The sequence below is a fragment of the Arthrobacter sp. R3-55 genome (assembly GCF_054161505.1).
Genome location: NZ_CP096423.1, coordinates 3,607,231 through 3,664,901, shown reverse-complemented (window position 1 = coordinate 3,664,901; position 57,671 = coordinate 3,607,231). Strand labels below are relative to the sequence as shown.

At 63.1% G+C, this 57,671-nt stretch carries 49 protein-coding genes and 1 riboswitch (1 of these 50 running past the window's edge); of the genes, 34 read left to right on the top strand and 15 right to left on the bottom strand.

Translation table 11 applies throughout. The features are described from left to right. Positions 1 to 219: 219 nt before the first annotated feature. Both M1D51_RS16745 and M1D51_RS16740 read right to left on the bottom strand, forming a co-directional pair. The gene (locus tag M1D51_RS16745) at positions 220 to 1,110 is read right to left on the bottom strand and encodes a matrixin family metalloprotease (protein WP_458107295.1); all 891 of its coding nucleotides are present in this window, start codon (positions 1,108 to 1,110) and stop codon (positions 220 to 222) included. Between the two features lie 84 nt (positions 1,111 to 1,194). Further along, positions 1,195 to 2,346, bottom strand: a complete 1,152-nt coding sequence (locus M1D51_RS16740; protein ID WP_458107294.1) for a VIT1/CCC1 transporter family protein — start codon at positions 2,344 to 2,346, stop codon at positions 1,195 to 1,197. 233 nt (positions 2,347 to 2,579) lie between these two features. On the opposite strand from M1D51_RS16740, the gene M1D51_RS16735 reads away from it, so the two are divergent. After that, positions 2,580 to 2,771 carry a hypothetical protein gene (locus M1D51_RS16735; RefSeq protein WP_017197666.1) on the top strand — a complete coding sequence of 64 codons (192 nt, stop codon included), beginning with the start codon at positions 2,580 to 2,582 and terminating at the stop codon, positions 2,769 to 2,771. Here M1D51_RS16735 and M1D51_RS16730 read toward each other — a convergent pair. Further along, entirely contained in the window at positions 2,768 to 3,127 is a 360-nt protein-coding gene (locus tag M1D51_RS16730; RefSeq protein ID WP_458107293.1) for a hypothetical protein, read from the bottom strand. The two genes, M1D51_RS16735 and M1D51_RS16730, sit on opposite strands and share 4 nt — an antisense overlap. A gap of 15 nt (positions 3,128 to 3,142) precedes the next feature. Beyond that, positions 3,143 to 3,262, bottom strand: a riboswitch (SAM riboswitch). A 133-nt stretch (positions 3,263 to 3,395) separates the two neighbouring features. Next, positions 3,396 to 4,913, bottom strand: a complete 1,518-nt coding sequence (locus M1D51_RS16725) for a sodium:solute symporter (protein WP_458107292.1) — start codon at positions 4,911 to 4,913, stop codon at positions 3,396 to 3,398. Positions 4,914 to 5,179: 266 nt separating this feature from the next. Here M1D51_RS16725 and M1D51_RS16720 point away from each other — a divergent pair, with 266 nt between their 5' ends. Continuing rightward, complete coding sequence (locus M1D51_RS16720; protein ID WP_024819844.1) at positions 5,180 to 5,755, top strand: helix-turn-helix domain-containing protein; 576 nt, start codon at positions 5,180 to 5,182, stop codon at positions 5,753 to 5,755. Positions 5,756 to 5,785: 30 nt separating this feature from the next. On the opposite strand, the gene M1D51_RS16715 is transcribed toward M1D51_RS16720, so the two are convergent. Both M1D51_RS16715 and M1D51_RS16710 read right to left on the bottom strand, forming a co-directional pair. After that, positions 5,786 to 6,691, bottom strand: coding sequence for a DUF559 domain-containing protein (locus M1D51_RS16715; RefSeq protein ID WP_458107291.1), 906 nt, complete (start codon positions 6,689 to 6,691; stop codon positions 5,786 to 5,788). A 207-nt stretch (positions 6,692 to 6,898) separates the two neighbouring features. Beyond that, positions 6,899 to 8,872 carry an amino acid transporter gene (locus tag M1D51_RS16710; protein WP_458107290.1) on the bottom strand — a complete coding sequence of 658 codons (1,974 nt, stop codon included), beginning with the start codon at positions 8,870 to 8,872 and terminating at the stop codon, positions 6,899 to 6,901. Positions 8,873 to 9,093: 221 nt separating this feature from the next. Between M1D51_RS16710 and speB the strand changes: the two genes are divergently transcribed. The 14 genes from speB (at position 9,094) to M1D51_RS16640 (ending at position 29,830) form a co-directional block, all read left to right on the top strand. Further along, positions 9,094 to 10,164, top strand: coding sequence for an agmatinase (speB, locus tag M1D51_RS16705; RefSeq protein ID WP_458107289.1), 1,071 nt, complete (start codon positions 9,094 to 9,096; stop codon positions 10,162 to 10,164). Beyond that, on the top strand, positions 10,161 to 11,861 hold the full coding sequence (locus tag M1D51_RS16700) for a thiamine pyrophosphate-binding protein (RefSeq protein WP_458107288.1): 1,701 nt from the start codon (positions 10,161 to 10,163) through the stop codon (positions 11,859 to 11,861). Before speB ends, M1D51_RS16700 begins: the two co-directional genes overlap by 4 nt. Positions 11,862 to 12,071: 210 nt before the next feature. After that, on the top strand, positions 12,072 to 12,554 hold the full coding sequence (locus M1D51_RS16695; RefSeq protein WP_172322348.1) for a MarR family winged helix-turn-helix transcriptional regulator: 483 nt from the start codon (positions 12,072 to 12,074) through the stop codon (positions 12,552 to 12,554). A gap of 10 nt (positions 12,555 to 12,564) precedes the next feature. Next, positions 12,565 to 14,646, top strand: coding sequence for an MDR family MFS transporter (locus tag M1D51_RS16690; RefSeq protein WP_458107287.1), 2,082 nt, complete (start codon positions 12,565 to 12,567; stop codon positions 14,644 to 14,646). Between the two features lie 298 nt (positions 14,647 to 14,944). Next, on the top strand, positions 14,945 to 16,678 hold the full coding sequence (locus M1D51_RS16685) for an ABC transporter ATP-binding protein (protein ID WP_172322350.1): 1,734 nt from the start codon (positions 14,945 to 14,947) through the stop codon (positions 16,676 to 16,678). Next, positions 16,675 to 18,753 (top strand): ABC transporter ATP-binding protein, encoded by a 2,079-nt coding sequence (locus M1D51_RS16680; RefSeq protein ID WP_458107286.1) that lies wholly within the window; start codon positions 16,675 to 16,677, stop codon positions 18,751 to 18,753. Before M1D51_RS16685 ends, M1D51_RS16680 begins: the two co-directional genes overlap by 4 nt. A 56-nt stretch (positions 18,754 to 18,809) precedes the next feature. After that, positions 18,810 to 19,226 (top strand): acyl-CoA thioesterase, encoded by a 417-nt coding sequence (locus tag M1D51_RS16675; protein WP_458109607.1) that lies wholly within the window; start codon positions 18,810 to 18,812, stop codon positions 19,224 to 19,226. A gap of 80 nt (positions 19,227 to 19,306) precedes the next feature. After that, positions 19,307 to 20,071, top strand: coding sequence for a copper homeostasis protein CutC (locus M1D51_RS16670; protein WP_458107285.1), 765 nt, complete (start codon positions 19,307 to 19,309; stop codon positions 20,069 to 20,071). Between the two features lie 247 nt (positions 20,072 to 20,318). Then, positions 20,319 to 23,291, top strand: coding sequence for a glycoside hydrolase domain-containing protein (locus M1D51_RS16665; RefSeq protein ID WP_458107284.1), 2,973 nt, complete (start codon positions 20,319 to 20,321; stop codon positions 23,289 to 23,291). Position 23,292: 1 nt separating this feature from the next. Beyond that, positions 23,293 to 25,254 (top strand): DUF5107 domain-containing protein, encoded by a 1,962-nt coding sequence (locus tag M1D51_RS16660; protein ID WP_458107283.1) that lies wholly within the window; start codon positions 23,293 to 23,295, stop codon positions 25,252 to 25,254. A 128-nt stretch (positions 25,255 to 25,382) separates the two neighbouring features. After that, on the top strand, positions 25,383 to 25,955 hold the full coding sequence (locus tag M1D51_RS16655) for a DUF1349 domain-containing protein (protein ID WP_458107282.1): 573 nt from the start codon (positions 25,383 to 25,385) through the stop codon (positions 25,953 to 25,955). Positions 25,956 to 26,028: 73 nt separating this feature from the next. Further along, entirely contained in the window at positions 26,029 to 28,263 is a 2,235-nt protein-coding gene (locus tag M1D51_RS16650; protein ID WP_458107281.1) for an McrB family protein, read from the top strand. A 73-nt stretch (positions 28,264 to 28,336) separates the two neighbouring features. Next, positions 28,337 to 29,545, top strand: a complete 1,209-nt coding sequence (locus tag M1D51_RS16645) for a 5-methylcytosine restriction system specificity protein McrC (RefSeq protein WP_458107280.1) — start codon at positions 28,337 to 28,339, stop codon at positions 29,543 to 29,545. Between the two features lie 45 nt (positions 29,546 to 29,590). Continuing rightward, positions 29,591 to 29,830: a PLDc N-terminal domain-containing protein gene (locus M1D51_RS16640; protein WP_172324857.1), complete on the top strand. Its 240-nt coding sequence runs from the start codon at positions 29,591 to 29,593 to the stop codon at positions 29,828 to 29,830. A gap of 6 nt (positions 29,831 to 29,836) precedes the next feature. Here M1D51_RS16640 and M1D51_RS16635 read toward each other — a convergent pair whose 3' ends face one another. Continuing rightward, positions 29,837 to 31,507: a sensor histidine kinase gene (locus tag M1D51_RS16635; protein WP_458107279.1), complete on the bottom strand. Its 1,671-nt coding sequence runs from the start codon at positions 31,505 to 31,507 to the stop codon at positions 29,837 to 29,839. Positions 31,508 to 31,606: 99 nt separating this feature from the next. Here M1D51_RS16635 and M1D51_RS16630 point away from each other — a divergent pair, with 99 nt between their 5' ends. Then, complete coding sequence (locus M1D51_RS16630; RefSeq protein ID WP_172324861.1) at positions 31,607 to 32,350, top strand: response regulator transcription factor; 744 nt, start codon at positions 31,607 to 31,609, stop codon at positions 32,348 to 32,350. Between the two features lie 42 nt (positions 32,351 to 32,392). Here the strand turns inward: M1D51_RS16630 and M1D51_RS16625 are convergent, their stop codons facing one another. After that, complete coding sequence (locus M1D51_RS16625; protein WP_458107278.1) at positions 32,393 to 32,770, bottom strand: Hpt domain-containing protein; 378 nt, start codon at positions 32,768 to 32,770, stop codon at positions 32,393 to 32,395. A 205-nt stretch (positions 32,771 to 32,975) separates the two neighbouring features. Between M1D51_RS16625 and M1D51_RS16620 the strand changes: the two genes are divergently transcribed. Further along, entirely contained in the window at positions 32,976 to 33,149 is a 174-nt protein-coding gene (locus tag M1D51_RS16620; RefSeq protein WP_458107277.1) for a hypothetical protein, read from the top strand. A 17-nt stretch (positions 33,150 to 33,166) separates the two neighbouring features. On the opposite strand, the gene M1D51_RS16615 is transcribed toward M1D51_RS16620, so the two are convergent. Genes M1D51_RS16615 through bioB form a run of 3 tightly spaced genes read right to left on the bottom strand, consistent with a single transcriptional unit; the run spans position 33,167 to position 34,899 of the window. Further along, positions 33,167 to 33,628: a very short patch repair endonuclease gene (locus M1D51_RS16615; protein ID WP_458107276.1), complete on the bottom strand. Its 462-nt coding sequence runs from the start codon at positions 33,626 to 33,628 to the stop codon at positions 33,167 to 33,169. A 21-nt stretch (positions 33,629 to 33,649) separates the two neighbouring features. After that, positions 33,650 to 33,868: a biotin synthase auxiliary protein BsaP gene (bsaP, locus tag M1D51_RS16610; RefSeq protein ID WP_458107275.1), complete on the bottom strand. Its 219-nt coding sequence runs from the start codon at positions 33,866 to 33,868 to the stop codon at positions 33,650 to 33,652. Next, positions 33,865 to 34,899 (bottom strand): biotin synthase BioB, encoded by a 1,035-nt coding sequence (gene bioB / locus M1D51_RS16605; RefSeq protein ID WP_458107274.1) that lies wholly within the window; start codon positions 34,897 to 34,899, stop codon positions 33,865 to 33,867. The genes bsaP and bioB overlap by 4 nt, the downstream gene beginning before the upstream one ends. A gap of 170 nt (positions 34,900 to 35,069) precedes the next feature. On the opposite strand from bioB, the gene M1D51_RS16600 reads away from it, so the two are divergent. Continuing rightward, positions 35,070 to 36,797: a purine-cytosine permease family protein gene (locus tag M1D51_RS16600; RefSeq protein WP_458107273.1), complete on the top strand. Its 1,728-nt coding sequence runs from the start codon at positions 35,070 to 35,072 to the stop codon at positions 36,795 to 36,797. An 84-nt stretch (positions 36,798 to 36,881) separates the two neighbouring features. Here M1D51_RS16600 and M1D51_RS16595 read toward each other — a convergent pair whose 3' ends face one another. Then, the gene (locus M1D51_RS16595; protein WP_026005342.1) at positions 36,882 to 37,067 is read right to left on the bottom strand and encodes a CsbD family protein; all 186 of its coding nucleotides are present in this window, start codon (positions 37,065 to 37,067) and stop codon (positions 36,882 to 36,884) included. A gap of 109 nt (positions 37,068 to 37,176) precedes the next feature. On the opposite strand from M1D51_RS16595, the gene M1D51_RS16590 reads away from it, so the two are divergent. Beyond that, positions 37,177 to 38,163 carry an SDR family oxidoreductase gene (locus M1D51_RS16590; protein WP_458107272.1) on the top strand — a complete coding sequence of 329 codons (987 nt, stop codon included), beginning with the start codon at positions 37,177 to 37,179 and terminating at the stop codon, positions 38,161 to 38,163. Positions 38,164 to 38,185: 22 nt separating this feature from the next. Here M1D51_RS16590 and M1D51_RS16585 read toward each other — a convergent pair whose 3' ends face one another. Continuing rightward, entirely contained in the window at positions 38,186 to 39,361 is a 1,176-nt protein-coding gene (locus tag M1D51_RS16585) for a zinc-dependent alcohol dehydrogenase (protein WP_458107271.1), read from the bottom strand. 133 nt (positions 39,362 to 39,494) lie between these two features. Here M1D51_RS16585 and M1D51_RS16580 point away from each other — a divergent pair, with 133 nt between their 5' ends. The 12 genes from M1D51_RS16580 to M1D51_RS16525 all read left to right on the top strand — a co-directional run bounded on the left by M1D51_RS16580 (position 39,495) and on the right by M1D51_RS16525 (position 50,770). Then, positions 39,495 to 39,698 (top strand): hypothetical protein, encoded by a 204-nt coding sequence (locus M1D51_RS16580; RefSeq protein WP_458107270.1) that lies wholly within the window; start codon positions 39,495 to 39,497, stop codon positions 39,696 to 39,698. 170 nt (positions 39,699 to 39,868) lie between these two features. Next, a complete protein-coding gene (locus M1D51_RS16575) occupies positions 39,869 to 40,408 on the top strand; it encodes a hypothetical protein (RefSeq protein ID WP_458107269.1) in 540 nt (179 codons plus the stop codon). Positions 40,409 to 40,434: 26 nt separating this feature from the next. Further along, on the top strand, positions 40,435 to 41,052 hold the full coding sequence (locus tag M1D51_RS16570) for an SIS domain-containing protein (protein WP_458107268.1): 618 nt from the start codon (positions 40,435 to 40,437) through the stop codon (positions 41,050 to 41,052). A gap of 107 nt (positions 41,053 to 41,159) precedes the next feature. Continuing rightward, on the top strand, positions 41,160 to 42,230 hold the full coding sequence (locus M1D51_RS16565; protein WP_458107267.1) for an alkene reductase: 1,071 nt from the start codon (positions 41,160 to 41,162) through the stop codon (positions 42,228 to 42,230). Positions 42,231 to 42,401: 171 nt separating this feature from the next. Next, positions 42,402 to 43,100, top strand: a complete 699-nt coding sequence (locus M1D51_RS16560; RefSeq protein ID WP_172325144.1) for a GntR family transcriptional regulator — start codon at positions 42,402 to 42,404, stop codon at positions 43,098 to 43,100. A 310-nt stretch (positions 43,101 to 43,410) separates the two neighbouring features. After that, the gene (locus M1D51_RS16555; protein ID WP_458107266.1) at positions 43,411 to 44,412 is read left to right on the top strand and encodes a sugar phosphate isomerase/epimerase family protein; all 1,002 of its coding nucleotides are present in this window, start codon (positions 43,411 to 43,413) and stop codon (positions 44,410 to 44,412) included. Positions 44,413 to 44,416: 4 nt separating this feature from the next. After that, positions 44,417 to 46,171: a dihydroxyacetone kinase subunit DhaL gene (gene dhaL / locus M1D51_RS16550; protein ID WP_458107265.1), complete on the top strand. Its 1,755-nt coding sequence runs from the start codon at positions 44,417 to 44,419 to the stop codon at positions 46,169 to 46,171. Then, positions 46,168 to 46,650 (top strand): ribose-5-phosphate isomerase, encoded by a 483-nt coding sequence (locus M1D51_RS16545; RefSeq protein WP_172322060.1) that lies wholly within the window; start codon positions 46,168 to 46,170, stop codon positions 46,648 to 46,650. Before dhaL ends, M1D51_RS16545 begins: the two co-directional genes overlap by 4 nt. A 2-nt stretch (positions 46,651 to 46,652) precedes the next feature. Beyond that, positions 46,653 to 47,651: a 3-hydroxyacyl-CoA dehydrogenase family protein gene (locus M1D51_RS16540; protein WP_458107264.1), complete on the top strand. Its 999-nt coding sequence runs from the start codon at positions 46,653 to 46,655 to the stop codon at positions 47,649 to 47,651. A gap of 21 nt (positions 47,652 to 47,672) precedes the next feature. Further along, positions 47,673 to 48,437 (top strand): SDR family NAD(P)-dependent oxidoreductase, encoded by a 765-nt coding sequence (locus M1D51_RS16535; RefSeq protein WP_458107263.1) that lies wholly within the window; start codon positions 47,673 to 47,675, stop codon positions 48,435 to 48,437. A 170-nt stretch (positions 48,438 to 48,607) separates the two neighbouring features. Further along, positions 48,608 to 49,957, top strand: a complete 1,350-nt coding sequence (locus M1D51_RS16530) for an MFS transporter (protein WP_458107262.1) — start codon at positions 48,608 to 48,610, stop codon at positions 49,955 to 49,957. A gap of 60 nt (positions 49,958 to 50,017) precedes the next feature. Continuing rightward, entirely contained in the window at positions 50,018 to 50,770 is a 753-nt protein-coding gene (locus M1D51_RS16525; protein WP_458109606.1) for a triose-phosphate isomerase family protein, read from the top strand. On the opposite strand, the gene M1D51_RS16520 is transcribed toward M1D51_RS16525, so the two are convergent. Then, positions 50,757 to 54,332, bottom strand: coding sequence for a TM0106 family RecB-like putative nuclease (locus M1D51_RS16520; RefSeq protein WP_458109604.1), 3,576 nt, complete (start codon positions 54,330 to 54,332; stop codon positions 50,757 to 50,759). The two genes, M1D51_RS16525 and M1D51_RS16520, sit on opposite strands and share 14 nt — an antisense overlap. A gap of 111 nt (positions 54,333 to 54,443) precedes the next feature. Between M1D51_RS16520 and M1D51_RS16515 the strand changes: the two genes are divergently transcribed. Beyond that, the gene (locus tag M1D51_RS16515) at positions 54,444 to 54,893 is read left to right on the top strand and encodes a nucleoside deaminase (protein WP_458107261.1); all 450 of its coding nucleotides are present in this window, start codon (positions 54,444 to 54,446) and stop codon (positions 54,891 to 54,893) included. Positions 54,894 to 54,904: 11 nt separating this feature from the next. On the opposite strand, the gene M1D51_RS16510 is transcribed toward M1D51_RS16515, so the two are convergent. Continuing rightward, positions 54,905 to 57,091 (bottom strand): hypothetical protein, encoded by a 2,187-nt coding sequence (locus M1D51_RS16510; protein WP_458107260.1) that lies wholly within the window; start codon positions 57,089 to 57,091, stop codon positions 54,905 to 54,907. A 340-nt stretch (positions 57,092 to 57,431) separates the two neighbouring features. Here M1D51_RS16510 and M1D51_RS16505 point away from each other — a divergent pair, with 340 nt between their 5' ends. Next, a protein-coding gene (locus M1D51_RS16505) for a CBS domain-containing protein (protein WP_172322066.1) crosses the window boundary here: on the top strand, positions 57,432 to 57,671 show its 5' portion. Its footprint extends 195 nt past the window's final position; the window shows 240 of its 435 coding nt (coding positions 1–240); the start codon lies at positions 57,432 to 57,434; its stop codon lies off the right edge, out of view.

Below are 57,671 nucleotides of genomic sequence, written 5' to 3'. Positions count from 1 at the left end.
TGCGGCCTCGGGCTGGTTTGGGCTGCCCGGAGGAGCGTAAGGGCTGCCCGTAGGATTCCGGGGGCGGCGGGAAGCGGGGTCCTGCCACTGAGGCGACCCGTAAGGTTCCATGGAACCCCCTGACGTGGAGGCTGCGACGGGAGGTGGGGCGCCGCCGTCGGCCGTAGCCGCCAGCATAAGTCCAGACGGGCCGGGAGTCCATGCCCTGTGAACAGGGCGCTAAATGTCCTTGCGGCAGGGTGCTGAAGCGAGGAGATGCAGGCCGGTCAGGTCCCCGGCCGCCAGGCCGTCAGGGGCACCGATTTCCGGGTACATGAGCTGGACGGGATCATCCACATGGTCCAAACCCATGACGTGCCCCAACTCGTGCTGCATGACCGCCAGGACGTAGTCCGCGCCTTCGGGGTCGGCCAGGAGTCCGGAGACCTGCGGGGTGTCCAGCTCCAGGCTGCCCGTGATGTAGCTCTTGGGCCCGTTGTTCAGTGAGTACATGGTGCTGCCGCCGGTGCCAATAACCTTGTCCATCAGGGCCGGGGCGGCCTCGGGCGTGGTCCACGAAATCAGCAGGGGAGCCCAACGGTCACCGTACTTGGCCGGCTGATAGGGCTCCCGCCTGTCTGCCGGCAACTCGTCCGTGGTGCCATCGTTGACGAACTGGATCCCCGAAGCAGCCGAGACGTTCGCGATCGCCGTCTCCAGCAGAGCATCCGAACCCGCCGGCGCGGACGCGTTGTTCACCACGTAGTGCAGCGGCCGGCATGGCGAGTAGCCCACCGGAGAGCCGTCGTCGTTGGTGGCCAGGAACTTGTACGAATCGTTGCGGGTCTCCGGCGCCACCGGTGAGCCCAACGGGGCATCCGCTTCCTCTAATCCGGGCGGAGGGGCATCTTCCGCCCGCGCCGGTGTGGTTTGCTTCTGCCCGCCTTGCGCGGAGCCAGGGACGCTTACGCCGGGGAAGAGGGCGGTGATCCTGGGGTCTCCATGCAGGAATCCACTGACCAGGACCGCCACCACCGCGGCAATTCCGGCCATGAGTACGCCACGGAGAATGCGCCAGGCCGTTCCGGCACGGCGGTGCTTTGGCACACGCGTTTCCCGCTCTGAGTCCACGGTTCTCCATTCCTCACGCCCCTGTCACGCGGGGCAGCGCGGAGGACGAACCAACATTACGGGCTGCGGGGGGAGCCGTCCAAACTAGACAATGGTTGCTCCGAACACCAGGCCCAGCCCGTAGGTGGCGGCGGCTGCTCCCAGGCCGATTGCGAGCTGGCGCAGCCCGCGGCTCAGCGGTGATGTTCCGGACAGCAAGCCCACGACGGCGCCGGTCGCCAGGAGCGCGATGCCCACCAGAACACCGGCCACCATCAGGGCGGCGAATCCCGTCATGCCGAAGATGAAAGGCAGGATGGGAACGATGGCGCCGGAGGCGAAAAAGCAGAAACTGGACATTGCCGCGCCCCACGCCGAGCCCACAGACTCGTGCTCATCCGTGGAGGGCTTTTCCGGCTGCAAGGAGAGGCTGGGATCGCAATCGCAGCTGAACAGGCCCATGCGCTCAGCGGCACGGTGCTCGGCTGCTTCCCGTGTCATTCCGCGGGCCAAGTAGACCAGGACCAACTCGTTGTGCTCGATGTCCAACGACGGAGCAGCCGTGAGGGTGGCTTGCGTGGGCAAGGTTGCGTTGAGCAGTTCGCGCTGCGAACGGACCGAGACGTACTCGCCGGCGCCCATGGACAGGGCGCCCGCCAAAAGGCCGGCCACGCCGCTCATCAGCACCACGGGACTGGGCACACCCGTGGCGGCCATGCCCATGACCAGCGAAAGGTTGCTCACCAAACCGTCATTGGCTCCGAAGACTGCTGCACGGAAAGTACCGGAGAGCCGGTTCCGTCCACGCGTGGCCAGGCCACGGACAACTTCCTCATGGATCTGCTCGTCAGCCACCATGGCAGGGGTTGCCGCGGGTTCGGCGCCGTACGGGGAACGGCCTTCTGCGCGCTGAGCGAGGGCAAGCACAAAGACCGACCCGAAGTTGCGGGCCAGGAAGCCCAGGAACTGGCTCCGGGCCGATGCAGCCTTGGGCATTCCGGCGTGCTCGCCAAGGAGCTTGAGCCAGTGGGCTTCGTGCCGGCCCTCGGCCTCGGCCAAAGCGAGCAGGATTTGGCGCTCTTCGCCGTCGCGCCGTTGGGCAAGTTCGCGGTAAACGGCCGCCTCGGCCCGCTCATCGGCCAGATACTGCCGCCAGCGGCGGATGTCCGATGAGGAAGGCGATGCTGCACCGTCATAAGGGGTGGAAGGGTCCGGAGCGGGGCTCGACGAACCGGGGGATTCGTGGTGCTGTTGCACTTTTTCTCCTGTGCTGGGTGGGGTAGTTGCGGCCCCATTGCACGCCCCACTGTACCGCTTATCTGCAGGGATTTTTGGCTGGTATTCCTCACTGGGAATGTTCGGCGCACCGTAATTTCCGGGCCTCCTTGACCCTCGCTGGACCCGGTGCTCAGATGGAAGGACAGGGGCGGGAGGAATCCCGCGCACGTTCAACAAGGGCTTTGAGCGGCCCGCGAGACGGAGGTTGCACCATGAACACCACCGAATCACACGCCAACTACCCGGAACGGACAACCATTGAGTCCGACCCGGCTTACGACTACGCCGAGGACCAGGAAGTGGACGAGCCCTGGGTTGAGGAAGTGGACGCTCCGGAGGACGACGAACGGGTGGTCCCCATCGACGAAACCGAGGAGTTCCGGGAGGAAGACGAGGAAATCTAGGCCGAATTCTCCCTGGTTGGATTCTCCTGGGGTGGGTCTTGGTGGCTGAAGGTGAAGTGCTGCTGTATACCCGCCCGCCGGCCGACGGCGGCAACTCTGACCGTCAGGGTTCTTGACGCCTCACACCAACGCGTTGGGCGGACGGCTTGCGCCAACGCCCGGGCGATCAGCTGCGCTTGGGGATGGCTGAACTGCCTGGTGCCAGCCTCGGCAGTGATGGTCACCGTGCCCAGGAAGAGGTCGACGGCGGGAATCACCGCCACCGTGACGGCTGCCGTTGCGGGCGGGGTGCTTGCCCGTGTGGTGTTGGCTGCGGGGGTGCTGGTTGCGGGGGTGGTATCGCCTTGGTACGGCAAGGGGTTGCTCCTTGGGGAGTGCTCTTGCCCGCTCGGTTGTCTCTGGTCCGGGACGGGCCGCTTCCTCATCCGAACCACCCGTGAACATGGGGTTGGTGTGTGGCCAGTCGGAGCTTGGCACCACATCTCTTGAAGCTGGGACAACCCTACAGCATCGATGTGGCCCCCATCCGTTGCATTGCCAGGGTTAAACGCAGGCGGCGCCGCCCCGAAGAGGGGAGGCGCCGCCGTCGAACTTTGCTTGTTTCTCTGTACCTGAGTGTGCCTGCTAGGAGGCGGGCGTGGTGAGTTCTTCTTCTGCCACGCGGGTGCCGGCCACGCGGTCCGTCCATGCCTTCATGACGGCGGGATCGGTGGGCTTGCTCATCAGTGAAACCACGAGGTACACCAGGGCGGAGGCAATGAGACCGAAGTAGATGGGCTCGTTGGCGTAGATGCCGTCCAAGGGAACTTCGGCATTGATTTCCAGGATGGTCATGGTCCCGAGGGTTACCACTGAACCGGCTGCCATGGACCAAGCAGCGGCGATGCCCGTTCCGCGCTTCCACACCAGGCCGCCGATGATGGCTACCAGGAGCCCGCCCACCAGGATGTCGTAAGCGATGGTCAACGCGGCCACCACGTCCTTGGTGGAGATGGCGATGATGATTGCGACGAGCCCCAGGCCAAGGACCCACATGCGGTTGGCCTTGACGTCGTGCTCAGGGTTGTCGGAATCGGAAGTGTCTACCTTCTTGCCGAACCAGCTGGCTACGAAGGGCATGACGTCTGCGCGGGCCACTGTTGCCGCAGCGATCAGTGCGCCGGAAGCGGTGGACATCATGGCCGCGACAGCGGCAGCGAGAACCAGGCCGCCGATGCCGATGGGCAGGAGCCGGGTAGCGACCTCCGCGTAAACATCATCCTTGGCCGCGATCTCCACGCCGGAGAGGGCAACACTGGCAGCCATGCCGATCAGGGCACCGGCGAAGCCGTAGAGGATGCAGTAGATGCCTGCAGTGGCGCCACCCCAGCGGGCCACCGTGGGGGTCTTGGCGGTGAACACGCGCTGCCAGATGTCCTGGCCGATCAGGAGGCCAAGGGTGTAAACGACGAAGTAGGTGATGATCGTCTGGAGTCCGATTCCGCCGATGTCGAAGAAGCTCTCATCGACGCGGGCCCGGATGCCGTCGAGGCCGCCTGCAGCGTTCAGGGCGAAGGGGAGCATGAGGAAGAAGATGCCCACTGTCTTGATGACGAACTGGACCTGGTCGGCCAACGTGATGGACCACATGCCGCCGATGGTGGAGTAGACCAGGACGATAGCGCCGCCGATGGCGATGGCGAGCCAACGCTCCCAGCCGAAGAGGACCACGAAAATGGTGGCGTAAGCGCCGGTGGACGTGGCGCACAGCATCAGCGTGTAGGCCAGCATGACAATGCCCGAGGTCTGGGTGGCCGTGCTGCCATAGCGGAGGGTCAGCATCTGGGAGACCGTGTAGATCTTGAGCTTCTGGATGGTGCCGGCGAAGAGCAGGCTAAGCAACAACACGCCCGAGCCGATGGCCACCACCAGCCACATGCCGGAAATGCCGAACTTGTAGCCGAGGCCTACGCCGCCCACGGTGGATGCGCCACCAAGGACCACTGCGGCCATGGTGCCGGTGTAGAGGAAGGGGCCGAGGCGGCGGCCGGCCACCAGGAAGTCGCTGTTGTTCTTGGTGCGGGACTTGCCCCACCAGCCGAAGGCCAGCATGGCGAGCAGGTACACCACCACGATTGCGATATTTATAGCCGAAGATTCCATGAACGGTCCTTGGAGCTGATGCACGGAGGTTGGGGTTTTCGACGATACTCCTGCGAAGCGTCGAAGTCTCTGTGCTGACGATTGGAGATTGGGGATGTGCTGTGTGCCTCACAGGCAACACTTGTTGCCTATGAGGATATGTTGTGATGGGAGTAACAGTCAAGGGGCTTTGGTCATGCTTCCGCGTATTCTGGCGCTCTTGGCCTGTCTCCCGGCTACTATTGCTCCAATGACAGGGCCACATGACAGGCCTGAAAGGTTCGTGAATGAAGGCTCTACCCGTTGAACCGAGCAATGTTCCCGTTGCCATCGGTTCCAGAATCCGCGCAGCCCGGCAGGCGCAGCGCCTTACCATCGAGCAAGTGGCTGATGCTACCGGGCTAACCAAGGGCTTCCTCAGCCGCGTGGAGCGCGACCTGACATCGCCGTCGGTCGCTTCCTTGGTCACCCTGTGCCAGGTGTTGTCGGTCTCTGTGGGTGACTTGTTCGCCGCTCCGGAGACGCACCTGACCAAGCGCGATGACGGCCCCCGCATCTCCCTGGGTGGCCAGGGCATTGTGGAGCGGTTGCTGACGGCCCGCTCCGAGCGCCGCCTCCAGATTTTGCAGGCCACCATTGAACCGCGGGGCCGTGGGGAGAACGAGCTCTACGCAGTGGACTGCGACGTCGATGTCCTGCATGTGGTCAAGGGCAGGATCAAACTCATCCTGACCAACGAGGAATACGACCTCGAGGAAGGGGACACGCTCTCCTTCCCGGGCCGTGAACCCCACACCTGGATCAATCCCACGGACGAGACCGTCGAGGTGCTGTGGGTCCTGGTGCCGGCTGCGAGCCGGTAGGTTTTCTCCCCGCGCCGCGCTCCCTCCCGGTTACCTCCCGTTTTGGAGCCGGGGGAGTGGGCTGAACCCTGGAAACCCGGGGCTCAGTGGTGCAAGGGTGGCCACCAACTGGGCAGGAGCGTCCCGGCGCAGCGTGAGAACCGCCGGAATCTCCGCAATCACCCGCTCCGGTTCGAACCAAATCACCTCCGGCGGGTACCTGAGAACGGAATATCCGTTGATGGTGGAGGCGTTGTTCCGTGCCAAGTCGTTCCGCAATGCCCTCCTGTTGGAGTGAAACGCGAAGCCATCCACTTCAACAATGAGGAATTCTTCGAGAAGTAGGTCGACGCGCCCGATTCCAGGTATGGCTACCTGCGCCTCGAAAGCGATTCCATGTGTGCGGAGCAAGTGCTGCGCATCGACCTCAACGATTGACTCTGCACGTAGATCAAGCTCGTGCAGCGCCGTCAGTACCGGTCTGGATCTGTCCCCGCGGAGTTGCTCCTTGAGCAATGCCAGCGGCACACCGTGCAAGCGAATGGCCGAGGTGGCCATGGCTGTTGATGCCGGAGGCTCGAGGCAACACATCGCGTGCAGCACTACGTCCTCCAGGGCCGCCACTGGCAGGGTGGGATGTGGCTCGAACCGGGCCGTCCTGTGCCGGATAAACCCGCTGCCGTGCCCATGATCGCAGGCCAGATGGTGCTGGCCCGGAGTCGTTCTGAGCCAGAGCCCGAAGTGTTTAGCAGCGCTTGCGCAGGATACAAGAGCGTTGTAGCGGATGGCAGCGGCGAATTCCGGCTTGTGAGCATTGAGCATGTAAACGCCCCGCCGCGGGCGGCTGGCTCCCCGGGTTAACAAAGAAGCAACGTCTGATCGGGAGAAGCCTGCGCGGAGGAGTTGACCGGTCCGGGCTACGCCGCCCAACTCTTGAAGATACAGGTAGATGTCCATTAGCCCAGTTCACCGATGGCTGGCAGCTGCAGGAATAGTCCATCTGCCTTATGTGGGTAAGTGGCAACTGCGCTCCTCCCCGGTTGCCCACCCTTCCGTGAGTAGCCGAGGGCCGCTGACCCCGGAAATCCGGGGGCTGGCGGTGCTCGGTGGTCACAAGGTGGGTCACCAACCGGGGAGGAGCGGCGAACGGGCGGGTGTGGGCGCTCAGCCGACGTGCACCCATGGACGACGGGTGATGTCCGGCTCGGCTTCCCTCAGTACTTCACGGGTTACCGGCGCGATCTCGCCCTCACCGAAGAACAGGAACTTGCTGAGGTTGGAGATGGGGTTGCCCTCGGTCCAGCGGAAGTAGATGTGCGGCATGAAGCCGGTGACGTCCCGGATGTGGAGGAGTACTGCAGCCACGGTGTTGGGCACGTTGTTGCTGTGCACTTCCAGGATCCTGAAGCCGTGCCGCGTCTTGCCGACAACCTTCAGTTCCTGTTCGAAGTCCGAACTGTCATCCACGATCACCTCGATGAACACGGCGTCGCAATCGACGGGCAGGTGGCTTGCCTGTTGGGCGTGCTGGAGTTTCTCCCTGTAGCGGCTGGCGCTGAGGTGTTTGGGCTCATGCGCGATGATCCGGACCGGCCCCTCGGAGGCATTGGCCGTGAATTCCAAGGCTTTCTCGTCCATCTTGATGTGGGTGGCCCGTAGCTCGAAGGCGCGCCGCATGCGGGAGATGAAACTGACCACCATGATGCCCAGGATGAAGAGTGCCGCGATCTTCAGGCCGTCAGGGCGCTCGATCGAGTTGACCACGGTGGTGTAGACGAAGACGAGCGAGATGATTCCGAATCCGATGAACTGGCCGCGTTGCTTCTTGCGCCGTGCGGACAGTGTGACGGCGATGGATGCTGACGTGATCAGGACCAGCACGCCTGTGGCATAGGCGCCGCCCTGGGCGTTGACGTCAGCCTTGAAGATGATGGTGACAATGAACGCGATCACAGTGAATACCAGGACCAGCGGGCGCAGTGCCCGGGCCCAGGTCGGCGCCATGCCGTAGCGGGGCAGGTAGCGCGGAACGAGGTTCAGTAGCCCTGCCATGGCAGAAGCCCCGGCGAACCAGAGGATGGCAATGGTGCTGACGTCGTAAACGGTGCCGAAGCCGTCGCCCAGGAACTTGTGGGCCAGGTAGGCCAGGGCACGGCCTTCGGCTTTGCCGCCGTCCTGGAATTCGGCTGCCGGGATCAGCATGACCGTGGTGAAGCTGGACGTGATGAGGAACGAGCTCATGATGATGGCCGCGGTGGTCAGCAGCTTGTGCGCACCTTTGATCCGGCCGGCCGGGTTGGCTTCCGTGTCCGTGGGGTGACCCTTGATCTGGGGCATGACGGCGACGCCGGTCTCGAACCCGGAGAGTCCCAAGGCCAGGCGCGGGAAGACCAGGAGGGCCAGGGCAACCATCATGATGGGATCGCCGTGGGAGGTGGTGAGCGCACTCCACCAGTCGGAAATGACGCGGGCTTCGGTGAAGAGGTGGCCGATGGAAACAAGGATGACCACCAGGTTCAAGGCCAGGAATGCGGCCACGAGGACAACGGCTACGTTGATGGCTTCTTTGAATCCGCGAAGGAACACCACGCCGAGCCCGGCGATCAAAGCCAGGGTGATGACAACCTGCTGGCCCTCAAGGAAGTGTGGGGCGAAGGGGTTCTCGATGAGGTGTGCGGTGGCGTCGGCCGCGGAAAGGGTGATGGTGATCATGAAGTCCGTCGCCGCGAAACCCAGAAGTGCCAGGACAAAGAGCTTGCCTCCCCAGCGGGGGAGGAGCCGTTCCAGCATGGCGATGGAGCCTTCACCGCGAGGGCTTTCCCGGGCCACCCGCCGGTAAACGGGCAGGGCGCCGGCCAGGGTTGCCAGTACCAGGAGCAGGGTGGCCAGCGGGGAGAGCAGTCCGGCGGCCAGCGCTGCAATGGCGGGCTGATAGCCAAGGGTGGAGAAGTAGTCCAGTCCCGTGAGGCACATGACCTTCCACCAGGCTTGCGGCTTGTGGGAGTCCGACGGGCGGCCGTGGGGGCCCTGCCTCTTGCCTGAGGTGTCCGGCATTCCTTCCAGCAGCCAAGGCCTGAGCTTGAAGGAATTCTTTGGCAGGTCGGCCGGATCGGCCGGAGGCCTCGACAACGTGGTCACTGTGTCCTTTCGTGCAGCACTGTGCTGCTTCCGCAAGGAGCGTATGGCCGCGGTCGACGCCGGGACCCCGGTTTTTATGGAATCTTTACGCCCACTGTGACCGGCATCTCAGGACGCGCGCCTTCAAATAAGACTTGTAAACAGGTGATGCATATAGGGAAACTTTGAGTGTATGATGGGTGTCACAGTCATCCCAGCTATCCACTAAGGAGTGGCGCATTTTGGAAGAGCTCCGTATTGAGGCCAACGGCAACCTTGGCCCTATCGATTCGTCCCGCATCCCGCGCTATGCCGGTGCCGCCACCTATGCCCGACTGCCTCGCCTGGACCAAGTGTCCATGGCTGACGTGACAGTTGTCGGCGTACCCTTCGACTCCGGTGTTTCCTACCGCCCCGGTGCCCGTTTCGGCGCCAACCACGTGCGTGAGGCCAGCCGTCTGCTGCGCCCGTACAACCCGGCATGGGACGTCAGCCCGTTCGAGAACATCCAGGTTGCCGACGCCGGCGACATGGCTGTGAACCCGTTCAACATCAACGAGGCCATCGAGACCATCCAGCAGAATGCCATGGACCTCACGGCCAACGGCAGCAAGCTGGTGACCCTCGGTGGGGACCACACCATTGCGCTCCCTCTCCTGAGGGCTGCAGCGGAGCGGGCCGGCGAGCCCATCGCCATGCTCCACTTTGACGCCCACCTGGACACCTGGGACACCTACTTCGGCGCTGAATACACCCACGGCACGCCCTTCCGCCGTGCAGTGGAAGAAGGCATCCTGGACACCGAAGCCATCAGCCACGTCGGTACCCGCGGCCCGCTGTACGGCAAGAAGGACCTCGACGACGACCACCGCTTCGGCTTCGGAATCGTCACCTCCGCAGACGTCTACTACCAGGGTGTCCTGGAGACAGTAGCCAAGATCCGCGACCGCATCGGCAACCGTCCCCTGTACATCTCCGTGGACATCGACGTCCTGGACCCCGCCCACGCACCCGGCACCGGCACTCCCGAGGCCGGTGGCATCACCAGCCGCGAGCTCCTGGAAATCATCCGGGGCTTCCGCGGCATGAACCTCGTGGGCGCGGACATCGTAGAAGTTGCCCCGGCGTACGACCACGCAGAAATCACCGGTGTGGCAGGCAGCCACGTCGCCTACGAGCTGGTGACCCTCATGGCGGACAACGCCGTGGAAGGTGACCGCCAAGGTGCCCCGAACGGCTACGCGCAGCAGGCACTCGGCGCCCGCATCGCCGAGCTCGCGCAGGCAACAGGCGCAACGGGAGACCAGCGATGATCGATTTCGATCCCGGTACGGCAGCTCCCACAAAAGGGACCAATCAGCGCAACGGCGGGGACCTCGTCGTCGAGACCCTCGAAGCGCTGGGCGCGAAGACCGTTTTCGGTATCCCGGGCCAGCACGCGCTGGGTCTTTTTGACGCGATGGGCCGCGGCAACCTGCACTTCGTTTCCTCCCGCGTGGAGAACAACTCGGCGTTCGCAGCGGACGGGTACTCCCGCGCCACCGGCGAAGTGGGTGTGCTGTTCCTCTCCACCGGTCCCGGCGCGCTGACCTCCCTCGCCGGACTGCAGGAAGCTTACGCCACGGGTGTTCCCATGGTGGTGGTGGCCAGCCAGATCCCGCTCGATGGCCTGGGCGCTCGCCGCAAGGGCATGCTGCACCAGCTCGATGACCAGAAGGCTTCTGCCGCGAACGTCACCAAGAGCCAGCGGCTGATCCAGCACGCCTCCGGCATCCCGTCGGCCATCCAGGATGCCTGGACCGAAGCGATTTCCTCGCCGCAAGGCCCGGTGTGGATCGAAATCCCGCAGAACGTCCTGCTGGATCCGATCATGGTCCCGCCGGTGGAGGATGCCCTTGCCGAAGCGTTCGATAACCCGCCGCGCGTCGAGCTGATCCGCGAGGCCGTGAAGTGGCTTTCGACGGCGGAACGTCCGGCGATCATCGCCGGCGGCGGTACGCGCCGTGGCCGGGCTGAGAAGTCGCTGCTCTCGATTGCTGAGCAGCTCCGCGCACCAGTGATCTGCACTCCGGGTGGCAACGGTGCGTTTCCGTGGACCCACGAGCTGTCCTTGCAGTCGTGGATCGAGGACCGGTACATGACCGATGTCCTGGAAGACGCAGACGTGCTCATCGTGATCGGCTCATCCCTGGGTGAAGTGACCTCGAACTACTTCACGTTCGAACCCCGCGGCCGCATCATCCAGATCGACGCCGAACCCCGGGTCCTCGAATCGAACCGGCCAGGTTTGGGCATCCGCGCAGACGCCGGCCAGGCACTCGCAGCCTTGGACGAAGCCCTCGCAGCAGCCGGTGCCGCGGACGCAACAAAGCGTGACTGGCACGGCACCAGCCCGGAGGACGTGGTCAAGGAGTCCCTGGCCAAGGTCAAGGCTCGTCTTGAATCACAGGACTTGGCCAAAGAGCTGAAGTTCATGGCAGACATCCGCGAGGCCGTCCCGGCCGACATGCAAACCTTCTGGGACATGACCATCTCCGCGTACTGGGGCTGGAGTTGCTGGGACGCCCGCCAGGGCCAGTTCCACTCCGCCCAGGGTGCCGGCGGCCTCGGCTACGGCTTCCCGGCAGCAATCGGCGGAGCCGTGGGCCTGGAAACCACAGGTAAGCCCAGTCGAGTGCTGGCTGTCTCCGGCGATGGTTCCTCCATGTACTCCATCTCCGAACTCGCCACCGCCAAGCAGCACAACGTCCCGGTCACTTGGCTGATCGTGGACGACGGCGGCTATGGCATCCTCCGCGAATACATGGTGGGCGCCTTCGGCCAGGCCACGGCTACGGAGCTTGCCCGCCCGGACTTCGTCAAGCTTGCCGAGTCCTTCGGCGTCCCGGCCCGGCGGGTGGCCCCCGAGGAAGTGGGGGACGCGCTCAAGGCGTCCTTCGAAGCGGACGGACCCAACGTCGTCGTGGTTGAAACGCTTTTGAAGATGTTCGGCCCCACGCATTTGGACTAGCAGCCACAACTTAACACCACCTTGAACAGCCTCCGCACGGTCATCCGTGCGGGGGTTGTTTGCGTTGTGAGGCCTACTCTGCGCCTCATACCCGGGAAATCGAACGCAGAGCGGGCCCCGCAACGGACACTTTCCGCATCTTTAGTTTCCCAAAGCAATCAATCTGAATTATAGTTGCTTTAGGCAAACAAAAAAAGAGGGGTGTTTTCCATGTCCGTCGGTTCTGCCACAGCAACCGATCTTGTGCATCAAATCTTCGACCTCCAGCGCACGCTGCGCTGCGTGGTGACTGCCCACATGGCCCGTGTTCCCGACGTCGGAATGGCTGTGCAGGGAGTGATGCGTTTCATCGGGGAGGGGGAGACCCGCGCAACGCAACTGGCCACGAGGCTAGGTGTCAGCGCGCCGGTCCTCAGCCGGCACATCACCGAACTCGAGGAGCTTGGCTTTGTTATCAGGCGCCCCGATCCCGCAGACGGAAGGGCGCAGCTTCTGGCGCTGACGGAAAGCGGCGCGGCGAAACTGCGTGAATTCGAAGAACAACGCAGCGTGAGACTGCGCGATTACCTGGCGGATTGGAGCGAGGCTGACGCCCTCGAGGCCTCCCAGGTCATCAACAAACTCACCATGTCCCTCAAGGACTCAATCCGGGCAACGGCGGCCGGCTCCATCACAACAAACCAGACAGCTTAGGAGCCCACGCATGGCTACACCAGCAGTACAAAACTCCAAGGCGGTGGACGCCTCAGTTAACAGGGCGGCCGCGCCCATGACCCACCGGCAGATCATGGAAGCACTCACAGGCCTCCTTGCGGCGTTCTTCACGGCGATCCTCAGCAGCACCATCGTCGCCAACGCCCTGCCCACCATCATGTCTGAGCTCAAGGGCACCCAGACCGACTTCGCCTGGGTCATCACGGCTGCGCTGCTCGCCAACGCTGCCACCACCCCCATCTGGGGCAAGCTCGCGGACCTCTTCGACAAGAAGCTCCTGGTCCAGCTGAGCATCATCATCTTCGTGGCCGGCTCAGTGATGGCGGGCCTGTCCGAAACCATTCCGCTTCTGCTGACCGCCCGTGTCATCCAGGGTGTTGCCATGGGTGGACTCACCGCCCTGGCACAGGCCATCATCGGTTCCATGATTCCGCCGCGGGATCGCGGAAAATACTCCGGCTACATGGGCGCCGTCATGGCCGTAGGCACTGCCGGCGGACCGCTGCTGGGCGGCTTCATCGTTGACAGCCCGCTTGGCTGGCGCTGGACGTTCTTCGTCTGCGTGCCGCTGGCCGTCGTCGCGCTCATCCTGCTCCAGGTGACGCTGAAGATCGAGCACATCAAGCGCCCGGCCAAGATCGACTGGCTGGGTTCGATCCTGCTGACCTCCGGTGTCAGCCTGCTCCTGATCTGGGTTTCCTTCGCCGGCAACCCGGACTACTACGACTGGTTCTCCTGGCAGTCGGCCCTGATGGTGGGCGGCGGTGTTGCACTGCTGGCGCTTTTGGTGCTGGTGGAAACCAAGGTTCCCGAGCCCATCATCCCGTTGAAGATCATCTCCGAGCGCACCACGGCCTTGGCCATTGTTGCCTCGGTTGCCGTGGGCATCGCCATGTTCGGTTCCTCGACGTTCCTGGGTCAATACTTCCAGGTTGCCCGCGGCGCCACGCCTACTGAAGCGGGCCTGCTGACGCTGCCGATGATCGCCGGAAACCTGATTGGCTCGGTCGCTTCCGGTATCCTGATCAGCCGCTTCGGCAAGTGGAAGAGGTTCCTCATTGCAGGTTCCGTCTTCCTCATTGGCGGCCTCGCATTTGCCGGAACCATGGACCACACCACGGAACTGTGGATTGTGGCCATCTACACAGGCGTCTTCGGCTTGGGCTTGGGCATGCTGATGCAGAACCTGGTGCTGGCCGTGCAAAACACCGTCCAGGCCAAGGACATCGGAACAGCCAGTGCTTCAGTAGCGTTCTTCCGCTCGGTAGGCGGCGCGATCGGCGTATCCGTCCTCGGTGCCATCATGTCCAACCACGTCAAGGACCTCGCGGTTGAAGGCATGGCAGCTGCCGGCATTCCGGCTCAGGGCGGCGCGTCCGGTGCCAGCATGGATCTGGCCGATATGCCCGCACCCATCGCCGAGATCATGCGTGCTGCGTATGGCGATGCCACGGCCCAGATCTTCCTGATTTCCGCGATTATCAGCGTGGTTGCCCTCCTGGCCGTCCTGTTCATCAAGGAACGTCCTCTGCGCCGCACCGTGGATGCAGCTCCCGAGAAGGAACTCATTGCCACAGCATCGGGCGACGCCGGAATGTCCTTGGACACCGCATCCATGGACGCGATCAAGGCAAACGATTCGAAGACGGACGACGACGACGCCCGCTCCTTGGGTGCCGGCGGTACCGTTTCCGGGAGCGGACGTCAGGCTCCGAAGCAGGATTCCGGCGCCGATCTCGACCTTGAATTCGCCCGTATCCTGACGCAGGAACGCCCACATGCCATGGCTGATGGGAGAAACGTGACCGATGTAAAGGAAGTACAGGAACAACTGTCCCGTACTCAGTACGTCCTGGCCGAACAGCAACTCCAGCTCAGCCGGGCCAACGTGGAGCTGCAGGCGAGGTTGCGTGAGCAGCAGGCCATCGCCGAGCAGCAAGCCGCCATTGCCGAAGAGCTCGCAGCGATCCGCAAGGAACTGAAGCGGGAACGCAGGCAGCAGGAACGGATGGCGTTGCTGCTCCTGCAAGGCGCGGAGGCGCGTTCGGACCACGGAAAGCACGCAGGCTGATTCCTCCGATCCCCACCCTTGTTCGGCATTCCTGGCGCACTACGCGGTGAGTAACGAAGGAGAGCGGGACTGAAGGCGCCGGCTGGGCAACCAGCCGGCGCTTTTTGCTTGCCGCGACATCCCATGCTGCGCCTGCGGGATCACCGGCGACACGCCAAATACTCCGCTGGGATGATCTTTTCCGGAAGTTGTTTCGCGCGGGCAACGGATTTCGTAGAGTAGGGAGGCTAATACTGTCAGCCCTTGCTGCGACACTTCTCTTACCTCATTCGCGCACTTTTTCTAAGGACCCGTGGGCATGCTTGTCACCCTTATACGGCGCTACTCCAAGCCGTATTTGCCGCAGATTGTGGCCGTGCTGATCTTTCAGCTGGCGTCCACCATCGCCACGCTCTACCTCCCCAGCCTCAACGCCAGGATCATCGACGAGGGAGTTTCCCGCGGAGACACCGACTTCATCTGGCAGACGGGCGCGCTCATGCTTGCCGTTGCCCTTGGACAGGTTGTCAGTGCCATCGTCGCCGTGTACTTCGGCTCGCGCGTTGCCATGGCCATCGGCCGGGACCTGCGCCGCAGCGTATACCGCCAAGTCAGCAGCTTCTCCGCCCAGGACGTCAACAAGTTCGGTGCTCCCACGCTGATTACCCGTGGCACCAACGATGTCCAGCAAGTTCAAATGCTGGTCCTCATGGGCCTGAACTTCATGGTGTCCACGCCCATCATGTGCGTCGGCGGCATCATCATGGCCCTCCGTGAGGACCTCAACCTTTCCTGGCTCGTATGGGTCTCCGTGCCCGTCCTGGTGGCGGTTGTGGGCTACCTCGTGGTCCGTCTCATGCCGCTCTTCCGCTCCATGCAGACCAAGATCGACGCCATCAACGGTGTGCTCCGCGAGCAAATCATCGGCATCCGCGTGGTCCGGGCCTTTGTCCGTGAACCCCACGAGGCCAAGCGCTTCGGCAACGCCAATGACGACCTCACTGCGGTGTCCGTCAAGATCGGCAACCTGTTCGTCCTGATGTTCCCGGCGATCGGCATGATCCTGCACCTCTCAACTGCTGCAGTTCTTTGGTTCGGCGGCCAGCGCGTGGATTCCGGCGAGATGCAGGTGGGCGCACTGACAGCGTTCCTGCAGTACCTGCTGCAAATCCTGATGGCCGTCATGATGGGCACCTTTATGGCCATGATGATTCCCCGCGCCTCGGTCTGTGCAGACCGCATCGGCGAGGTCCTCGACGTCGAGCCTTCCATCCACAACCCCGGTTCTCCCGTGGTGCCGGCGGAGAAGAAGGGACGCGTCGAGTTCCGGGACGTTACTTTCAAGTACCCCGGCGCCGAGGCTCCTGTCCTGAGCAATATCTCGTTCACTGCCGAGCCTGGCAAGACCCTGGCCATCATTGGCTCCACGGGCGCCGGTAAGACCACTCTGGTTTCGCTGCTGCCGCGGCTCTACGATGTCGCTTCCGGTGATGTCTTGCTCGACGGCGTCCCTGTCACGGACATGGATGCCTCGGAGATTACCAGCCGGGTGTCGGCCGTTCCGCAGAAGCCCTACCTGTTCTCGGGCACCATCGAGCACAACCTCCGCTTTGGTAAGCCCGATGCCACCGACGAGGAACTGTGGGAGGCGTTGGAAACCGCACAGGCCAAGGGCTTCGTGGAGGAAAAATCGTCAGGCCTGAACCGGCGCATTGCCCAAGGCGGAACCAACGTCTCCGGTGGACAACGGCAGAGGCTCTCCATTGCCCGTGCCTTGGTGACCAAACCCAACGTGTACTTGTTTGACGATTCGTTCTCCGCCTTGGACGTCGCTACTGACGCCCGGCTCCGAAAAGCCCTGAAGGCCAAAACCCGGGATGCGACGGTCATCATTGTGGCCCAGCGCGTCTCCACCATCGCGGATGCGGACGAGATCCTGGTGCTGGATAACGGCCGCATTGTTGACCGCGGAACCCACGATGAACTCCTGGAGACGTCACCGACGTACCAGGAAATCGTTGAATCCCAGCTGAGCGTGGAGGAAGTGGCATGAGCGAGCAGAACCAGCAGAAAAAGCGTGGCTGGGCTGCCAAGGCCGAGGCCGCCAAGGATGCCAAGGCAACAGCCGAGGCAGAGGTGGCAACAACAGTGCTTGACGACGACGACTTCGTCGAGGAGGAGTACGTTCCCTCTGAGGCTGACGGTGGCATGTTCGGCGATGTGCCGGCTAAGAAAGCCAAGGCGTTCTGGCCCTCAGCCAAGCGCCTTATGGGCCTGCTGAAGCCTGAGAGCGTCGGCGTGTACATCGTGATCGGCCTCGTGGTGGTCTCGGTTGTCCTCAACGTCATTGCCCCCAAGGTGCTGGGCAACGCCATGGACGTTATCTTCGGTGGCGTGGTGGGCAAGCAGATCCCTGAAGGGGTCTCCCAGGAGCAGTTCGTTGAGCTGATGCGCCAGCAGGGGCAGGGCAACTTCGCGGACATGGTCTCCAAGATGGAACTGACCAACGGGATTGACTTCCCCAAGCTGACGTTCCTGATTTCGATCGTGCTGCTGATGTACTTCGTAGCCAATATCTTCCTCTGGGCCCAAGGCTGGTTGCTGAACCGGATCGTCATGCGGGTCATCAAGCAGCTCCGCAATGACGTTCAGAAGAAGCTGAACCGGCTTCCGCTGAACTACTTCGACACCCGCCAGCGCGGCGATATCCTCTCCCGCGTCACCAACGACGTCGACAACGTCCAGCAGGGCCTGCAGCAGGCCTTCGCGCAGCTGGTCAGCTCCGTGCTGACCGTCCTGGGCATCACCGTCATGATGTTCATCGTGTCCTGGGAGCTGGCATTGATCGCCCTGATCGCGTTGCCGCTGTCCGGCATTGTGGCTGGCGTGATCGGTGCCCGGAGCCAGAAGCTCTTCGCGGCACAGTGGAAGAACACCGGCGCACTCAATGGCCAGATCGAGGAATCGTTCTCCGGCCATGACCTTGTGAAGGTGTTCGGCCGCGACGCCGACATGCTGGACCGCTTTGACGAGAAGAATGAGGAACTCTACAAGGCATCCTTCGGTGCGCAGTTCGTGTCGGGCGTTATTTTCCCCGCCATGAACTTTGTGTCCTACTTGTCCTACGTAGGCATCGCCGTGGTGGGTGGCCTTCGGGTAGCTTCCGGCTCCATGAGCCTGGGCGATGCCACGGCCTTCATCCAGTACTCGCGTGAGTTCACCCAGCCGCTGGGCCAGATTGCCGGTATGGCGAACATGCTCCAGTCCGGCGTGGCATCAGCTGAACGCGTCTTCGAGTTCCTTGATGCCGAGGAAGAGGTTGAGGAGAACGGCACCCGTCACCTGCCCTCCAAGACCGATGGCCACGTTGAGTTCGAGCACGTCTCCTTCAGCTATGTGGAGGACAAGCCGCTCATCGAGGACTTGTCATTCGCGGCTGAACCCGGCCACACCGTTGCGATTGTTGGCCCCACAGGTGCCGGCAAAACCACCTTGGTGAACCTCGTGATGCGCTTCTACGAGCTCAACGCGGGCCGGATCACCCTGGACGGCGTGGACATCAAGGACCTCACCCGTTCCGAACTCCGGTCCAAGGTGGGCATGGTGTTGCAGGACGCCTGGCTCTTCGGCGGGACCATCTACGACAACATCAAGTACGGCAACCTGGACGCCACTGAGGACCAGATCATGGAGGCGGCCAAGGCCACCTACGTGGACCGGTTCGTCCGTGCGCTGCCTGACGGCTACCAGACGATCATTGATGAGGAAGGCAACAACGTCAGTGCCGGTGAGAAGCAGCTCATCACCATCGCGCGTGCCTTCGTCTCTGATCCGTCGCTGCTGATCCTGGATGAAGCCACGAGCTCCGTGGACACCCGGACGGAACTGCTGCTGCAGAAGGCCATGGCCGCCCTCCGCACGGACCGGACCAGCTTCGTGATCGCACACCGCCTCTCCACCATCCGGGATGCCGATACCATCCTGGTGATGGAGAACGGCAAGATCGTGGAGCAGGGCAACCACACCCAACTGCTCGCCCTCCAAGGCGCGTACTACCGCTTGTACATGTCCCAGTTCGCGGGTGAGGAAGAAGCCGCAGTTGACGATTCGACGGCGGTGCACAGCTGAGCGCGGAAGAACTGAGGGATCCCATGACACCCCGGCGCTTGGAGGTTCTTGTACCCATGCGCTGGGGTGACATGGATGCCTACGGCCATATCAACAACGTGCAGATCGTCCGCATGTTGGAAGAAGCCCGTATTGCGGCCTTCGGGCCACCCCGCGGAGCCGGCCTCCCCGGCGTCGAACCCCCGGCCGCCCTGTTCAACGACGTCGAAGAGGGCACCATGACCCTCGTCGTAGAACACAAGGTCCGGTACGTTCGGACACTGGACTACCGCAACATCCCTGCTGTGGTGGAGATCTGGGTTGGTGCCATCAAAGGCGCCAGCTTTGATCTCCACTACGTCATCAAGGATCCGGTTACCCGGGAAGATTGCGTCAAGGCCACCACCCACTTGGCATTCGTAGCAGAGGCTACGGGGCGGGTCCTCAGGCTCACTCCCGGGCAGAAGGAAAAGCTCGGGCGCTACCAAGCCTGACGAGTTTTTGTACAGTTGATGCCCTTAAGGAGCCTCCTTAGGGGCATTACCTGTACAAAAACTCCGCGTAGAGTTTCAGCATGAAACTTGAAATTGCCGTGGTCAGTGCTGTCGGCGCAGGTGTCGCCGCCTCCGAGGGGGCACATCGCGTTGAACTGTGCAGCAGCCTGGAACTTGGCGGCATCACGCCTAGCCAGGGGCTCATGGAGGCGAGCATGGAGCACGTCGATGGCCGCTTGGAAATCCATCCCTTGATACGTCCCAGGCCCGGTGATTTCCGATTCTCGGCATCCGACGTGGACACCATGGTGCACGAGATCCGACACCTACTGGCCCAGGGGGCGCACGGCGTGGTGGTGGGAGCGCTGACTCCAGCTGGAGATGTGGATGTTCATGCGGTCCAACGTCTGGTGGATGCCGCCAAAGCAGCCAACGCCGAAGCCCAGGTAACCTTTCATCGCGCGATCGACCAATCCAGGGATCCTTTCGCTGCGCTGGATCAATTGCTTACCCTCGGCTTTACCCGTGTCCTTACCTCCGGCCATGAGCCCACGGCAGGGGCCGGACTGCAGACCCTGACCGCCATGGTGGAAAGGGCCGGCGACGCCTTGGAGATCATGGCCGGTGGGGGACTGTCCCTGGAGGACATCCCGGCCATGCACTCTGCAGGATTGTCAGCCGTTCACTTGTCCGCCAAGAAAACAGTCTCCACCCTTGGGGACGGTGCCATTTCCCTGGGCGCACAGGATGGCGCAGACCCCACGGCGTATACGGTCACCGACCGCGAGGTGGTCCGTGCAGCCAAAGCAAAGGTGAACGCGCTCACGCTGAGCGCCTCTGAATAATCTGAGCGCCTCTGGATAACTTCTGGAGTCCAGTCCTCCAGCACAAGTTTCCCAGTAAGTACGCATCGCAATAACCCTTTACCACCTTGAGGAATGCCGGGATGATGTAAGGATTCACCAAATCGGTGAACAAGCCCCGAAGCTACCTTCAGGAGTACCAGCGATGCCGCTGCCCGCGCCGGTTCCGCCGGCTGTCACATCCCCTCCGCCAATCACCCAAAGCAGCAGGACAACAGGCCATCCGGAGGTGGAATGTGGAGTCGGCAGCTGGGACAAGCTGCTCTACGGAAACCACCGGTTTGTGGTTGAAGTGGCAGGCCCGGGGCAGCACAGTAGTGGTGGGAAGTCGGCGCACCGGATAATCCTCCCCTGGCGTCGGCAGGACCAGGACCAGGCGTCGGTGGATGTCGTGATCGTCTCGGAAAAGACCGGTACCCGCGTCCGGAATGTGATGGTGGAAGAGGCAACACGGGAGGCCGGAAGCATCGTTTTCGAGCCGGTTGATGGCCCGGGCACCTACTTCGTCTACTACTTGCCATATGCCATGGTGGGTAAACCCCACTATCCCCAGGCTCAGTACCTCCCACATCGCTCCTCAGCAGAACCCGCGTGGGTTGCCGGCGTCGAGCGTTCAGCGTGGGTGCCTGCAAAGAGCGTGCTGCCCCAGGCAACGGTGGTCCGCTATGAAGCCGCGAGCCAGCGCGACTCGTTTGCGCCGATGAACTTCACGGCCCGCACGGACGAGCTGGAGGAGCTCCACAGCAGGCACGCCGGCCAGGCTTTCCTGCTCTTTCCCGAGGACCGGCTGAACCCCGTGTCCATGCAGCGGGATCTGCCGGCACATTGGGCCATCAACGGCCCCTCGGACACGTTCGCCGTTACAGCCGAACCGGGGGAGGACTACGTGCTCCAAGTGGGCCTCTACGCGTTGGAGGATTTACACGGCGTGACCGTCGACGTGATCCCGCGGGCTGGTGGGCATTGCCTCAACACCGACGGCGAGGATCGTCACGGCAAACCATGGCGTAGGAAGCTGAATGTTCCGGCAGGAACGGTGCAGGCGTTGTACGTGATTCTGCCGGTCCCACAGGAAATTGCCGGAACCACCATCACGGCAACCATAGCTGTCACTGCCGCCGGCCGAGCGACCCAAGAGGTTGAGGTCAGGCTGGACGTGGCGGACGAAAGCGACGCGGACCCGGCCATCGCCGCCGGCGGCTTCGGCGATCCCCGTTACCTGCGCCGCTTGGCGTGGCTGGATTCGCGGGTGGCCCAGGACGCAGGGCTCGTCAGGCCCTACACACCCGTCATCTTGGACGAAACCAGCAGGACGTTGGGGATACTGGGCAGGTCCTTGTGCTTGGCGGAGTCGGGACTCCCGGCGCAGGTGAGGTCCACCTTCACCGCGGCCGTGACCGCAACGGATGGTTCCGCCGTCGAGCTTTTCAAGGCCCCGATGAGCCTGGACATCGACGGTATCCCATGGGCCTATTCGCCGCTTACTTTCACAGTGGAAGGGCCAGCCCGGGTCTCTTGGCGGTCCACTTGGACGGGCGGGAAGATCGGGAACGCAACGCTGAGGCTGGAACTGAACGGCGCCCTCGACGCCGATGGCGCGGTTACGTACTCGCTGCGCCTCAGCTCTGCGGGAACTTTGGACGTGTCCGACGTCGGGCTGCACCTTGCGTTTGACGAGGCTGCGGTCCCGCTCGCCATGGGATTGGGAGTGGCGGGTGGGAAACGTCCGGAATCCTTGGATTGGACGTGGGAGGTGGCGGGGAAGAACCAGGACGCGCTGTGGCTGGGGAGCGTCAATATCGGAATGCAGCTGGCACTGCGGGACGGCAACTACGAGCGTCCACTGAATACCAACTTCTACCGGGAAAAGCCGTTGGTGGAACCGCAATCCTGGGCGAACCGTCAGGAGGCCGGCTCCGAAGGCACAGTCCGCGGCGGGGTGACGCTCAGGAGCGGCGAGGGCACGGTGAGGGTCCATGCCGGAAGTGGCGCCCGTACCCTGAAGGAAGGTGAACCGCTGGACTTCGATTTCCGCCTGCTGCTGACACCGTTCAAGCCCATCCGCCCCGGCGATCACTTGGCCAAGCGCTACTTCCATGCTCCTGAAAATCCTGCGGACATCAAGGCGGCGGGAGCCACGGTGGTCAACGTCCACCATGCCACTGCGCCGGCGCCCTATATCAACGACCCTTTGCTGACTCAGGAGTCGCTGCGGAAGTACGTAGCCGAGTGTCATCGGCACGGCCTCATGGCCAAGGTGTACAACACGGTCAGGGAGCTCACGTTCCACAGCCCGGAGCTGTTGCCCTTGCTGCACCTGGATCATGAGATCTTCAGCGACGGCCCGGGCAAAGGCCACATGTGGCTGCAGGAGCATGCCGGGGACGGTTACGTGTCCGCCTGGTATGCGCCGAACGTGGAGGACATTGCGGTGGTGACCACGGGCGAGTCCCGGTGGGAGAACTTCTACGTCCGCAGCCTCCAGGAGTTGGCCTCCGGCGAGGACGGAGTAGACGGCATCTACCTCGATGACATCGCCTACGACCGCCATGCGATGCTTCGGGTCCGCAAGGTCCTTGAGTGGGCCTGTGAAGCCCGCGGCGTGGAAGGGCCGGAGATAGACCTGCACTCGGCCAACCAGTTCACGGCGCATGACGGCTTTGCGTCCTCAGCCAACCTGTACCTGGAGCATTTGCCTTACGTGGACAGGCTCTGGCTGGGGGAGTACTTCGACTACCGCACCACTGATCCGGACTATTGGCTGGTGGAACTGTCCGGGATACCTTTCGGGCTCATGGGCGAGATGCTGGAAGGAGGCGGCAACCCGTGGCGTGGAATGGTGTTCGGGATGACCGGCCGGGCACCCGCCGTCGACAACCGTCCCCTCTGGGATTTCTGGGCAGAAACCGGGCTGGCGGACGGGCAGATGCGCGGCTTCTGGGACCCCAAGTCGCCAGTGCGGACCAACCATCCGGACGTGCCGGCCACCACGTGGGTGACAGGGCGCGGCATGGTTGTAGCGCTGGCGTCGTGGGCCGGACACACTGAGCATGTGACGTTGATTTTCGACGACGACGCTACCGCCAAGAGCCGCATCGAGGCCCCGGCCATCGCCGGATTCCAAACCGCTGCGGACTACGCGCCCGGCGACGCCATCACTGTTGAGCCGCAGCGCGGCCTCCTCCTCACGATCGGATACTGACGTGGACATCACTGAAAGCTCCAACCTCACCGTTACCACCATCTCACTGACCATGGCGGATCCCGGCCCGCTGAACCCGTTGCCGGTGGTGGCAGCCGAGCTGGACCAGCCCTACACCGTGGGGGAGGGCGTGCCGGAAGAACTTCAGGCCTCGGCCCGTTACGGAGTGGTACCCAACATCTACCCGTATCTCATGCAGGACGGTTACACCCGGGAGGCGGCACCCAAGGAGCTGCCCGCCGTCGTGCTGGAGAACAACAAACTCAAGGTGACCGTCATCCCGTCCCTGGGCGGCCGCATCTGGGAGTTGTTCGATAAAGCCACCGGAAAGCAGCTCCTGCACACCCACGATGCCCCGCAGCTGGCCAACATTGCGCTGCGGAAGGCTTGGTTTGCCGGCGGGCTGGAATGGAACATCGGCACCCGTGGCCACTCGCCCACCAGTTGCGATCCCTTGCACACGGCGATCGTGCATACTGCGGATGGCAAGCACATCCTGCGCGTGTGGGAGTACGAACGGTTGCGGGAAGTAGTGTTCCAAGTGGACATGTGGTTGCCGGAGGACTCGGCTGTCCTGTTCGCTGCGGTCCGGCTCCGGAACCCGAATGACCACGACGTCCCCATGTACTGGTGGAGCAACGCCGCCATTCCGGAAACGGACCGCACACGGGTCATAGCTCCGGCGGACGAGGCCTTCGGCAGCGACTACGCCACCGATATCACCCGCGTCAGGCCCAACGACCACGAGGGGTATGACGGCACGTGGCTGGTCAACAGCCCGCACGCGGCCGACTTCTTCTTCGACATCGACCCTTCCGAGCGGCGCTGGGTTGTGGCAGCGGACGACGACGGCGACGGGCTGGCGATGCTCTCAACGGGCCTCCTGCGGGGAAAGAAGCTCTTCGTGTGGGGCCAGGGACAGGGCGGAAAACGGTGGCAGGAGTGGCTGAGCCCTGGAGCCGGACCGTATGCCGAGATCCAGGCCGGTTTGGCACAGACGCAGTTTGAACACCTCGTGATGCCCGCAGGTGCCCAGTGGGCCTGGGTGGAAGCGTACGGCAACGGGGGCCTTGATCCGGAGACCTCGCACGGTGCCGACTGGCATGCTGCCGTGGCACACGCCAGCGACCACTTGGAACAACTGCTGCCCCACGAGGAACTTGAGGCCATGCTTCCGGCAGCGATCAGCAATGCCGACGTTCCGCCGTCGGAAATATTGCTGCACGGAAGCGGCTGGGGCGTGGTGGAGCGCGCCAGGCGATTGAAGTCAGGCAAAGCCTGGGTAGATGAAAAGGGGACGCCGTTTGCGGACGAAAGCGTCACCGCCGAGCAGGAACCGTGGCTGCGGCTGCTGCAGGGAGAAGGGTTCGACGACGCGTCCAGCTTCGTCGCCGGGGCGGACTGGGAGGAGCTCCTGGCGGGGCAGGAGAACCCTGAATCAAGATTCCATCTGGCCACCATGAAGCATGCGAGGCAGGACCTGGAGGGGGCAAAAGCCCTTTATGGAGAGGTGCTGGCGGCCGGCGATGTGAGGCCCAGGACCAAGGCGCTCACACACCGGGGATTGGCATTGGCACTGCTCGCTGGGGGACAAGAACCGCAAGGACTCGCCGAACTTCGACAGAGCGTGGCGGCAGACTCCTCCCTCACAGCCCTGCTCACTGAGGCTGTCACCCTCAGCATCCGTCACGGCAATCCGTCCATGGCGCTGGAACTGATCGCATCGGCACCCCAAGAGGCCCCCGAAGTCACCTCCGAAGTAGCCTCCGGCGTCGGGCGGTTGGCGTTCCTCAAGGCGCTGGCGCTCGCGCGCACCGGGAACCCCGGCGAAGCGGCGGCAATCCTGCGCAAGGGCGTCGAGATTCCGGACCTGCGTGAAGGTGAAGACGCAATCGCCGAGTTGTGGGAAGAGGTTTGCCCCGACGAGCCTGTTCCCTTCAGCTACCAATTCGGAATGCACTAGGGATCTTTTCCGGCGGCACCGGGGTGGCGTCCCGCACCTTCGGGACAATGTCTGAAAGCGTGTTCTGCAACGTACAGCGTCGATGAACGGAGCCAGGATTGATTCCCGAAATACCAGGATTGCCGCCCATGGAGTGGACCTCATCCGCCGGACACGCCGGCTATGACGAAGCGGAGGGGGCGTTGACGCTCACGGCCGCTCCCGGCGTCGATTGGACCAACGATTCCCTGGGTGGCGAGCCCCGGCACGGCGCCACCGCGTTGGGCTTCAGGGCCCCGGCGGCCTTCTCCCTCTCGGCCCGGGTGCTGGTGGCCTCACCCAGGACAACGTTCGACGCCGGTGTGTTGACGTTGTGGGCGGACAGCGAGCACTGGGCCAAGCTCTGCTTCGAGTATTCCCCGCAAGGGGAGGCCATGGTGGTCAGCGTGGTGACCAATGGGTACTCCGACGATTCGAACGGCCCGGTGGTCACGGCGCCATGGATCTATTTACGGGTCAGCAGGGTTGGTCCGGCGTGGGCATTCCACTCCTCCTCCGATGGCAGGGAATGGTCCTTTGTCCGCCTGTTCCGGCTGGATTCGGAGAAACCCGTGCACGTCGGCTTCATGTCCCAAGCACCGATGGGACCAGGCTGTGAGGCCCGTTTTGACGCCATCGAATTGACGGAAGAACCTCCGGCAGACTTGCGCGACGGAAGTTAACCCCGGTCAGGCCGGTGGCACCGCTGCCTGTGGATATCCAGATGCCCGGATAAGCCAAACAAGGTAAGTTGGCATGGTGATTTCCTCCGTAAAACCTGCCACTGACCGTGCCCCCGGAGTCTCCAAAGAGATCGAGGACGCGGCCTGGTATGTGCTCGGTCCGGCGCTGCACGGGAGACCTTCGGCGCTGGACGGCCGGACCCTCACGTGGACCGCGGATGCCGCCGGTGAGCTGTTGGAACGGCTGGAGCGCGGGGTGGAGGACTCCAAGGCTCCCATGATGACCAACCTGCGGCAGAACCTGGAAGGCGCGTCCCGGGAGGCCAAACTGCTGGCCGTGGAATTGCTGTTCCTGCAGTCGCTGCCGCTGGCACACGAGGTCAAGTCCCTGAGGGTGAAGCGTGCCCGTGTTGCCGAGGCCGCCTCCTGGGTTGAACCGGCCATTGAGCTGCCCCGGGAACTCTATGAGGGCATGACGGACCATGGAGTGATCCGGGACCGCACTGCGGAATTCAACTGGACCATCTGGGACCACTTGAAGTGGCTGTGCCGCTTCGTGGCCCACGTGGACAGTCAAAGTACGGCCACCATCAATGAAGCGCTCGCGGACCCCTTGAAGTTCCATGAGCTTGCTGCAGCAACGCCGGAGGATCAGCCAGCCCTGCGTCGCAGCATCGAGTATTTGGTCTGGCCCGGGTACTTCGAGCCCGTGGTGGCGGATGTTGAGCGCCGGGAAATCCGGGATGCCTTCGCTTCGCTTGTGGGCGGTGCCAAGGGTGATACCGACGAGGACATCACTGCCGACATCCACCGCATCCGCCTGCACTTGGACGAGCAAGCCGGGCAGCGCATCGACTGGTATGCCCGTCAGCTGGTCAGCCAGTGGCGGAAGGTGGGTGACCCTGGCCGCAGGTCCTGGCTCCTGCGCACCCATCACGACAATGCGGATCTCCTGGCGGCCTGGGTCGCCGAGGAAAAAGCCACCTTGGACGTGGAGCATCTGCGTGCCCTCACCGCCGGTGTCACAGCTGGTGTGGTCCAGCACGCCGTGGACGAGGATTACAAGCATCTTGGCTACGTGGAACGAGAAGACACCAAGACGGCCGTTTTTGCTTTCCTGACCGTCATGAAGCCGGGCGACCTGACCTTGTACCAGCATGCCGGCCGGGTACGGGTCGGGGTGGTCCTTGGCGAGCCAGAACACCATGAAGACAACAGGCGCATCCGCCGCAAGGTGCGCTGGTTCGATGACAGCTACGCCATTCCCGAGCTTCCCCGTCATGCCCAGCGCCAGCTATCCACGCCCGGCATCATCGTGGATGTCACCAGGGTGATCCAGGCCCTGCAGGAGCTGCTCCCTGTCGAGGCCGAAACGGACGGCGAGGACGAAGCCCCGCCCACCGCCGTCGTCGAGGTTGTCCAGCAAGGCTTCCGGCCCCTGACCGAAGAGTTCGCAGCGTCCCTGCACATGGACCTCGCGCCGTTGGAGGAAATCGCGGAACTGCTCGAAGATAACCGGCAGTTGGTGCTGTACGGTCCGCCGGGAACCGGCAAGACGTACCTGGCCAAGCACCTCGCTGCCGAGCTCGCGGGAGACCACACCGATGAGCGGGTGAAGCTGGTCCAGTTCCATCCGTCGTACGCCTACGAGGATTTCTTCGAGGGTTACCGGCCGGACAAAACCGACGACGGCCAAGTGTCCTTCAAGCTCGTCGCCGGCCCGTTGCGGCGCCTGGCGGAGGAAGCTGCCAAGCCGGAAAACGCGCACAAGCCGTACTTCCTGATCATCGATGAAATGAACCGTGCCAACCTGGCCAAGGTCTTTGGTGAGCTGTACTTCCTGTTGGAGTACCGGGACGACCGCATCTATCTGCAGTACAGCCCCAACGAGCCCTTCAGCCTGCCGGACAACCTCTACATCATCGGCACCATGAATACGGCTGACCGCTCCATCGCCATGATGGATGCCGCCATCCGCCGTCGTTTTGCCTTTATTGAGCTGCACCCCAAGGAGGAGCCGATCCGCGGCACCCTGCGCCGGTTCCTTGAGGCCCGCGGGCTGGATACGCTCAATGCGGACCTGTTGGATGCACTGAACGACGCAATTGACGACTGGGACCGGAACCTGATGATCGGGCCGTCCTACTTCATGAAGAATGCTGCCCAAAACCCCACCGGACTGCGTCGGATCTGGAAGTACGAGCTCATGCCGCTGCTCGAAGAGCACTACCACGGGCAACTGAACCGGGCACAGCTGGAGGAGCGCTTCGGGCTGGACCAGTTGCTGGGACGTCTTGCAGCCCGCTAAGGCCATTCCGCCGCGGCCGGGCCGGGCGCCTGCCTCAGCGGCGAAGGCTCGTTCCGGACCCAGGCATATCGTCATGGATGAGCTCTCCGGCGGCGTGGTGGACAAATTGGACGCCCCCTCGGCAGCGTTCATCAATACCAGCGGCCTGGCCAAGGCCTCGCCCATGGGGATGGGCCTCTACCGGATTGAACCCGTGGGCAAAGTGGGCTCCGTCCGCACCGCCACGGTACAACTGGAAGTGCGTCCCAAGGATCGGCTGGGCCTGAGCCGGTTGCTCTTCCTGCTCAGTTATGCCGGTGAACAAGGGTTCCGTGACAACACCGTGGAGGCCGTGGAGCACCCGGACCTGTGGAGTGCCCTGGCGGAGTCGCTGGCGCAGTTGGCTGACCGGGCACTGAGCCGCGGAGTCCTGCAGGGGTACCTGACGGTGGAAGAGTCGCTCCGGACGGTCAAAGGCCGGATCCGGATCTCGGACCAAATCTCCCGGCGACCAGGAATGATGGTGCCGCTGGAGGTTTCCTACGACGAATTCACGGAGGACATCGCTGAGAACCGCATCCTCCGCGCTGCCCTGGAACGGATGGGGAAGGTCCCCGGTGTCCGGCCCGATGTCCTCAGCCGCTTGCGGCAGCTGAAGGGAAAGCTCGACGCCGTCACCCGGCTTCAGTCCGGAGCGCCCCTCCCGCCATGGCGGGCCAGCCGGATGAACCTGCGCTACCACGCCGTGCTCAGGCTCTCCGAAGTGATCCTGCGCAATGCTTCGGCTGAAGCCGGCGACGGCAAACAACACACGGCGTCGTTCGTGGTGGACATGTCCCGGGTGTTCGAAGAATTCGTTGGAACTGCCCTGCGTGCGGCCATGGCCACCCATCCGGGGGAGATGCGGCTCCAGTACGGGGCACTGCTCAACGAGGCCGTGCACGACTCCGACCGGCTAACCGTGCGCCCGGATGCCGTCCATTTCCTGGGTGGCCGCCCCGTGGTGGTCTACGACTCCAAGTACAAAGCAGCGGCCGACGCCGGGGCCTCCTTGAGTGCCGACCACTACCAGTTGCTGGCGTACTGTACGGCGCTCCGGGTTCCCACAGCGTGGTTGGTCTATGCCGGCCGCGGGGACGTGAAACTGCGCCGCATCCTCAACACGGACATCGACATCGTGGAGTACCCGCTGGACTTGTCGCTGCCGCCCTCGGAAATTCTTGCCGCCGTGGCTGACCTCGCTGAGCAGTCCTGGGGTGAAGTAGTACGCCAGGCCGTAGCGGGCCGATCGGCGTCGGACTAGCCTGAGAGGTAACCCGTACGCAAAGATCCGCGACAAGGAGGCATCATGGCCGGCAAGAAATCCTGGCGTGACATGAGCAAGGGACAGCGCATCTCGGTGATGGCCAGCGGCGCCCTGAACCTGGCTTTGCTGGTAGCCGCGCAGCGCAGCATCGCCAAGACCCCTGATGCGGGGATCAGGGGCAAGAAGGCGATCTGGCGCGCGGTTTCCTTTATCAACTTCTTCGGCCCGGTCAGCTACTTCCTGTTCGGTCGCCGTCGCGAGGCCGCGGGGCTGAAGAACTAGGCCTGCTCAGGCGGGCATCTTCACCGTGAAGGTGGTGCCGCGCCCTGGTTCGCTGGTCAGCGTGATGGTTCCACCGTGCGCTTCAACAATCGCCTTGCTGATGGGCAACCCCAGCCCGACACCCGGGATGGCGCTCTTGCGGACGCCTCCGGCTCGGAAGAACTTGGTGAAGGCCTCCGCTTGCTCTTCCTCATTCATGCCCATGCCGGTGTCAGTGACCCGGCAGAACACAAAGTCCTCGTCCTCCCAGGCGGCTACTTCCACGTCGCCGCCGTCGGGGGAGTATTTGATGGCGTTGGACACCAGGTTGTCCAGCACCTGGGCGATACGGGAGGAGTCAACCCGGGCTTCCAAAGCTTCCGGAATGTCCATGGAAAGCCGGATGCCGGCTTTGGCAGCGCGCGGTTCGGCGGAGGTGACGCTGCCGCGAACCAGCTCGGCGACGTCCACCGTGTGGGGCTGGATGACAATGTGGCCTGAGCGCACGGCCAAGAGATCCGAGACGAGGGTGAGCAGGCGTTCGGCGTTGCGCCGGACGATGTCCAACTGCTTGCGGGACCTCGGGTCAAGGGCGTCGGGATCGTCCATGATCAGTTCCACGTAGCCCAGGATGGACGTCAGCGGGGTGCGGAACTCGTGGGAAACGTTGGCAACAAAATCGTCCTTGGCGGCCAGGGCGTTCACCAGCTCGGTGACGTCACTGAAGACCACCACGGAACCGCCGAACTTTCCGTCGTCGTCCACCATGGGACGGGCGCTGGCCGTAAAGGCGCGCTGGTCCGGCCCGGAACCGAGCCATACCAACTGATCGGTGAAGCGTTCGCCCAGGACGGCCCGCCGCACGGGACGGCGGTCCGTGTCCAGCGGCGTGGTCCTGTCGATGTCGAAGATCAGCAGCTGGGACTCGTTGGGGTCCTCGTTATCCGGGGGAGTGGCCAAGGCATGGGTTTGGCGTTGGCGGCGGTTCATGAGGATGTCATGCCCGTCGCCGTCCACTGCCACTACACCCAGCGGCAGCGCCTCCATCACGGTATTGAGGAGCCGCTCCTGCTTGGTGCTGACCTCCAGCGCATCCTTGAGCGCCAGGTCCTTTTCCTCCAACGCCCGTTGCTGGCGGACCATGCTCAGGGTCAGGACGCTGACCGAGATCCCGATGCCGAGCATGAGGATGGGGAACAGCAGGGGTTTGGTGAGGTCCTGCTCGGTCAAGGTTCCACGAACGAACAGGGGAACCCACACGATGCCCAAGGGTCCGAGGAAGGACATGGAAATGGCCAGCTTGGGATATAGGCCCGAGGCGCACAGCCAAATGACGGGCAGCACCACCAGGACACTCAGGCCGGTGATGGACTCCAGGGCGCCCTCGCGTGCGAATCCGATGGAGACCATGTCAAGGATGGGGATGGTGAGGAAGCTGGCAAAGGGAAGCCGGTGCCAGGGCACCATCACGCACAAGGCAAGGAGCAACGCCTGGCTCAGCAGGAAGATCAGGAAGAGCGGATTCTCAAGAGTGGCCGGGAAAAACAGCCAGACCAGGATGGCAGAAATACAAACACACACCGACAACGGCAGTTGGCTGAGGACAACCCGCATTCGCAGGGTATGTTCGTGGAAAGAGCGCTGAAACACCAGGAGTTTCTTCTTTTCGCCAATATCCCAAGTCGAAGGGTGGGTCATGGCACATCCACCACGGATGCAGAAGAAAGTCGGTTCATGAGATCAGCCTAACCATAATGGATATACTTCTGAGGTTATCGAAGGGGCTGAGGGGCAGCGATGAGTGAAGTACGTGTGGGGCTGGTCATTGAAGATGACCAGGATATTCGCGAGTTGGTAAGGGTTGTCCTATCCCAGGCGGGGTTCGATGTGCACACTGCCTCCACCGGTTCCGCAGGCGTGACCTCGGCGCGGGAACTCAATCCTGATGTCATTACCCTGGACCTCGGACTCCCGGACATTGATGGCTTTGAGGTCGCCCGCCAGATCCGCAAGTCTTCCGATGCCTACATCATCATGCTGACCGCCCGTGCTGAGGAGCTTGATACCCTCATGGGCCTGGAGGCCGGCGGTGACGACTACCTCACCAAGCCGTTCCGGCCCCGCGAATTGCGAGCCCGTGTTGAAGCCATGATGCGAAGGCCCCGCGCGTCCTCGGACTCCAAGGCTGTGGCCGAAGAAGTGGATCCCGAGGTGAGCCACAACGGCCTGGCCGTCTCCGCCGGCTCCCGTACCGCCGTCCTGAACGGTAAGGAGCTGAAGCTCACCCGGACCGAGTTCGACCTCCTGCTTGCCCTGCTGGAAACCGGCCGGATTGTCCGCACCAAGGCGGACCTGGCGCGCCGCCTCCGCAACGAACCCTACGACGTCGGCAGTTACGTCAGCGACGCCGACGAGCGTGCCGTTGAGGTACACATGGGAAATCTGCGCAAGAAACTCGGCGACAGCATCCAGGCACCCCGCTGGCTTGAGACGGTCCGTGGCGTCGGTTACCGGCTCGCGCCGGCTTCGAACAACAACTAGGACAGCTGCACCACCCGGGACACGCGCACGGGCTTCCTGCGGTTAGCAGGGTGCTTGGAGTTCGCGGATCGTCGCTGGAACGAAGTGGTCGATTTCGCTGACCTGGGCAGCTAGCTCGTCCAAGTGATCCCCGTTGGGCAGCAGCCGGATGCTGATTTCCAACTCCCTGGCCAGACGGTTCATGCAGATGGCACCCACCATGTGGCTGGAGGTCTTCAGGCTTAGTACAGCGTCCATGGCGTCTTCGATGTCCCGGTTTTCCAAGGCATGGTGGAGCCGGTCAACCCGCCATGGCAGAAGCTCAACGTAGTTGCGGACGAAGGTGTTGATGATGGCTTGGTCCCCGCCAAGCTCGGCCTGGAGTCCGGTGAGAACGGTGCGATCCACCAGGGAGTCAGTGCACTCGTCATACTCAGACACCAGACTCCTCCCGCCTCCAAACAATAGATTCACGATTCAACAGTAGAACCCCGTGAAGCAGGGAAGCGTCATAAAACGAAAGCTTGATCCAATCTTGAGCGGACTCAGAGGGAGTCTTGATTGCCGGCCCCCAGAGTAGGACAAGCAGAGGCAAGATCACGGATCCGGGGGATTCCGGGGCTTGTATCAGGGAACGGGAAAAAGCATGAACAGCAGCGCGCGTCCATCACCAGGACTGATGGTCATCATCGTCTTTTGCATGACCGTCCTCCTTGGCATCGGCGGGACTGCTGCCTACGCACTGTGGGAGCAGGGCGCCCATCCTGCGGGCAAAGACCGGACCGTCAACTCTGCCCCGTCAGTCACCTCCGCGCCCTAGTTCACTGGCTGTTGAGTTCACTGGCCATTGAGTTCACTGGCCGTTGAGGCTGCCCCCAGGAACTGGGTGAGCCTCTCTTCGAGCGCTGACTGATCCTTCAGTTCACACTCCCACACCGTCAATACCTCCCAGCCCTCCACGGCCAGTTGCTCACGTTGCAGGGCGTCGCGTTGGCGGGTGCGGTTGCGCTTGGCCTCCCAGAACTCCGCATTTGCCGCCGGCGCGTGCTGGCCTGCCCGGCAGTCATGGAAGTGCCAGAAACAGCCGTTGACAAAGATGACTTTGCGACGCCCCGCGAACACGAGGTCGGGCCGGCCCGGCAGCTTGGCGGCACCGGCCTGCCCGTGCAGCCGGTAGCGATACCCCTTGGCATGCAGGACCCTGCGCACCAGCAACTCGGGTTTGGTATTCTTGCCGCGTATTTTGGACATGTTGCGGCTGCGTTGCTCCGGCGTCAGGAGATCCCGGCTCTGGCCCATAGGTCCAGCCTACCCAGGTGTTTATGATCCCAGCCTGCCGTGCCGGGAGCATTCAGCGGTCCAGCCCAGTGGTGTGACCTGGACCTTCATGCGACGCCGGCACTGCGGGCAAAAGCGGGGCGGCTCCATTGCCAGCCGCTGTTGGCATCCTTGGTGAGCGTCCGACGTCGGACTGTCACTTCCGGCGACGGCCTCACCGCCGCAGTGCCCGCAGTACGGCGGGGCTGGTGCCGCAGTCACAGCGACTTCTGGAATTCCTTGATGGGCATGTTCAGCTCCACCAGCAGGTTCAGGTCCGCGTTTGCCGGCCGGCCCAGTGTAGTGAGGTAGTTGCCCACGATGACTGCGTTGATGCCACCGAGCAAGCCGTCGCGGGTGCCGAGATCGCCCAAAGTCAGTTCGCGGCCGCCGGCGTACCGGAGAACAGTGCGGGGCATGGCGAGTCGGAAGGCGGCGATGGCACGGAGGGCGTCCTTGCCGTCCATGATTCCTTGGTTTTCCAAGGGGGTGCCGGGGCGCGGATTGAGGAAGTTGAGCGGGACTTCGTGGGGTTCAAGGGCAGCGAGCTGGGCTGCGAGTTCGGCCCGCTGGGCCACTGATTCGCCCATTCCGATCAAGGCCCCGCAGCACAGCTCCATGCCTGCTGCCTTGACCATGGCGCAGGTCTCCAACCGTTCCTCGTAGCTATGGGTGGTGACGACCTCGGGGAAGTAACTGCGGGCAGTTTCCAGGTTGTGGTTGTAGCGGTGGACGCCCCACTCGGCCAGCTGGTCCACTTGGCGCTGCGTCAGCATGCCCAGGGAGCACGCAATGTTGATGTCCACTTCTTCGCGGATGCGGTCGATCGCAAATTTGATCTGGTTCATGAGCTTGATGTCCGGACCCCGGACGGCTGCGACGATGCAGAACTCGGTGGCACCGGTGGCGGCGGTTTCCTTGGCGGCCTTGACCAGCTCCGGAATGTCCAGCCACACACCGCGGACGGGGGAGTCGAACAGGCCGGACTGGCTGCAGAAATGGCAATCCTCGGGGCAGCCGCCGGTTTTGATGGAGATGATGCCTTCCACTTCCACGTCCTCTCCGCAGTGCTTGAGGCGAACCTCGTGGGCAAGCTGAAGGGCTGCGGGAACGGCGTCATCGGGAAGTTCCAGGATCTCTTTCAGTTGGGCCTCGTTCAGGCCCTCCCCGCGTTCCAGGACCTGCTGCCGGGCGGTGTCCAGGATGGCGTAGGAGCTGGTGTTTTGGGCTTCATGCGTTGCTTGGCTGGTCATGTCCTTGACGGTATCGGCGCTGGTGGGAGGCGGTTTTGTGGGGTGTGGACAAACCCAAGGCGGGTGGTTTTGGGAGAAGTTACAACCGTGAAACATGGACGTGACTGAATTGACGCGCTGCGTGACTAGCGTCGTGGGCGAGGCAACCTCCCCGACGAAAGCGACCACGAATGATCGACGACAAGACCAGTACCGCCACACTGGAGCCGACGACGGCGGCCCGCACCGCCGTCGGGCCCGGCACGGCGGCTGCACCAGCGGCAGGCAACGCCGACGCCATGAGTGCTGCGAAGGAGAGCCTGGAGGATTACACGCTCCGGTTCGCTCCGCGTTCGTATCGAAAGTGGAGTGCCGGCGTGGTGGCCACCAGCGCCTTGGGCGGCATCGCGTACCTGGCCGATTTCTCCATCGGGGCGAACATCGGCATCGCCTACGGCACGGTGAACGCGATCTTCGGCATTATTGTGGCCGCGGTGATCATTTTCACCACGGGTTTCCCGCTGGCCTACTACGCCGCGCGCTACAACATCGACTTGGACCTCATCACCCGTGGCTCGGGGTTCGGCTACTACGGCTCGGTGGTTACCAACATCATCTTTGCCACATTCACCTTCATCTTCTTCGCACTCGAAGGCTCCATCATGGCCCAAGGCCTGCAGCTGGGCCTCGGTATCCCGCAATGGATCGGCTATGCGGTCTCCACCATCATCATCATTCCGTTGGTGATTTACGGGATGAAGACGCTCGCCACGTTGCAGGTATGGACTACGCCCCTATGGCTGCTGCTCATGGTGGTTCCGGTTGGCTACCTGCTCCTGTCCCACCCGGAAAGCATTGATGCCTTCTTCGCTTTCACGGGTGCTTCCGGCCAGGGTGGCCCCAACCTCGCATCAGTGATGCTGGCCGCCGGTGTCTGCCTGTCGCTGATGGCCCAGATTGCCGAGCAGATCGACTATCTTCGCTTCATGCCACCCAAGACCGCCGAAAACAAGGGTGCTTGGTGGCGTGCGGTGATCCTTGCCGGACCGGGCTGGGTCATCTTCGGCGCCATCAAGCAGATCATTGGCCTGTTCATCGCCATCTACCTGATCGCCAAGCTCGACCCCGCCGCAGCTGTCCACGCGAACGAACCCGTCCACCAGTTCCTGGGCGTCTATGAAGAAATGATGCCGGCGTGGCTGGCGATGACCCTGGCCGTGGTGCTGGTGGTCATTTCCCAGATCAAGATCAACGTCACTAACGCCTACTCCGGTTCGCTGGCCTGGACCAACTCATTCACGCGCATCACCAAGACCTACCCCGGCCGCATGGTGTTCGTGGTGGTCAACCTGGTGATCGCGCTGGTCCTGATGGAGTCGAACATGTTCGAGTTCCTCAACACCATCCTGGGTTTCTACGCCAACTGCGCCATGGCCTGGGTGGTCACGGTGGCCTCCGATATTGCCATCAACAAGTACCTCCTGAAGATCTCGCCCAAGGTTCCGGAGTTCCGCCGCGGGATGCTCTACGCCGTCAATCCGGTGGGCTTCGTGTCCATGCTGGTGTCTGCGGGCGTTTCCATCGCGGTGTTCTTCGGGGTATTCGGCTCAGCGGTGCAGCCGTTCTCGCCCATCTTCGCTGTGGGCCTGGCGCTGGTGCTGCCGCCGGTGCTCGCTCTTGCCACGAAGGGGCGCTACTACTTGCGCCGCACTGACGACGGCATTGACCTTCCCATGTTTGACGCCGACGGCAACCCCAGCGATGCCAAGCTGCTCTGCCACGTCACCGGCCTGGAGTTCGAACGGCCGGACATGCTCCGGTCAGGTCAGGACGGGCCCGATGGCGAGCCCCAGTACATCTCGTCCCTCGCGTTGTCCACGGATAAGTCGGGCGCCCTGGTGCTGCCGGCCCAAAAGTAACCCCCCACGCGAACGCCCCGGCTTCCTTTATCGGAGCCGGGGCGTTGTGCTGTGTGGTTCTTGTTTTTGTTTGTCGCCGGGGGCCTACTTGTCGAAGGCGTCCTTCGCGGTGTCCTTGACGTTCTCGCCGGCCTGCTTGGTCTTGGCGGCCGCCTGATCAGCTACACCCTCAGCCTGCAGTTTCTCGTTATTGGTGGCGTCACCCAAGGCTTCCTTCGCCTTGCCCGTAACTTCCTGTGCCTTGTTGCTGATCTTGTCTCCGAGTCCCATGGGACCTCCTTCGATGTAATCCAACGCTGACAATCGCTAGGCTAGCGAGCGATTCTGGGTACTTCCTGAACAGACTCCCCAAAATAGTCAGCATGCTTACACTGAGAGCATGGCTGAGGAAATCCGAAACGAGCAAACGGAGCAAACAGACTTGGACGAGGACATCGCCATGGCTTTGGTCAATAAGGTGGTCTCCGAGTCCTATGATCCTGACGAAGAGGCCTCGGATCCCCGTAGCAGGTACCCGTCCGGGGAGTTCGAGCCGCAAACCCAGGAGTACCCCGGCTGGACCGAAGCCATGAATCCGAGGCCGGACCATGGCGAGCAGAGCTACGTCGGCCACCAGCGCCTGATCGGCCGGCGCACGTTGATCACCGGCGGCGACAGTGGAATCGGTAAGGCCGTGGCCATCGCCTTTGCGCGCGAAGGAGCGGATGTCGCCTTCACCTATCTGCCCGAAGAAGAACAGGACGCCGAGCACACGGTCCAAGTGATCGAGGACGCCGGCAGCAGGGCCCTGGCCTTGCCCGGAGACTTGCGGGACGAAGAATTCTGCCAGGAAGTCATCGCCCAGACCCTGACCGAGTTCGGCGGCCTCAACGTCCTGGTCAATAACGCCGGGTTCCAGATGACCACAAACCAAGGAATTGAAGACCTCAGCACCGAGCAGTTCGACAGGACGTTCAAGACCAACGTTTACGCGTTGTTCTGGCTCACCAAAGCCGCCCTTCCGCACCTGCAGCCCGGTGCCGCCATCATCAACACCTCGTCCATCCAGGGCTACCACCCCAGTCCGGCGTTGGTGGATTATGCCGCCACCAAGGCCGCCATCAACAGCATGACCTTTTCCTTGGCCGAAGCCCTGGGTCCGAAGGGGATCAGGGTCAACGCGGTGGCCCCCGGCCCTGTATGGACCCCGCTCCAACCGCCCACCCAGCCGGCGGGAAAGATCCAAAAGTTCGGCCAGGACACCCCGCTGGGCCGGCCGGGGCAACCTGCCGAACTAGCCTCAACCTACGTGTTGTTGGCCAGTGAGGACTCCAGTTTTATCTCGGGTTCGGTCATCGGAGTGACCGGCGGCAAACACCTGGCCTGACCGGAAGGGTTTCAAGCGAACGTCAGGGCTTGAGGACTACTTTGATGCACCCGTCCTGCTTCTTCTGGAACTTCTCATAAAGCGCCGGCGCTTCATCAAGGGAACCGGTGTGGGTGACCAGATGCATCACTCCCAGCGGATCGGCGTCGTCCTCCACCAAGGGGAGCAGGTCATCGATCCAGCGCCGTACGTTGCATTGACCCATACGGAGTTGGATCTGCTTGTCGAACATGGTCATCAGGGGCATGGGATCGGCCTGGCCGCCATAGACCCCGCTCAGTGAAACAGTCCCGCCGCGGCGCACCAGGTCCACGGATGTGTGGAGCGCGGCAAGCCGATCGACACTCATGGTCTCCATGGCAACCTGTGCCGGTTTGTCAGGGAGCAAAGAGACGGCCCGGTGAAGGAAGGATGCCACAGGGGAACCGTGCGCTTCCATCCCCACGGCGTCCACCACTGCATCCGGGCCCCGGCCCAGCGTCTCCTCCCGGATTTTCCCGGCGACGTCCGAGCTGTAATCAAAGGGTTCCACGCCGTGCTGTTCGGCCATGGCGCGACGCTCGGGAACAGGGTCCACGCCGATCACCCGGAACCCTTTGTGCACTCCTATCCTCGCGGCAAACTGGCCAACGGGACCGAGTCCAAGCACGGCCAGGGTGCCGCCGTCGGGGACGTTGGCATACTGGACTGCCTGCCACGCAGTGGGAAGGATGTCGGAGAGGAAGAGATAACGCTCGTCGGGGGCGTCGGAATCGACTGTGACGGGCCCGTAATCCGCGAATGGAACGCGCAAATACTGTGCCTGCCCGCCGGGAACGGATCCATACAACTCGGAATAGCCAAACAGCGCCGCCCCTGATCCTTTCGCGGTGACCTGGGTGGTTTCGCACTGGGATTGGAGGCCTTGGTTGCACATATGGCAGTGCCCGCAGGAGATGTTGAACGGCACCACCACGCGGTCGCCCTTCTTGAGCCGGTGGACCCCGGAACCGACTTCTTCCACGATTCCCATGGGCTCATGGCCAACGACGTCGCCCTTGTGCATGTAGGGTCCCAGGACTTCGTAGAGATGGAGGTCCGAGCCGCAAATAGCTGTGGAGGTAATGCGGACAATTGCGTCCGTTGGTTCCTGGATGGAGGGATCGGGGACTTCTTCGACGCTCATTGAGCGCCGGCCTTGCCATGTCACTGCTTTCACAAGTTGGTTCTCCCTGCGTTTCGGCTGGGTGGGTCCCGCCCTGCTGGAGACCCCTCCAGCGAAGCAGAGATGGAACCTGCGCACAAGACCCGGCAACCTCGACACCGCCGCGGAGCAGGCTTAGATTGTGGCTATGAGCGAAGAACCGAGCGAAGCTGAAGCCACGCCTTCCGACACCTCATCGCAGGAGGCGCCTGCCGCCGTCGAGCATGACAAAACCGGCGCCGGTACCGGCGACTTCACCACCGAAGTAGACCCCACGTTCGTTCCGGACGAAAGCGGCGAAACGCCGGAAGAAAAGCGGGCCAGGGAACACCCGGAGGCGACCGGCAGCTAACGCCTGCGCTGCACTGAAAACCACGTTCGACGCAGCCACTCCAGCAGCGTCTGCCAGTCACCATCGCCAAATTTTAGTAAGCAACCTGATTGTTGGTGTTAAGATGGGTGGAGGGAGAACGTGGGCCACGGGCGGCGCCCACACAAGCCGCCCACCAGGAGGTAGTGCACATGGATACAGGACAACTGGTTCTCATCATCGTGTTGGCCGTCGTTGTTATTGCCGTGGTGATCGTCGCGGTGGTCATCGGACGCCGCAAGAAGGCCGAGGTCAACCGGCATCGGGCTGCGGAACTGCGGGAGAAAGCAGCCGAGGAAGCCATCGGAGCACACCAGGCCAAAGCTGAGTCTGCGCAAGCGGAAGCAGCCGCGCTTCAGGCCGAGGTGGAGGCCAACCGCCTCCGTAAGGACGCAGAACGCCACGCTGAAAAGGCCGGCGAAGCCCACAACCGTGTTGAAGAGCACCTTCGTCATGCCGACAAACTGGACCCCAATGCACAGGCTGACCGGGACCGTACAGGTGACCGCGACCGTTCGGGTGACCGGGGCCGCGCCGACGGCAGGAATGACGGGCGCGATCGCGACCGTTCCACCGATGCGACCGCCGACGGCGGTGAGCGCCTGGCCCGGGACCGGAGCGGACGTGACGGTGCGGCGCGTGACGGTGCGGCGCGCGACGGTTCAACGCGTGAGGGCGACAGGAATTTGTAGTTTCAACGGAGAAACGGAGGCAGGAAGTGAGCATCGTTGTGAGGCGGACAGGTCAGGCGGTGCGCTCGGCTGAGTCGAAAGCGAGCCGGCACGCAGTTGATGTGGTTCTGGGGCATCTGGGCGAGATAGGGCCGGCGGTAGCGGCGCTTCGACGAGAGTCCTCGAGGCTGGCTGAATGGGGTGAAGAGTTGGCGCGGGTGCGCCGCCGTGGAGGCAGCGTCTTCGCGGCCGGAAGCGATGGTTCGGCACATGAAGCCCAGAGGTTCACCTCCGAGCTGGCCGCGCACGACCCCGGCGACGGCGCCACGTTCAAGGCCATCTCCCTGTCCAAGAACCCGGAGGCTGATGGCGCAGGAAGCATCAGCGCCCAAATCTCGCATCAGGTACGCAGCGGCGACATCGTGGTCCTGCTCGCGGCAAAAGGGATCACTGAGGATTTGCGTGATGCTGCCGCCTCCGCAAAATCCAAGGGCGCCCGGGTGTGGGCCTTGACCGGCAGGGATTCGAGGGACTTGGCCCAGTCCGTAAACGAGGCCATTTGCGTCAACACGGACCCCGCCCACGCTGAGGAAGCGCACCTGGTGGCCGTTTTGGCGCTGTGCGAGTGCTTTGACGACGCGTTGAAGGGCGCCAACCCGGAGTAGTGCGGCAGGCCTGCTGCACTTCGTGTGATCTGCGCCTCCTTCGGAATAGTTGCAGACGCCATGCAGTTGCGCAATATGAACCTGATTCATTCTGAAAGGAACTGCGCATGCTGTTTTCTCCTCTGGCCCTCGGTGAGCTCGAACTTTCCAACCGACTTGTCATGGCGCCCTTGACGCGTCTGCGCGCAGGCCAGAATGGCGTGCCGGGTCCGTTGATCGCCGAGCACTACCGGCAGAGGGCGTCCCTGGGGCTGATCGTCAGCGAAGGAACGTACCCCGTTCACGCCGGCCAGTCCTATCCGGGACAGCCGGGACTGGTCTCCGAGGAGCAGATTGCCGGCTGGAAGACGGTCACCGACGGCGTTCACGCTGAGGGCGGCCGCATCTTCGCGCAGATCATGCACGGAGGCCGCGTCTCGCACGCCGACATCACCGGCGGCCACGAGATTGTGGGCCCCAGTGCTGTTGCCATCGACGGCGAGGTCCGCACCCCCAACGGCAAGCAGCCCTACCCGGTTCCGCGCGAACTGCGCACCGACGAGCTCCCGGCAGTTATCCAGGAAATTGTCACCGCTTCCAAGAACGCCATCGAGGCGGGATTCGACGGCGTTGAGCTTCACTCCGCCAACGGTTACCTGCTGCACGAATTCCTTGCCCCCAACTCCAACGTGCGCACGGACAGCTACGGCGGCTCCCCGGAGAACCGGGCACGCTTCGTCATCGAGACTGTCAACGCCGTGGTGGAGGCCCTCGGCGCCAACCGGGTTGGCATCCGCATTTCCCCCGAACACAACGTGCAGGGCATCGCAGAAACCGATGCTGCCGACGTCCGGGCAACGTACCAGGTACTGGTGGACACCATCGCCCCGCTGAACCTGGCGTACCTGAGCATCCTGCACCACGATCCCAAGAGCTCCCTGGTTCAGGACCTCCGTGAGCGGTTCAACGGAACGTTCCTGGTCAACACCGGCTTCAGCGAAATCACTACCCGGGACGAAGCTTTCGCCATCATCGAAAACGGCCTCGCCGATGCCGTAGTGGTGGGCCGCCCTGCCATCGCCAACCCGGACCTCGCCCGCCGCTGGCGCGAAAGCCTGCCGCTCAACGAGCCGGACGCTTCCACCTTCTACGCTGACGGCGCCGAGGGCTACACGGACTACCCGTTCTACGCGAACTAAACGCTCCGCCCCCGCTTGATGGGGAGAACCCAAGCAAAACCACGACGTCGGCACTCTCGTGAGTGCCGGCGTCGTGGTTTAACGTGTGGCCGCCTGGGGATTGGCCGCCCATGCGCAATGTGACGGAGCCGCGTCCCGGGCCATGAGCGCGGATTCCTATAGGATTTGTGCATGTCTGATCCTTCTCCGGCTGTTGCCCGCGCTGGTTTTCCCGTCAGCCGCCAAGTGCTGGCCGACCACGTCTACGAAGCCCTCCTCGAGTGGCTCATGGATGGGCGGCTTGAGCCCGGAGCAGCAGTGAGCATCGACGGGATGGCTCGGGAACTGGACGTCTCGCCAACTCCGGTGCGCGAGGCTTTGGCGCGTTTGGAACACACGGGGATGGTCCGACGTGTGGCGTTGAAGGGTTACCGGGTGGCTCCGGTCTTCACCCGCGAGGATTTCGCCGAACTCATGGAAGCCCGCTTGTCCATTGAACCGGTCAATGCCCGGCTTGCCTGTTCCCGGATGACGCCCGAAGGCCTGGACGCGCTGAAGCAAGCGGTTGAGGATCTGAAGACCGCACCGCGTGGCGGCACTTTCGCTGAATATCGCAGCTACCTCGAAGCTGATGAACGCTTCCATCAACTCATCGCTGCGCAGGCCAACAATCAGTTCCTGCTGGCGGCCTACAACACGCTGGGCGGCCAGATCCAGCGTTTCCGGCTGTTCGGGGGAGTGGGTATCACCGACGCCGAGCAGGCCATTGCCGAGCACCAGGCCGTACTGGATGCCATGACCAGCGGCGACCCCGGGAAGGCCGCGGAAATGATGGTGGACCACGTGGAAAAGGTCCGTGGACGAGCGATGGCCGACGCTCCGGAGGAGTAAGCCCAACGTTCCGTCCCGGCTCGCACCCGTTTCCGCCGTGCGCGCCCGTTCGTGGTTGATGGCGCACCCTTTTGCGCCGAATGCACCAGTGGTTACGGGTGCATTTGGCGGTAGGGGTAGCGACGGTTCGAAGGGCGCCCGCCCACCCCACTGGACGTTCACCGCTCCCATGAGCTGAGCACACCCAAGTGACCCCCTTCACATCTAAATGTATGACATATAGGATCTAGGAAGTTTCTGAAAAGGGTTGACAGCACTGCTTGATTCGTAAATCCTATAGGAAACAGGATTCCACGAAGGAGTGAACACCATGGCTTACACTGCCGAGAATTGGCCCATTACTGCGGCCCTCCTGCAGTTCCCCGGCACGGACGCCGCGGGCCGGCACGTCAACGACGCCGACGCTTCGGCGTGGGCGGCCGTTCTCCAGGAAGTGAAGGAAGCCGGCTTCACCAACGCGGACCTCACCGACAGTTGGGTTCGCCCGGGCGACCTCAGCAAGGAGCGCCTCGCAGAGTTCAAGCAAACCGCGGACGAAGTGGGCATTGGCGTACCGGTCATCTCCGCTATCCGCCGCAGCGTTATCCACGCCACCGACTGGGCTGACAACCTTGCCTACAGCCACCGCACCATCGACGCCGCTGCCGAACTCGGCTGCGAGGTTGTCTCCTTCGGGCTTCACCAGGCCATCACCCCTGAGCAGCAAAAGCAGCTGTGGTTCTGGACCGTGGAGGGTTACAAGGATCCGGTGGGTGACCAGGAAATGTGGAGCAACGCCGTCTCCCGGATCCGGGAACTCGGGAAGCACGCCGCAGAGGCCGGCATCCTGATCTCGCTGGAAATGTACGAGGACACCTACCTCGGAACCGCGGACTCCTCTGTCCAGCTGGTCCAGGACATCGGCTTGGACAACGTGGGCCTCAACCCGGATATCGGCAACCTGATCCGCCTGCACCGCCCCATCGAGGACTGGCGCGAGATGGTGGCCAAGACCCTCCCGTACTCCAACTACTGGCACATGAAGAACTACATCCGCGACGAAGACGTAGCCCGCGACAGCTACATCACCATGCCGGCCCCCATGGAAAGCGGTCTGATCAACTACCGCGAGGCGTTCAAGTTCGCGTTGTCCGTAGGCTTCCAGGGAATCCTCTGCACCGAGCACTACGGCGGAGATGGCTTGAGCGTCACGGCCAGCAACCAGGACTACCTGCGCCGCCATGTCCTGCCGAAGACCGAGGGCTACGAGCTCGGCAAGAGCCAAGTAGCCCAGGGACGCCAGGTGCCGGTAACCGAGCTCGCAGGAGTCTAGGAAGATGACGCAGATTTTCGACAACCCGGCAGACTTTGCCGATGAAGCGCTGGACGGTTTCGTCGCCGCCAACCGCGGATATGTTGCCCGAGTGGACGGCGGCCTGGTCCGCTCCACGGAAGTCCCCGCCGGCCAGGTTGCCTTGGTGGTTGGAGGTGGGTCCGGGCACTACCCGGCGTTCGCCGGACTGGTCGGGCCAGGTCTGGCCACAGGTTCAGCCTGCGGAAACATGTTCGCTTCCCCTGCAGCCGGTCAGGTGTACCGCGTGGCCAAGGCCGCCAACGCCGGCGGGGGAGTCCTGCTCAGCTACGGCAACTACGCCGGTGATGTCCTGCACTTCGGTCAGGCGCAGCTCCGGCTCAATGCGGAGGGCATTGAAACCCGAACCGTCACCGTCACTGATGACATTGCCAGCGCGCCGATCGAGCACATCGAAAAGCGCCGGGGCATCGCCGGCGACCTCACGGTCTTCAAGATCGCCGGAGCCGCCGCCGAAGCGGGACTGGACCTTGACGACGTCGAGCGTTTGGCGATCAAGACCAACTACCGGACGCGGTCCCTGGGGGTGGCCTTTGACGGGTGCACGCTCCCGGGCGCCAAGGATCCGCTGTTCCACGTCCCTGCCGGGCAGATGTCGCTGGGACTGGGAATTCATGGCGAGCCGGGTATTTCCGAGCACCCCATGCCCACCGCCTCAGAACTGGCGGACCTCCTGGTCTCGAAGCTTCTCGATGACAAGCCGGAGGACGCGGGGAACCGTGTAGTAGCAATTGTCAACGGTCTTGGCACCGTGAAGTACGACGAACTCTTCCTCCTGTTCGGCAAGGTCGAGAAGCTGCTGACAGCTGCAGGCCTCACCGTGGTGGAGCCCGAATGCGGCGAGCTGGTGACCAGCCTGGACATGTCCGGACTCTCACTGACGCTGCTCTGGCTGGACGAGGAACTTGAGCAGTACTGGGCCGCGCCGGCTGACACTCCCGCATTCCGCAAGGGCAGCATGGCACCCCGTGCTCCGCGGGTGGAGTCAGAGGCCGACGACGCCGAAACCGCCGACGTCGAACAGCCCACCCCTGCAGCGGCTGAACTCGGGCGGCAGGCCGTGGCCATCCTCGCCCAGGTGCGCGACGTCGTGATCGAACACGAAGAGGAACTCGGGAAGCTGGACGCCATTGCCGGCGACGGGGACCACGGCATTGGTATGCGGCGCGGTGTCGATGCAGCAGCTGCCGCCGGCGAAACAGCGGCCGGTGCCTCCGCGGCGCGGGTCCTGACTGCGGCCGGGGAAGCATGGAGCGAACGCGCCGGCGGGACATCCGGGGCTCTATGGGGTTCGGCAGTCATCGCTGCCGGGTTGTCGCTGGGCAACCGTGAAAGCTATACCTCAGAGGATGCGGCCGCCGCGGTCGAGGCCTTCGTCCGCGCCATCACCGAACTCGGCAAGGCCGATCCGGGGGACAAGACCATGGTGGATGCGCTCCTGCCGTTCCGGGACACCTTCCTCACGGAGCTCGACGGCGGAACTCCAGTCGACCGTGCCCTGGCCGTTGCCGCCGCAGCCGCCGAGTCCGCAGCAGCAAAGACAGCTGAACTGCGCCCGCTCAAAGGCCGGGCGCGTCCCCTCGCGGAAAAGAGCATCGGCCACCCTGATCCGGGGGCGGTCTCCTTCGGACTGATTACCTCGAGGATCTCGCAATTCATCGATTCACAACTGGCGCCCGCTTCCTCAGCGGCAGCGGCAGGAAATGGAGCACAAGCATGAGCAACAACCAAGGCTGGCGCATCGTCGTCGGCAACGACGAGGCCGGCGTCGAGTACAAGCAGGCACTCGTAGCGTTGCTGGAAGCAGACCCGCGCGTGGCATCGGTGACCGATGTCGGCGTCGGATTCAATGATTCCACGGCCTACCCGCACGTGGCCGTTGACGCCGCCCGCAAAGTGGCCGAGGGCGAAGCGGACAGGGCACTCTTGATCTGCGGCACCGGACTCGGGGTGGCCATCGCGGCCAACAAGGTTCCCGGAATCCGCGCCGTCACAGCCCATGACAGCTACTCAGTGGAACGGTCAGTGTTGAGCAACAACGCCCAGGTCCTGACGCTCGGCCAGCGCGTTATCGGCTTGGAACTGGCCAAAAAGCTTGTAGGGGAGTGGCTGAACCACCGCTTCGACCACACCTCATCTTCCGCCGCCAAGGTGGACGCCATCTGCTCGTACGAGCCCGACTACACAAAGGCAGTCTGAACATGACCATTCCTGAAGCTCCTGCAGCATCTGAAAGCACGGTGCCCGCCGCGGCCCGGAAGATCGCCGTCGTCGGCTCCGGCTACATGGGCGGCGGCATCGCCCAGGTGCTGGCGCTGGGAGGTGCGCGGGTTGCACTCGCCGATGTCTCTGCCGAAATCGCGCAGAAGAACTTCGACCGCTTGCTGGTGGAATCGGACCAGTTCATCGCCGACGGACTCTTCCCTGAAGGCTCCACCGAGATCCTGAAGCAGAATCTCTGGGCGGCCAAGGACATCGAGGAAGCGGTGGCCGACGCTGACTTCATCGAAGAATGCGTGCCCGAGGTCCTGGAAATCAAGCACCAGACACTTGCCCGGATCAGCGCTGCGGCCCGCCCGGATGCCGTGATCGGCTCCAACACGTCCACCATTTCCATCGCTTCGCTCGCTGAAGCTGTCACCCTTCCCGAGCGCTTCCTGGGGGTGCACTTCTCCAACCCGTCACCCTTCATCCCCGGCGTCGAGATCATTCCCCATGCTGAAACGTCGGCGGCAACGGTAGCGGCGTCGCGCGAGCTGGTGCACGCGGCCGGCAAGCAGACCGCCGTCGTCAAGGACGTCACCGGTTTCGTCCTGAACCGCCTGCAGTACGCGCTGTTCCACGAGGCAGCGCAGTTGGTGGAGCAAGGGATCGCAACAGCGGACGACGTCGACACCCTGGTGCGTACGACGTTCGGCTTCCGCTTGCCCTTCTTCGGTCCGTTCGCGATTGCGGACATGGCCGGTTTGGATGTCTACAACTTCTGCTACAAGTCCCTGCAGACCGGTTTCCCGGAACGCTTCGCAACGCCGAAGATCCTCTCCGACCTGGTCGAAGCAGGCAAACTCGGCACCAAGACCGGCGCAGGCTTCCTCAACGTGCCTGCTGAGCGGACCCCGGAACTTATCGCCTACCGCAACAAGGCCTACGTCGCTATGCAGAAGCTCATTGAAGAGCTCGGCCCGGCTCCCATCAACTAATTCCTTTCAGGAGAAGAACCTATGACTTTCCCCGCAGAACGCACAGCAATTGTCACCGGCGCCGTTTCCGAACGAGGCATCGGCCGGGCCACCGTCAACTACCTTGCCGCGCAGGGTTGGAACATCGGCATCATCGATCTGGATGACGCCGCCTGCAAGATTGCCGCGAAGGAAATCGCCGCAGAGCATGGCGTGCAGGCTCACGGTGTTGGCGCAAATGTGGCCAGTGAGGCCGAAGTCCGTGCAGCCATCGACGAACTCGAGGCCGAGTTGCCGCAGATCGTCGCACTGGCCAATGTTGCCGGCGTCAGCTCGCCCGTTGGCTACCTTGAGCTGGAACCCGCCGAGTGGGACCGTGTCCTGAACATCAACCTCAATGGCGTCCACTACGCCACCCGCCGCGTGGCAGAGTCCATGGTCAAGAACCGGATCGGCCGCATCGTGAACATCTCCTCCGTCTCTGCCCAGCGCGGTGGCGGAACGTTCTCCAAAACCCCCTACTCCGTGGCCAAGGCAGGCGTGATCGGACTGACCCGGGCAACGGCCCGTGAACTGGGAGAGTACGACATCACCGTCAACGCCATTTCTCCCGGCCCCATCGACACCGACATCATGGGCGGAACACTGAGCCAGGAACGCAAGGATGAGCTCACCAAGGACCTTGTGGTGAACCGCGTGGGCTCCACCCGGGACATCGCCGCCGCCATCGCCTTCCTCATCAGCGAAGACTCCGGGTACATCTCCGGGCAGACGCTGAATGTGGACGGCGGACTGTACATGCACTAGGCGCATCTCCATGAAGACCTGGACACGAGAACGCAAGATCTACCTGGCCGTGGGCGTCCTCGCCTGCGCAGTGGGCATGGTGCTCATTTTCTTCCCGCGCTGACCCGCGGCTGTGCGCGGCTGAATGTGCCGCATTACCTCATCTTCCTGTCACTCAAAGAGGAGTTTCAATGTCTGTTGCCACCAATTCCACCAAGGAGTTGCTGGATACGCCGGTCCTCAAATCGGCCATTTCCAAGGCCTCCCGGCGACTTATGCCGATGCTTGTCATCTTGTACGTGGTGGCTTTCCTTGACCGCACCAACGTGGGCTTCGCCGAAGCAGCGCTGGAAGTGGACAGGGGCATCACCGCCGGTGCTTACGCCTTGGGCGCCGGTATCTTCTTCATTGGCTACGCCTTGTTCGAGATTCCCAGCAACCTGCTGCTCACCAAGTTCGGTGCCAAGGTGTGGCTGGCCCGCATCGCCATTACGTGGGGCATCGTCTCGGCGTGCTTCGCGTTCGTCCAGGGCGAGACATCCTTCATCATCCTGCGGTTCCTGCTCGGTGTGACGGAGGCCGGACTATTCCCGGGCGTCATCATGTTCCTGGCAGCCTGGTTCCCCAATAAAGTCCGTGTGAAGATGTTCGCCATCTTCTACCTGGCACAGCCGTTCTCCCAGATGATGGGTGCACCCCTGTCCGGCTGGCTGATCAACATCGGTGACCAGGTTCCGGGCGTTGCAGGCTGGCAGGTCATGTTCTTCGTTGAGGGCATGCTCGCCGTCCTGGCTGGTATCGCCGCCTACTTCTTCCTCATCAACAGCCCCCAGGATGCCAAGTTCCTGAGCAAGGAAGAGAAACGGGCGTTGTCCGATGTCATGGCCTTGGAGGACACCGTGAAGGAAGAAACGGGTCCCCGCGGCGTCCTGGCCTCCATGCGCAATGGCCGGGTCTGGTACTTCACCGTCATCTACTTCTGCCTGCAGGTAGCGGTGTACGGCGTCACGTTCTACCTGCCGCAGCAGGTGGCGCAGCTGACCGGCCAAAAGGTGGGTATCGCCGTCGGGCTCCTCGCGGCCATCCCGTGGTTCTTCGGCATCTTCGCCTGCTACTTCATCGGCAAGGCGGCCAACACCGTGGCGCGGCGCCGCCGCTGGGGCACAGCGCTGTTCATCTCCACGGGCTTGTGCATCTTCGGCTCTGCCTGGGCAGGGGCAAACCAGCTGCCCGCACTTGGCATCATCTTCATCACCCTGGCGGTGTGCAGCTTCCTGTCCACCGGTCCTATCTGTTGGTCATATCCCACCGCGTTCCTCACCGGAACAGCAGCGGCTGCCGGCATCGGCCTGATCAACTCCCTCGGGAACCTGGGCGGGTTCGTGGCGCCGATCCTGCGCACCACGGTCAACCAGGTCACGGCCTCGGACACCGGCACCATGGGTGTCTACGCCTTGGGCGTTCTGCCTTTCGTCGCCGCTCTGCTGATGTTCGGCACCAAGCGCTTCAGCAACAAGGCCGACGAGCTGCTGGGGAAGTAGACCGTGAATCGTTCTGTTCCCTACAACGCGGACACTGTGTTGGTTGGCGTCAGCACCAAGATGTACATGGGCTACGCGCACAGCCTGGAGTGGTTGGAGCAGTTGGTGGCAGAAGTGGACGCCCGTCCGGCCCTTGCGGCCGGGCGGGTGGTCCCGTTTGTCATTCCTTCCTTCCCGGTGTTGCCGGCGGCGGCGCGGATGGTGGAGGGCACCCCGTTGGTGTTGGGCGCGCAGAACTGCGGTTGGTCTGCCGGGCCATGGACGGGCGAAGTATCACCGTCCATGCTCGCTGAGTTGGGAGTGGGTCTCGTAGAGATCGGTCACGCTGAGCGGCGGCGCCACTTGGCCGAGGACGAGGCAATGATTGCGCTCAAGGTCAGGGCCGCCGTCGACGTCGGTCTGACGCCGCTGCTGTGTGTGGGGGAGAGCGAAATCCTGGAACCGGAAGCCGCAGCGGAAACGGTGTTCGGGCAGGTGAAGGCAGCTGTCTCAGGCGACTGGTCCGTTGCTTCGCAGCTGGTCATTGCCTACGAGCCCGTGTGGGCCATCGGTGCCCCGGAACCTGCCTCGGCTTCCTACGTTTCGCTGGTGGTGCGCGCGCTCCGGGCATCACTGGACCGCCACGGGCTCTCCGGGATGCCCATCATTTACGGCGGTTCAGCGAAGCCGGGCTTGTTGCCACAACTGGACAGGGTTTCAGGACTCTTCCTTGGCCGCTTTGCTCATGACGCAGCCAACTTCGGCAGGGTCTTGGACGAAGCCTTGAGTTTTTGTACAGCAGATGCCCCTAAGACGCCCTCTAAAGGGCATTAGGTGTACAAAAACTCCGCTGGCAGAGGGCCACGAAGCCTCCCAGGTTCTCGAGGCCCTCGGGATGTGTCGGCAGGTAGTTGGTCAGCTCCGGCGACCGCACGACGACGGCACGCCACTGACCGCGCGAGACCGCCACATTGATCCTGTTGCGGGACAGTAGGAACTCCATGCCGCGGGGGACCTCTCCTGCGGCCGATGCGGCCATGGAAACGATGACGACCGGCGCTTCCTGGCCCTGGAACTTGTCCACAGTACCTACCCGCACGTTCCCGAGGCCGGCGGACCGCAGCTCATGTTTGATGAGCTGGACCTGGGCGTTGTACGCCGCGACCACCAGGATGTCCGACTCTTCGAGGGGACGGCGTTCCGGAGAGTCCGAAGGGTCCAGCCAGTTCAGGCCCAGATGGGCCTGAACTTGCCGGACTACCTCAACAGCTTCCTCAGGTGAGGCAGTGGAGTTGGCCGTGTGCGGGACGTAGACGCAAGAGATCCCGGGGCTTGCCCCTTCCAGTTCACGCAGGGCAGCGGCCGGGGCGGCCTCCAACCTGTTGTCATAGGACAGTTCGGAAACTGCGCCGCACAGCTCCGGGTGCATCCGCCAGGACATTGCCAGGAAGTAGCCCAGGTGGGACGGCAACGTGTTGTAGCCATCGGACAACCAACCCAGCGCCGATTCGTCAACGGGCTCGGGGTGCTTGCCCTGGGTGACCTGCGGAAGCTGTTGGGGGTCACCGAGCAGCAGGAGCCTCCGGGCAGCCCGGCTGACAGCCATGGTGTTGGCCAACGAGAACTGTCCCGCTTCGTCGATGACCAGGAGATCGAGCGATCCGGCGGGGACTTCCTTGCCCACCATGGTCCACGCGGTGCCGCCGATCAGGGCGCCACCCGGCTTGGCCAAGAGTTCCTCCACGTCGCCTTTGGCACAGTTGGTCCACGGAACGGGATCGTTGTGTTTGACGTCCTTGGCTACCAGATGGGGATCGACGCCCGCTTTTTCCACGGCAGCGCAGAGCATGTTCTCCACCACCGCGTGGGACTGGGCCACGACTCCCACCTTCCACCCCTCGGCCACCAGCCTGGCCAGTACGTGGGCGCCCACATAAGTCTTGCCGCTGCCTGGCGGACCCTGAACGGCAAGGTAAGAGCGGTCCAGGTCCTTGACTGCCGCAGTGATGGCCTCGATGTAGCCATCCGGCCCGGAAGGAACTGCCGGAAGGCCCGCCAGAGTGCCCAGTCGGGGCGGAATCCGGCGGACAAGGTCCAGGGCAGGATCTTTGGGCCAGGAAGGCAGTGCAGCACGGAGCTTCGTGGCCAACGCAGCCAAGGCAGCCCTTTGCCCGGTGGTCTGAATCGGGCTGTCAGGGGTCAGGGCCATAGGAGTTTGGCTAAATTCCGTTGAGTCATTGCGCAGCTTCTCCACGATGGTGACTGACTCGAAGTCGCCGTCTTCGCCTACCTCGATCACCTCGGTTCCGCCCCACCCTGCACGGCCGAGGACCGAGGACTCCTTGGAAGCCAAGGCGTCCGGAAGCGGGTACTGGTACATCCTGAAATACTTCCTGCCCGGGTCCAATCCCGCACCGTCACCGGAGCGGCCCAGCAGTTTCACTTTCCGTGCGGGGTTGCTGCGAGGCGTGGGTTTGGCCCAGTCCTGCAGCAACTCGGCGTGATCCACGACGAACAGATCACGCGACTCTTCCCACTGTGACGTTGGCTTTTCCAGGTGGTCGAAGTGCCCCCACCAATGCTGTTTGTCCTCGCGACGGTGATACCCCACTCCTGCGGCGACGATGCCGATGGCCCGGGAATCGGATGAGGACTGTTCCTCTTCGGGCAGCCCGGCTACGTAATCGAACAAAGCCTTCTCCTCGGGCGGTGCCTCGTACTTTTCAGGCTCGGTGTCCGGGCGGACGTCGTCCTCCACAGGGCCGCCGGGAACAATGGAACGCTCGGCAGCCCGGGCCAGCAACCAGTTGCGCAGCTCCAGGGTGGACAGGCAGTCGTACTCGTTGTAATCCCGGATACCTTCGAGAATGGCCGCAGCCTGCGCTGCCTGGCCGGTATCCCGGGCCGTGCAGTAGTCCGCGTAGGCAACCACGGACGCGCCGGCGTCGGTGACGTCCCCCGAGCGTAGGTGCCGGCCCATGTACAGGGGCTCGAGTTTCTTGATGCTGTAGGAATTTTCGGAGACACGGATGCTGTGCCTGACCGTGTCATAAAGATCCACCAGGACACCTTGGCGCAGGAGGTCGTCGACGGCGGTTTCGCCCACTACATGTGTCAGGGAGAGGTTGCGCAATGCCGTTTTTTCGTAGGCAGCGTAGTGGTAGATGTGCATGCCGGGGTATAGGGCACGGCGCTGGGCCACGTAGTCGAGGAAGTCTACAAACGCCGAGCCCTCCTCCGCGCGTGAGTGCGCCCAAAAAGGCCGGAAGACGGGAGCGGCCCCGGGTTCAGGAGGGTTCTCGATGACCCCAAAGAGGTACTCCAGCCCCCATTTACCCGTGGCTGGATCCTGCCACAGGGGATCGCCCTCGAAGTCGAAGAAGATGTCGCCCGGGTCCGGGGCGGGAAGCCTGCCGAGGGTGTTCTCCGGCAGCACGTTGTAACTGATGGCCTTGGCTTCTCCGCTCTTGTCCGCGTACTCGACAGTGCCGTCCGGGGTTCCGGTGCCCGTTTGCAGTTGGGCTTGCTCACGGAGCCGAAGCAGCGTGGGGTCTCCAACCGCCGGGAGGGCTGCCAGCTGGTCAATGGTGGTGATTCCGGCTTCCATCAGCTTCTTGCGACGACTGATCCGCATGCCCGCCACCATAAGGAGATCCCGGTGCAGCTGGACCTGTTCGGCGCAGTAATCGCAGCGGCCGCACGCCGAATACCGGGAGTCGCCCCATTCCACCGGGGCACCGGAAAGGACGTGTGCCGCGGTCATGCCGAGGAAGCGTTCCCGGCGTTCCTTGAAGACCGGGAGGATTTGGGACAACGGGTGATCGCTGTGGATGCCGTTGCCCAGCACCAAAGTGACGGTGGGGTCCGGCGTCATGCCCGCCTTCATCAGCTGGTCCCCGTAGGCGGCAAGTTGCAGGAGGGCCGTGACCTTGGCATGGCGTGCCAGCTTGGTGTCGAACACCGCATAGAGCCCACCCTGCTGCTTGACCAGGAAGTCCGAACGCCCGTGGAATTGGCCGTCGAAGAACGCCGCTTGGAACACTACGTCCGCTCCGGATCGCAGGGCTTCGATGGATTCCCTGTGCTTGGCCGAGAGGGTGGCGCGGTCCATGGCAGTGGCGGGGACGACGTCGTAAACGCCCTTCCCGGAGGCCGCATCCCAGTGCCCAAACGCTGCCACGAACTCGTCCAGGACCCGATGCTCATGGACATCGCCAAGGGCGGCGGTACGTTCCAGCATGGCGTCTGCGGCGAAGTCGGGTTTGGGCGAACGGCCGAGTTTTTCGTCGAGTTTGCGGAGCAGTTGGTACTCGCAGGTGGCCGCGATAACGAGGTCGCTGGCAGAGAACACCAGGTCCTGCGGGGCGCCTGCTGTCTCCGGATCGAGAAAGAACACAGCGACCCACCTTCCTTCCACGCCGGTTGAAATCCTTAAAGCCAAGCTATCAGCGGGCCCTGACAAAATAGCTTCCGGCAAAACGAGGTCCGGCCGCTTTAGACTGCACCCATGAGCGATTCAGCTTCCATGGACCCGGCTTTCGAAGCCGCCTACCAAGCCGCGCAAAAGAGCCTCAGCGAGGGCGGGATCCCCATTGGGGCCGCTCTGGCCCGCAACGGCGAGGTGGTGGCGAGCGGCCATAATGAGCGTGTCCAGCACGGCGACCCGATCGCGCACGGCGAGATGTCCGCGCTCAGGGCCGCCGGACGGCAAAAGACCTACCGCGACACTACGCTCTACACCACCCTGGCACCCTGCGCGATGTGCACCGGAACCATCATCCAGTTCAAGATCCCGCGGGTGGTAGTGGGCGAAGCCGAAACCTTCCCCGGCGAATTCGACCTCCTGCGCTCACGCGGGGTGGAGGTGGTGGTCCTGGACGATCCCCGCTGTGTGGAGATGATGCGCACGTTCCAGGACGAGCACCCTGAGCTGTGGGCAGAGGACATCGCGGAATAGCCATCAGCCAGCTAGCCATCCGATGGCTTTTTGGCGGATTCCCTCGGAGCCGCCCGGCGGGAACGGGTGGCCGGAGTTGAGGGCATCAGATCCTTCACCTGTGCCAGCACCGCGGACTTGGCGCCGCGGCGGCCTAAATCCTTGACGAGAATCTCAACCTCGGAGGTGGCGGCCGCGCGGTTGTCCGTCTTCGCGTGAAGTTCCGTGCGCAGTTCCACCAGGCCTCGGTAGGCCAGGTTGCCCGCGGCGCCCGCTGATTGCTGGTAACTGGCCAAACCAGCGTCAGTCAACTCCAGTGCCCGCTGGGGATCAGCACTGTGGTGCTTGACCATCTTGTCCTCCTTTCTCCGATAGAAGTCATCTCCTACGGACTGCGCGACGGCGGTGGCCGCCTTGACGCCCAAAGGCTCACCTCCGAACCGATCGGCAGCCTCGGTCAACGCGTCCAACCCCTTTTCCAAGTACGGCGACATGGACCCCTCAAAGGCCAAGGTCAGGCCCACTTCCCGGGTGAAGAACTCCGGAGCGAAACGGTCCTCTTCCCTGGTGACGGGAAAACCGACCCGCAGCGGCAAGGTGTTCGAAGCCTGCACAATACCGTCCGTGGAGTAGACGGCGCGGACCAGGTATTGGCCGGGCTCGTCGAAAGCGAAGCCTTCCACGCCGTAGGCAAGCTGGACCAGTTGGCTGTAGCGATCACTGCCATCTTCATCGCCCATCGGTGCCGGCGCCAGCGTGACCATCTCCGGGAGGCCGTAGAAGCAGACCACCGATTCGTGCAGCACTACCGTCCCGTTGGGCTTTTGAATGAAGACGGTGGTGTTGCCGTAACGGGGATCGAGGCGGCCATCCACCGGGAGAGGGACGTCAGTGGTGTTGCGCAACCTGAACTCGATGGACACAGGTTCCATGTAGTCGAAGTGGGTCTTCGCGGCGAGGGTCAATTCAACGTCGCTGCCCGGCCCGGAAACCGTCATGGCGCCGGCAGGGGCTTCCAAGTGGCCTCCGGAAGCCCATGGATCGCCGCCCATGATCACTGCGGCGCGGTCTCCGTGGCGCATATGGAGGAGTTCGTCGTCGTCAAAGCGGAAGCGGAAGTTGCCCCAGAAAGCATCAGTGCCGTTGCGTTGATCGTATTTCCAGTCGTAGTTCATCCAGGACAGGGAATCGGGGCGGGCCTTGTCCCAGGCGTGCAGGAAATTGAAAGCGTGCCCGGCCTCGTGGACCCAGGTGTAGAGGAAGTGGCGCATGGCCCACGCCTGATCCTGGGTCACCGGATTGGTGACGAGGTTGGTGAACCAGGAGTGGTTCCGGAAGACCGCAAAACCCTGGCGGTCCGGTCCCCGGCCTGCGCCGCCAAAGCCGGCAGCGGCGTCGAACATGATGCCACCCACGCCCGCGGAGTCGAAGATCCCGGCCTGGATGCCCCACATATTCCAGGCAGGCCAGCCCGAGTTGTACTTGCCGAAGGAGGTCTCCATGGCATCGTGCAGCTCACCAACGTTCCAGGAGGCGAAGCCTGCGGCGCTGTCATCAATCACCGTGTGGACTGGATCCACAATGACTGAGATCCCTGCGTCCCTGTACGAGGACTCAATGGTGATGGTCCTGTTGGCGAGGCCCGCCGGGCGGTTGTTGTGGGAGTGGGTGTTGTAGAGGGGGACTTTGGGTTCGATGTCCACCGACGTGCAGTAGTCCAGTTCCAGGTTCATGTCACGGAAAGCCTCGGAGCGGTAGGAGCAGGCATAAAGCTGTCCGAGGATCCCGCCGGCGGTGAATGCAGCAACAGCCCCGGTAATGGTTCCGTGGGCCCAGGACACCACAATGTCCACGGTGGTGGCAGGGTGGCTTCCCTTCCAAAAGCGGAGGGTTCCTGAGATACGCACCTCGGTATCTGTGAAAGTGACGGCGGGTGTGTCTACAATCCAGGACTCCACGTACGTCTTCACCAGCTGGTTCACGCCGGCGACCTTGACGAAACGTGTGGTGTAGAAATCGCCGCTGACCTTGTTCATAACCGGCGACTCGACGTCGCCGGCGTCGATATCCAAACGCAGGTCCAAAGCACTTCCGATCGGGCCGGGAGAGCCTTGGAACCCTTCATAGCGCCCGCTGACAGCGGCGGGCCGGCGGCAACTCGAAGAACAGGCGGAAGCGGCAGGGGGGTAGTTGGTGGTGGGGACGGTGGGGGTGTCCATGAGGGGATCTTCCTCGCTCTGCAAACAGTCAAGATAAGCGTTCGCCCGCGCCCTTTCGGGCAGAGGCGGCAAGACGGTCCAGGGGCGGGGCGGATGCGAGTGATGAGGCTCGGATGAGCTTGGAAGGCCAGTGCCCGGAGGCCGTGTGTAACCCAAACCGACGATACTCCAGCGAATGGACTATAACTAGGGAAACTCAACAAATTCTTGGTCTTCAAAGGCTCCCGCTGATCTTCTCAGCAGTACCGGCCGGGCGTAGGCTGGCATCATCGGCGCTCGGAGCCGAAGGACTCGTGCCGAAGGCCCCGCGTCGATCACCCCAATCGATGAAGGAGGACCCATGAGTGCCGTACGTGAATTCATGACCACGGATGCGCAGTGCATCGCGGAGGATAAAACTCTCCAGGAAGCCGCCATGCTGATGAGGGATCTGGACTGCGGTTCACTTCCCATCTGCGGCAGCGACGGCAAGCTCACCGGCTTCATCACCGACCGCGACATCGTGGTCAAGTGTTTGGCCGAAGGCAAGGATGCCCGCGAAGTCCTTGCCCGCGAGCTCGCCACCGGCAAGCCGTACTGG

Excerpts from the sequence above, each read along its gene's own strand:
- M1D51_RS16630 (WP_172324861.1), top strand. The coding sequence starts at position 31,607 with ATGAGTGAAGTACGTGTGGGGCTGGTCATTGAAGATGACCAGGATATT.
- M1D51_RS16690 (WP_458107287.1), top strand. The coding sequence starts at position 12,565 with ATGGCTACACCAGCAGTACAAAACTCCAAGGCGGTGGACGCCTCAGTT.
- M1D51_RS16545 (WP_172322060.1), top strand. The coding sequence starts at position 46,168 with ATGAGCAACAACCAAGGCTGGCGCATCGTCGTCGGCAACGACGAGGCC.
- M1D51_RS16735 (WP_017197666.1), top strand. The coding sequence starts at position 2,580 with ATGAACACCACCGAATCACACGCCAACTACCCGGAACGGACAACCATT.
- M1D51_RS16595 (WP_026005342.1), bottom strand. The coding sequence starts at position 37,067 with ATGGGACTCGGAGACAAGATCAGCAACAAGGCACAGGAAGTTACGGGC.
- M1D51_RS16575 (WP_458107269.1), top strand. The coding sequence starts at position 39,869 with ATGGATACAGGACAACTGGTTCTCATCATCGTGTTGGCCGTCGTTGTT.
- M1D51_RS16615 (WP_458107276.1), bottom strand. The coding sequence starts at position 33,628 with ATGGGCCAGAGCCGGGATCTCCTGACGCCGGAGCAACGCAGCCGCAAC.
- bioB (WP_458107274.1), bottom strand. The coding sequence starts at position 34,899 with ATGACCAGCCAAGCAACGCATGAAGCCCAAAACACCAGCTCCTACGCC.
- M1D51_RS16510 (WP_458107260.1), bottom strand. The coding sequence starts at position 57,091 with ATGGACACCCCCACCGTCCCCACCACCAACTACCCCCCTGCCGCTTCC.
- M1D51_RS16720 (WP_024819844.1), top strand. The coding sequence starts at position 5,180 with ATGAAGGCTCTACCCGTTGAACCGAGCAATGTTCCCGTTGCCATCGGT.
- M1D51_RS16515 (WP_458107261.1), top strand. The coding sequence starts at position 54,444 with ATGAGCGATTCAGCTTCCATGGACCCGGCTTTCGAAGCCGCCTACCAA.
- M1D51_RS16655 (WP_458107282.1), top strand. The coding sequence starts at position 25,383 with ATGGAGTGGACCTCATCCGCCGGACACGCCGGCTATGACGAAGCGGAG.
- M1D51_RS16535 (WP_458107263.1), top strand. The coding sequence starts at position 47,673 with ATGACTTTCCCCGCAGAACGCACAGCAATTGTCACCGGCGCCGTTTCC.
- M1D51_RS16540 (WP_458107264.1), top strand. The coding sequence starts at position 46,653 with ATGACCATTCCTGAAGCTCCTGCAGCATCTGAAAGCACGGTGCCCGCC.
- M1D51_RS16620 (WP_458107277.1), top strand. The coding sequence starts at position 32,976 with ATGAACAGCAGCGCGCGTCCATCACCAGGACTGATGGTCATCATCGTC.
- M1D51_RS16600 (WP_458107273.1), top strand. The coding sequence starts at position 35,070 with ATGATCGACGACAAGACCAGTACCGCCACACTGGAGCCGACGACGGCG.
- dhaL (WP_458107265.1), top strand. The coding sequence starts at position 44,417 with ATGACGCAGATTTTCGACAACCCGGCAGACTTTGCCGATGAAGCGCTG.
- M1D51_RS16580 (WP_458107270.1), top strand. The coding sequence starts at position 39,495 with ATGAGCGAAGAACCGAGCGAAGCTGAAGCCACGCCTTCCGACACCTCA.
- M1D51_RS16670 (WP_458107285.1), top strand. The coding sequence starts at position 19,307 with ATGAAACTTGAAATTGCCGTGGTCAGTGCTGTCGGCGCAGGTGTCGCC.
- M1D51_RS16555 (WP_458107266.1), top strand. The coding sequence starts at position 43,411 with ATGGCTTACACTGCCGAGAATTGGCCCATTACTGCGGCCCTCCTGCAG.
- M1D51_RS16700 (WP_458107288.1), top strand. The coding sequence starts at position 10,161 with ATGATCGATTTCGATCCCGGTACGGCAGCTCCCACAAAAGGGACCAAT.
- M1D51_RS16685 (WP_172322350.1), top strand. The coding sequence starts at position 14,945 with ATGCTTGTCACCCTTATACGGCGCTACTCCAAGCCGTATTTGCCGCAG.
- M1D51_RS16530 (WP_458107262.1), top strand. The coding sequence starts at position 48,608 with ATGTCTGTTGCCACCAATTCCACCAAGGAGTTGCTGGATACGCCGGTC.
- M1D51_RS16650 (WP_458107281.1), top strand. The coding sequence starts at position 26,029 with ATGGTGATTTCCTCCGTAAAACCTGCCACTGACCGTGCCCCCGGAGTC.
- M1D51_RS16565 (WP_458107267.1), top strand. The coding sequence starts at position 41,160 with ATGCTGTTTTCTCCTCTGGCCCTCGGTGAGCTCGAACTTTCCAACCGA.
- M1D51_RS16675 (WP_458109607.1), top strand. The coding sequence starts at position 18,810 with ATGCGCTGGGGTGACATGGATGCCTACGGCCATATCAACAACGTGCAG.
- M1D51_RS16560 (WP_172325144.1), top strand. The coding sequence starts at position 42,402 with ATGTCTGATCCTTCTCCGGCTGTTGCCCGCGCTGGTTTTCCCGTCAGC.
- M1D51_RS16525 (WP_458109606.1), top strand. The coding sequence starts at position 50,018 with ATGTACATGGGCTACGCGCACAGCCTGGAGTGGTTGGAGCAGTTGGTG.
- M1D51_RS16590 (WP_458107272.1), top strand. The coding sequence starts at position 37,177 with ATGGCTGAGGAAATCCGAAACGAGCAAACGGAGCAAACAGACTTGGAC.
- M1D51_RS16680 (WP_458107286.1), top strand. The coding sequence starts at position 16,675 with ATGAGCGAGCAGAACCAGCAGAAAAAGCGTGGCTGGGCTGCCAAGGCC.
- M1D51_RS16695 (WP_172322348.1), top strand. The coding sequence starts at position 12,072 with ATGTCCGTCGGTTCTGCCACAGCAACCGATCTTGTGCATCAAATCTTC.
- M1D51_RS16640 (WP_172324857.1), top strand. The coding sequence starts at position 29,591 with ATGGCCGGCAAGAAATCCTGGCGTGACATGAGCAAGGGACAGCGCATC.
- M1D51_RS16715 (WP_458107291.1), bottom strand. The coding sequence starts at position 6,691 with ATGGACATCTACCTGTATCTTCAAGAGTTGGGCGGCGTAGCCCGGACC.
- M1D51_RS16635 (WP_458107279.1), bottom strand. The coding sequence starts at position 31,507 with ATGACCCACCCTTCGACTTGGGATATTGGCGAAAAGAAGAAACTCCTG.
- M1D51_RS16645 (WP_458107280.1), top strand. The coding sequence starts at position 28,337 with ATGGATGAGCTCTCCGGCGGCGTGGTGGACAAATTGGACGCCCCCTCG.
- M1D51_RS16725 (WP_458107292.1), bottom strand. The coding sequence starts at position 4,913 with ATGGAATCTTCGGCTATAAATATCGCAATCGTGGTGGTGTACCTGCTC.